Genomic DNA, 56,460 nt, shown 5'->3' with positions numbered 1-56,460 from the left:
TCGACCGACCGAATGAGAATGGCGCCGGAGAGATCCGGCGCCATGGGTTTTCTTTGCGGGAATTGCGTTCACACCGCCGGTTGAGACAGGTTACATGAGCTCGACGCCCTGCTCCTCATCGTCCACCAGCACATCATCGCTCACACGTTGATACCCGCTGCGCTCCGGCGCGTTGCAAAGCTCGACGATTTTGGTCACCGGTGCCCCGATCGGCAATGTGGCAATCCCCACCGCCGCACCGACCCCGCCAAGAAGGAAATCACCGACAGCCCCGCCAATATCCGCGCCTGTCCCTATGAACGCCAACAAATAGTCGTTGCCGGGATCCTTATTATGGATGCTCCATATAATGGGAACCGCGCAGAAACTGCCCGCAGCGACGCCCAAAGCAACGACGAAGCCGCCGACGGCGCCAAGGATCCTGCCGATGAACTCGCCGAGAGCGGCAAACTTCTCGGCCACCGTATCGATCCAGCACAAGATACGGTCGGCGACATCGGCGGCCTTGTGCCAGAGAGCTGAGCGTTCTTTGCGGGGGCCTTCTTGAAGGGACAAATTACTGACGTTGTTAGACGACAAGCGCTGATGCTCTGCTTCGTCCACGAAAATGTTGTCATAGGGAACGGGTTGCGGTTCACCCCCGCCCAGCCTACCTGGCTCGGTGAACCGTTCTGAAGACGTCGACTGGACAGGAGGAACAAAGCTTCCTTGCAGCGGCGACAGAGAATTTGTCATGGCACAATATCCTTTTGCAATCAAAATAAAATAGTCAAAAATAAACGCACGTGAAAAACCACCTGCCATGTTTCATAATATCATGGTCCGGCAGGAGAGCAATGTTTTTCTTGAGACGCATAAAGTAACGCCAAATCCGTTGCTGTGCCTTGCCGCAGCCGTTGCATGCCGACCGCGCCGCCGCGCCTGTTATGACGGAGCGGTACTGCCGGACGGCGTCGGGAATCTCCTGCCTGATTGCGCGCGGCGGCGCATGACCTTCCCCATGCCGGCAGCGCACCGCGGGTCGGTTCTCCTTGCCCATTCCCCGTGTCGACAACGCCCGGAAAGAATCCTATGATTTTCTCAAGGCTGCCAAAAATCAGACGAGCAGCCCGAAATAACCGGTCCACGATAGCGGGCCCAGAAAAACCGGTCCTGGAGGAAACGATGAGGAAGCTGTTTTTCGCCGCCGCGTTTGCGGGGGTTGCAGGCATGAGCGGCGCGGCGGCCGCTACCGATTACACCATCATCGCGCCCGCAAGCCCCGGCGGCGGCTGGGACCAGACGGCGCGCACGCTCCAGGCCACACTGCAGGAGACGGGCATCTCGCCGAAGGTGCAGGTCGTCAACGTGCCCGGCGCGGGCGGCGCCATCGGCCTTGCGCAGTTTGCCAACCAGTCCAGGGGCAACCCGGCGTCGCTGCTTGTCGGCGGCTATGTGATGGTCGGCGCCCTCCTCACCAACAAGTCGCCGGTGACGCTCGCCGACGTGACGCCCATCGCCCGCCTCACCGGCGAGGCACTGGCGATCGTCGTGCCGGTCAATTCGACGATCAAGACCGTCGACGACCTCGTGGAGAAGCTGAAGGCCGATCCCGGCTCGGTCTCGTGGGCCGGCGGCTCGGCGGGCGGGGCGGACCACATCGCGGCGGGCCTGTTCGCCAAGGCGGTCGGAGTCGATCCCACGAAGGTCAACTACGTCGCCTTCTCCGGCGGCGGCGAGGCGCTCGCCGCCATTCTCGGCGGGCAGGTGACCGTCGGCATCTCAGGCGTTGCCGAGTTCGCGCCGCAGGTCGAGGCGGACAAGCTGCGGCTCCTCGCGGTGTCGGGCGAGAACCAGGTCGAGGGCCTCGACGCGCCGACGCTGCGCGAGGCGGGCGTCGACATGGCGCTGGAGAACTGGCGCATGATCGCCGCCGCCCCTGGCATCACGCCGGAGCAGAAGGCCGCGATCAGCGACGACATCGCCAAGCTCGTCGCTTCGCAGCAATGGCAGGATGCGCTCAAACAGCGCGGCTGGGCCGACACCTATCTCGCCGGCGAGGCGTTCGACAAGCAGCTCGCCGAGGATATCACCGCGACCGAGGCCATCCTGAAAGACATCGGTCTGGTGCAATGAGCACCGGCACACCGACCGGGCCGGAGCGGCGGGATGCACAGCCGCGCCGCCCCGACATCGCGGCGCTTGCGGTGGCGGTGATGCTCGTCGGCCTTGCCGCGCTGGTCTTCTGGTCGACGTCGCGCATGGGGGCGGTGGCGCAATATGCCCGCATCGGCCCCACCGTGTTTCCCTACACGGTCGCGGCGGGGCTGGCGGTGCTGGCGCTGGCGACGGCGGTCGCCGCATGGCGCGGCGACTTTCCGGAGCGCGAGACCGACCACTACGGCCCCGTGGCCTGGATCACCGGCGGGCTCGTCGCCCAGATGCTGCTCCTGAACACCGCCGGCTTCTCGGTGGCGACGGGCGTGCTGTTCGCCGCGACCGCGCGCGGGTTCGGACGCGGGCCGCTGTGGAAGACGATTCCCATCGGCGTCGTCTTCGCCTTCGTGATCTGGTTCGCCTTCTCGCGCGGGCTGAACCTGACCATCCCGGAAGGTCCGCTGGAGCGGCTCGTTCCTTGACATTCCGTCGTCCGTCGTTCAAATCGGGGCATCCGCCATGGACACGCTCAGCCTGCTCGCCAACGGCCTGCTGGTGGCGCTCACGCCGCTCAACCTGTTCTATGCCTTCGTCGGCGTGACCATCGGCACGGCGGTGGGCGTGTTGCCGGGCATCGGCCCGGCGCTCACGGTGGCGCTGCTGCTGCCGGTCACGTATCAGCTCGACCCCGCCGGCTCGCTGATCATGTTCGCCGGCATCTACTACGGCGGCATGTACGGCGGCTCGACGACCTCGATCCTGCTCAACACGCCGGGCGAGAGCGCGTCGATCATCACGGCGCTCGAGGGCAACAAGATGGCCCGCAAGGGCCGCGGCGGGCCGGCGCTCGCCACCGCCGCCATCGGCTCCTTCGTCGCGGGGCTCCTGGCGACGCTGGGGCTCGCGCTCATCGCGCCGTGGGTGGTGGAGTTCGCGCTGTCCTTCGGGCCGGCGGACTATTTCGCACTGATGGTGCTCGCCTTCATCACCGTCTCGGCCGCCTTCGGCGACTCGGCGCTGCGCGGCATCACGGCGCTGTTTCTGGGCCTGACGCTCGGCCTCGTCGGCATCGACCTGCAGACAGGCCAGGCGCGACTGACCTTCGGCCTTCCCGACCTGCTCGACGGCGTGGAGGTGACGACGCTCGCCGTCGCGCTCTTCGCCATCGGCGAGACCTTCAAGACCGCCGCCTCCCCTTCCGCCGTCGCCGAGAAGGTGGAAGCCGTCAAGGGGTCCGTCTGGATGAGCAAGGAGGACTGGAAGCGCTCGTGGGTGCCGTGGCTGCGCGGCACGGCCATCGGCTTTCCCATCGGCGCCATGCCGGCGGGCGGGGCGGACGTGGCGAGCTTCCTCTCCTACAGCGCCGAGAAGAGCTTCGCCCGCCGGCCCGAGGAATTCGGCGAAGGCGCCATCGAGGGCGTCGCCGGGCCGGAGGCGGCCAACAACGCCTCGGCCGCCGGCACGCTGGTGCCGCTGCTGACGCTCGGTCTGCCGACAACGGCCACCGCCGCGATCATGCTGGCGGGCTTCCAGCAGTTCGGCCTGCAGCCGGGGCCGCTGCTGTTCGCCAACAATCCCGATCTCGTCTGGGGCCTGATCGCGAGCCTGCTCGTCGCCAACCTGATGCTGCTGGTGCTGAACCTGCCCTTGATCGGGCTTTGGGTGCGGCTCCTGACCATTCCGAAGCCGTGGCTCTACGGCGGCATCCTGGTGTTCGCGACGCTCGGCACCATCGGCGCCAACCCTTCCGTGTTCGAGCTCGCCATGCTGCTCGCCTTCGGCCTGCTCGGCTACGGACTGCGCCGCTTCGGCTATCCGGTCGCGCCGGTGGTGGTGGGGCTCATCCTGGGGCCGATGGCGGAACAGCAGTTGCGCCGCGCGCTCGCCATCAGCCAGGGCGATGCCGGCATTCTCGTCGCCTCGCCCGTCGCCATCGTGCTCTACGCCGTCGCGGCCGTCGCGCTGCTGGTGCCGATGATCATGCGGCTGCGCGGCCGCGGCAAGCTGCTCGGCCAGCTCGCCACCGACGAGGACTGAAAGGCGAACAAAACAGAAGTAATTCTATCTTTTTTATATTTTTTATTGATGCATCCGGCGACCTTCCCCATACTGGCGGCGAAGGCGGGGGCGCAGGTCTGCGTGTGCGAGCGCGTGACAAAATGCCGCTCCCGCTGGAGCGCGTTCCGATCGGATGAAATCATCCGATCGATAAGAATTCGCTCAAAATCAAAAAGTCAGAGCATGTCAGCGTTTCCGTGAAACGATGACATGCTCTGATTATGATATGACTCGGGCAAGCAACAGGGAAGACGACAGACGATGAGCGTGACCCGGACCGAAACGGCTGACGACGGTATTTCCACCCTGCTTTCCGCGCGCTACGGGCAGGCGAAGCCCGACGCGGTGCTGGCGAGCGCCGTCATCGAGCAGGCGCTCGCGCATCGCTCGGTGCGCGCGTTCACCGCCGATCCGCTGCCCGAGGGCGTGCTGGAGACGCTGGTAGCGGCGGCGCAGTCGGCTTCGTCGTCCTCGAACCTCCAGCTGTGGAGCGTGGTCGCGGTCGACGATCCCGCCCACAAGTCGGAGCTGGCGACACTGGCCAACGATCAGGCGTTCATCCGGCAGGCGCCGCTGTTCCTGGTCTGGCTCGCGGATCTGTCGCGCACGCGCGCCATCGGCGCGGCGCAGAACGTCACCGTCGAGGGCACGGACTTTCTCGAATCGCTGCTGCTCGGTGTGATCGACGCGGCGCTGGCGGCGCAGAACGCCGTGCTGGCGCTCGAATCGCTGGGCCTCGGGACGGTCTATGTCGGCGCGATCCGCGACCACGTGCTGGACGTGGCGCAAAGCCTGAAGCTGCCCTCCTATGTGTTCCCGGTGTTCGGCCTCGCGGTCGGCTATCCCGATCCCGCCAACCTGGCTTCCATCAAGCCGCGCCTGCCGCAGGCGGCGGTACTGCACCGCGACACCTACGACGCCGCGCGGACGGCTCCCGCCGCGGCGGCCTACGATACGATCCTCGACGGGTTCTGGCGCGGGCAGTCGCTGGAGCACCCGGTATGGACGCAGCACGTCTTGCGCCGGCTTGCGAGCGCCCGGGCGCTGCGGGGCCGCGACCGGCTGCGCGAGCATGCCCATACGCTCGGTTTTCCGCTGCGCTGATTCCGACGACGCCGTCGGTCGCGCTCAGGAAAAGACTCTCTCGGGCGCGGGAGCGAAGTAGCGTTCGAGGCTTTCCTCGGTCACCTCGTCGAGCGTCGCCGGCCGCCAGCGCGGATTGCGGTCCTTGTCGACGATCGCCGCGCGCACGCCCTCGTAGAACTCGTGCCCGCCCAGCACCGCCACGCCCGCGGCGTATTCGCGCTCCACCGTCTGCTCATAGGCGGTGTCGTCGCGGGCGATGCGCAGCAGCTTCAGCGCCAGCTTGAGGCTCGTCGGCGAGCGGGTGCGCAGGGTCGCGAGTGTCCTGGCGGCAAAGTCGGTGTCGGACTCCACGAGCGCGGCGAAAATCTCCTCCACCGTGTCAAAGCCGAAAGCGGCATTGATCTCGGCCTCGTTCTGCTGCACCGGCCCGGGCTCGACGGCGCGAGCGAAAGCGGCGATGGCGGCGCCGACCCGCGCGCCGCCAGCATCCGCAGGCAATTCCGACAGCGCCGCGGCCAGTTCCGGCAGCGCGGCAGAGGGCACAAAAGTGTCCGCCAGCCCGGCGTGGATGGCGTCGGCGGCGCCGATCTGCTCGCCGGTGAGGGCGAGGTAGGTGCCGATCTCGCTCGCACCGCCGCCGGCGCGGCCGCGAGACAGCAGCCAGGTGCCGCCGACATCCGGGAAGAAGCCGATACCCGTCTCCGGCATGGCGAGCCGCGTTCGCTCGGTGACGACCCGGTGGCTGCCGTGCGCCGACAGGCCCACGCCGCCGCCCATGGTGATCAGATCCATGAAGGCGACATAGGGCTTCGGATAGCGCCTGATGCGGGCGTTGACGACATATTCCTCGCGCCAGAAGGTGCGGCCCACTTCGGTGTCCTGCGGCCCGCCGTCATAGAGGGCGCGGATGTCGCCGCCAGCGCAGAAGGCGCGCTCGCCCTCGCCGGTGATCAGCGCCGCCGCCACGCCCACATCCGCCTCGAACCGGTCGAGCGCGCCGGCGATGTCGCGCACCATGTCGATGGTGAGGCTGTTGAGGGCCTTGGGGCGGTTGAGATGAATGCGTCCGAGCGTTCCCGAGCGGCCGGTCTGCACGAGAGCATCAGCCTGATTGTTGTCTGTGAAAGGCATGTCAGGGTCCGTTTATGGCGTTTCGGTTGTCAATGACTGTCTTTGTCGGTGGGCGCCACCGAAGGCGGACGTTCGCCGGCGCCTGCTTGCATGTAGCCGACTGCACATGGCACGGATCGACGCCCGCGCCTATGGGGAAATCCGCAGAATCGGCTTGGAATTGTGCCAAACGGCCATTGTTGCGTCACCCCCGCCGCAAACGACCGGATTGACGAAACCGATTTGGAGGATTTAAATTATGCAACGATATAACATTTCATTGGAGAATATAATGCTGGATGACATACGGGGCGACGGGCGGCTGCCCGTCACTGTTCTGTCGGGGTTTCTGGGTGCTGGCAAGACGACGCTTCTCAACCACATTCTGAACAACCGCGAAGGCCGCCGCGTCGCGGTGATCGTCAACGACATGAGCGAGGTCAACATCGACGCCGATCTCGTGCGCGACGGCGGCGCCAACCTGTCGCGCACCGAGGAGAAACTCGTGGAAATGACCAACGGGTGCATCTGCTGCACCCTGCGCGACGATCTGCTCGCGGAGGTGCACCGCCTCAGCCGCGAGGGGCGTTTCGACTATCTGCTGATCGAGGGCACCGGCATCGCCGAGCCCCTGCCGGTCGCCAGCACCTTCTCCTTCCGCGACGAGAACGGCGACAGCCTGTCGGATATCGCGCGCCTCGACACGATGGTGACGGTGGTGGACGCCGCGAGCCTGCTGCGCGATTACGGCTCCAACGATTTCCTGCGCGACCGGGGCGAGAGCAACGGCGAGGCGGACGCGCGCACCATCGTCGACCTGCTGGTCGAGCAGATCGAATTCGCCGATGTCATCGTGCTCAACAAGGCATCCGAGGTTCCGCCGCAGCAACTGGCGCTGGTGCGCGGCGTGGTGAAGTCGCTCAACGCCGACGCGCGGATCGTGGAGACCGATTTCGGCCGCGTGCCGCTCGACCAGGTGCTCGACACCGGCCTCTTTAGCGAAGAGAGGGCGCAAGAGCACCCGCTCTGGTTCAAGGAGCTCTACGGCTTCGCCGATCACGTCCCCGAGACCGAGGAATACGGCATCGCGAGCTTCGTCTACCGTGCGCGCCGCCCGTTCCATCCCGAGAAGTTCGACGCCTTCATCAAGCGCACGTGGCCGGGCCTGATCCGGGCCAAGGGGCATTTCTGGCTCGCCACCCGCCCGCGCTGGGTGGGTGAATTCTCGCTCGCGGGCGCGATCGCACGGGTCACCGCCATGGGCTACTGGTGGGCGGCGATCCCGAAGCGGCACTGGCCGGATCATCCCGAATGGCGGGCGAACTTCCGCCGCCACTGGGACGAGGTGTGGGGAGACCGGCGGCAGGAGCTGGTGTTCATCGGCAGTGGCATGGACGAGGCCGCCATGCGTGCCGCCCTCGACGCCTGCCTCGTCGGCCCGGCTGACGCGGCGGCTTTCGAGCTGTACCGCTACCGGGACCTGCCGGACCCGTTCCCGCGCTGGGGCCAGAACGAATCGGACGCCGCCTGACGGCCGGACCGCCGCGCCGAGCCGGTGCGGCGGTCACAAGATCTTCACATTGCTATCATTCTATATTATCGTTCTGTCAGATACGCTGAATATTGGCCCATCACTATATTTTGGCACCCAACGAGGGGCACCATGTTGACATCCATTTCCCGCATCGCGTCCGTCGTCGCGCTCGCCGCCGCGCCGGAATTCGCCCACCTCGCCCGGGCCCAGGAACCGCCGGACACCCCGCACGGCGCGTGGGTCGTGGTGAAGATCGGCGGGGAGGACCCGACAAACGGCAGCCTGATCATTCTCGAATTGCACGCCGACGGCTCGGTCAGCGGAAGCGGCGGCTGCAACCGTTTCCGCAGCACGTTCGAATTCGCGCGCGACACCATCCGATTCGACCGCGTCGCCGGCACCATGATGGCGTGTTCCCCTGCCCTCATGGCCCAGGAGCAGCGCTTCTACAAGGCGCTTGAGGACGCGAGAGCCTGGAGACGCACCGACGGCAAGCTCGAGCTGTTCGACAGTTCGGGAACGGCGCTCGCCCGCTTCACGGCCCAGTCGCGTTCCGCGACAATCACCATCGAGGTGCCGCACGCGCTCAAGGTCGATCGCAGCAGGCTGACCTACGATTGCGCCGGCACGCCGGTCGAGGTGGAATATTTCAACGCCGGCGGCACCTCGCTCGCCACGCTGTCGCTCAGGGGCGAGTTCGTCGTCGCCGCCAACGTCATCGCCGCCTCGGGCGCGCGATACGCGGGCGAGCGCCTCATCTGGTGGACGAAGGGCGACAAGGCCGATCTTTACGACCTGACGAAGAGCGAGGACACTCCGGTTTCCTGCGAGGTCACCGGCGGGGCAAAGCCCGTCAGGCAATAGCCTTCCCCTTGCAAAGAACCGGAGAGCGGATGCCGCTCCCCGGTTTCTTATCGCTATGTCAGTTCAGCGCGGCATTGGGCGGGCGCTCGGTCGAGACCGCCACGTCGCCGATGACGAGCCCGAGCGGCCCCGCGGTGACGGGCACCGTCTCGCCGTCCTTGATCTTGCCGGCGAGGATGAGCTCCGCCAGCGGGTCCTGCACGTTCTTCTGGATCACACGCTTCAGCGGCCGGGCACCGTAGGCCGGATCGTAGCCGCGCGCGGCGAGCCAGTCGCGGGCATTGGCGTCGACATCGAGCGTGATCTTGCGCTCCTCCAGGAGCCGCGCCAGACGGCCGAGCTGGATATCGACGATGGCCCCCATCTGCTCGCGCTTGAGGCGGTGGAACAGGATGATCTCGTCGATGCGGTTCAGGAACTCCGGCCGGAAATGGCTGCGCACCACGGCGAGCACCTCGTCGCGCACGGCGTCCGAATCCTCGCCCTCCTTCTGCAGCACCAGGAACTCGGCGCCGAGGTTCGACGTCATGACGATCAGCGTGTTGCGGAAATCGACCGTGCGGCCCTGCCCGTCGGTGAGCCGGCCGTCGTCGAGCACCTGCAGGAGCACGTTGAACACGTCCGGGTGCGCCTTCTCGATCTCGTCGAAGAGCACGACCTGATAGGGCCTGCGGCGCACCGCCTCGGTGAGCGCGCCGCCCTCCTCATAGCCGACATAACCGGGAGGCGCGCCGATGAGCCGGGCGACCGAGTGCTTTTCCATGTATTCCGACATGTCGATGCGCACCATCGCCGTCTCGTCGTCGAACAGGAAGGCGGCGAGCGCCTTGGTCAGCTCAGTCTTGCCGACGCCGGTCGGGCCGAGGAACATGAACGAGCCGATGGGGCGGTTGGGGTCCTGCAACCCGGCGCGCGCACGCCGCACCGCGGTGGAGACGGCGATGACCGCTTCCTCCTGGCCGACCACGCGCTTGCCGAGCTGCTCCTCCATCCTGAGGAGCTTTTCGCGCTCGCCCTCCAGCATGCGGTCGACGGGCACGCCTGTCCAGCGTGAGACGACCTGCGCCACGTTGTCGGGCGTCACCTCCTCGCGCACGGTGCTGGCCTGGCCGTCATGCGACTCGATCTCCTGCAGCTCCTTTTCGAGGCCGGGGATGATGCCGTAGGCGAGTTCGCCGGCGCGCTGGTACTGACCCTGGCGCTGGGCGATGGCGAGCTCGTTGCGCGCTTCGTCGAGCTGCTTCTTGAGCTCGGCTGCGCGGCCGAGCTTGTCTTTCTCCGCCTGCCATTTCGCGGTCAGTGCCGAGGAGCGCTCCTCCAGCTCGACCAGCTCCTTCTCGAGGCGCACCAGCCTGTCCTTGGAGGCGGCGTCCTGCTCCTTCTTGAGCGCCTCGGCCTCGATCTTCAGGCGCACGATCTCGCGGTCGACGGAATCGAGTTCCTCGGGCTTCGAATCCACCTGCATCCGCAGCCGCGCCGCCGCCTCGTCGATGAGGTCGATGGCCTTGTCGGGCAGGAAACGGTCGGTGATGTAGCGGTTCGACAGCGTCGTCGCGGCGACAAGCGCCGAATCCTGGATGCGCACGCCGTGGTGCTGCTCGTACTTCTCCTTGAGGCCGCGCAGGATCGATACCGTGTCCTCGACGGTGGGCTCGGAGACGAACACCGGCTGGAAGCGCCGCGCCAGCGCCGGGTCCTTCTCGACATGCTTGCGGTATTCGTCGAGCGTCGTTGCGCCGACGCAGTGCAGCTCGCCGCGCGCCAGTGCGGGCTTGAGCAGGTTGGAGGCGTCCATCGCCCCGTCCGCCTTGCCGGCGCCGACGAGCGTGTGCATCTCGTCGATGAACAGGATGATGTTGCCCTCGGCCGCCTGCACCTCGGAGAGGACGCCCTTGAGGCGTTCCTCGAACTCGCCGCGATACTTCGCGCCGGCGATCAGCGCGCCCATGTCGAGCGCGAGCAACTGCTTGTCCTTGAGGCTTTCCGGCACGTCGCCGTTGACGATGCGCAGCGCCAGCCCCTCGACGATGGCCGTCTTGCCGACGCCCGGCTCGCCGATCAGCACCGGGTTGTTCTTAGTCCGGCGCGACAGCACCTGGATGGTGCGGCGGATCTCCTCGTCGCGACCGATGACCGGGTCGAGCTTGCCCTCGCGGGCGGCGGCGGTGAGGTCGCGGGCGTATTTCTTGAGCGCGTCATAGGCGTTTTCGGCCGAGGCGTTGTCGGCGGTGCGGCCCTTGCGCAGCGCCTCGATGGCGGTATTGAGGCTCTGCGCCGTCACCCCCGCCTGCGCCAGCGCCTTGCCCGCTTCCGTATCCTTCTCCACGGCGAGCGCCAGCAGCAGCCGCTCGACCGTGACATAGGAATCGCCCGCCTTGTCGGCGGCCTTCTCGGCGGTGTCGAACACGCGCGCGAGGCCGGGGGCGAGGTAGATCTGCCCCGATCCGCCCTGCACCTTCGGCAGCTTGGCGAGCGCCTGTTCGGTCAACTGAAGCGCGAGCCGCGACTGGCCGCCGGCGCGTTCGATGAGGCCGGAGGCAAGCCCCTCGTTGTCGTCGAGCAGCACCTTCAGCAGATGCTCGGGGGTGAACTGCTGGTGGTTCTCGCGCAGCGCCAGCGACTGGGCCGATTGCAGGAAGCCTTTCACCCGGTCGGTGTATTTATCGATGTTCATTCGTCGCTCCTCTCGGCAACGCCTGCCGTCGAAAGCCCGACAGGGCGCCCCATTACAATTTTTCCGCGCAATGCCCCATCTGGCAACAATGCTGCGGAAATTCCCTGATCCGCGTCAAGCGGTCAGCATGGTTCATGTAGGTGTTGCAGGGGGGTAACAACAAGGGGCCGTGGCACGCAGGCCGGACATCGGACCGTCCTAATTTTCGTGCATGAAGGGCAGATGCATTCGGACCGGAATTTCCGTATGGTGCGTGCCGAGACCCGGAGCGAAACGTGGTTCCCTGGCAGGGAGAGGTTCTTCGGCCGGACGCGGTTTCGGGTCGACGCCCTGTCAGTCACTTCCTCGCGTTACAGGAGAATGCGGGACATGATCCGTGCCATCGCTTCACAAGTGGGCGCCTGCCTTGCCAGCGCCTCGGTCGCCGTGCTGCTCGTCACCGGCCCTGCCGACGCGCAGCAGAAGACGGTCCACGTCTACAACTGGTCGGACTACATCGACACCAGCGTCCTCGACGAATTCACCAAGGAAACCGGCATCAAGGTCGTCTACGACACCTACGACAACAACGAAATCGTCGAGACCAAGCTGTTGACGGGCAAGTCGGGCTACGACATCGTCGTGCCCTCGGGGCCGTTCCTCGAACGCCTGATCAAGGCCGGCGTGTTCCAGAAGATCGAGGCGGACAAGATCCCCAACGCCAAGAACCTGTGGCCGGAAATCGCCGAGCGCCTGCAGGCCTTCGACCCCGACAACCAATATGCCATCAACTACATGTGGGGCACCACGGGGGTCGGCGTGAACGTCGCCAAGGTGCGCGAGCGCCTCGGGCCGGATGCCGTGCTCAACACATGGGAGCTGGTGCTCAATCCGGAGATCGCCGAAAAGCTCAAGGACTGCGGCATCTACATGCTCGACTCCCCGGAGGATCTGTTCCCCGGCGTCCTCAACTTCCTGGGCCTGCACCCGGATTCCAAGGACGCCAAGGACCTCCAGCAGGCCGCGGACGCGCTGACGAAGGTGCGCCCCTTCATCCAGAAGTTCCACTCGTCGGAATACATCAACGCGCTCGCCAACGGCGACATCTGCGTCGCCGTTGGCTATTCGGGCGACATCCTGCAGGCCGCGACGCGCGCCGAGGAAGCCGGCAACGGCGTCGAGATCTCCTATCAGGTGCCGCGCGAGGGCGCGCTGATGTGGTTCGACAGCTTCGCCATCCCCGCCGACGCGCCCCACCCGGAGGAAGCGCGCGCCTTCATCGACTTCCTCAACCGGCCGGAGATCGCCGCGCGGAACGCCAGCTTCGTGTCCTACGCCAGCGGCAACCGCGCCGCGACGCCCCTCGTCGACCCGGCGGTGCGCGACAACCCCGGCATCTACCCGGACGAGGAGACATTGGGGCGCCTGTTCACCAACACCGCTTACGACGACCGCACCCAGCGCACCGTCACCCGGCTGTGGACCCGCATCAAGACCGGCCGCTGACCCCGGCCCCAGCGACGACCGACAGACCGCGCCAGGCACCAGCCCCGGCGCGGTTTTTTGATCGCGCCGACCATTGATGAGCCGGATAATCCATAATATACTGCAGCATGTTGCTTGATGATCGATATGCGGCGGACAGCCGCGCCGACACCGTCCGCCTCAATAATCATCATCGGAATGGCGTGATTTATCATGCGCCATGCGCATGGCGGAAATGCAACACCTTGATGGTTTCCGCAGCAAAATGACCGCCGCAGTGCTTGAGAATCAGGCACGAAAACCTTATACATACGCTTGCCCAATTTCGCACGTGCCTGTGGTCGCGTGCCGGTTGGCGGGTTACCGGACAAGAGGCCGGTTTTCTCGCCCGGGGGCGCGGGGATGTCCGTTCCCGCGTTCTCTGAACGGACCGGCAGCCGGAGGCGAAACCGGCCCACCCTGCTCTCCCGCAGGGGACGTGACTTAAAGCAACGACGGAACGGGCTTTTTTGGTCTCTGCCAACTTTCCACAGGTTGGCCTGGATTACCGAAGAGGCTTGTCCATCATTGCCGGGCGTGCGGTCGGGGTTTCCCCTTCCAATCCAAGGCAGCCAGAAGGATCGACCGTCAGGGCGATCCGAGCGGATCAGATTTGCCTTCGTCTTGCGTCTCCACAGCGCATGGCGGGGAGCGGTCGCATCCGCGTCTAGCCGAGCGCCGATCCTTCCGGATCCCGCTCCCGACCTTAGATTGATCGCTTGAAGGGTTGATACTTATGACCGACCGCATTCGCGAATTCCTCCGCAACCGACGCGAAGACGGCCCGTGCCTCGTGGTCGATCTCGACGTCGTGCGCGAGAACTACCTTGCCTTCGCCCGCACGCTGCCCGACACGCGCGTGTTCTACGCGGTGAAGGCCAATCCGGCTCCGCAAGTGCTCTCGCTGCTCGCCTCGCTCGGCTCGTGCTTCGACACGGCCTCGGTGGCCGAGGTCGAGATGGCCCTTGCCGCCGGCGCCTCGCCCGACCGCATCTCCTTCGGCAACACCATCAAGAAGGAGCGCGACATCGCGCGCGCCTTCGCGCTCGGCATCCGCCTCTATGCGGTGGACTGCGAGGCGGAGGTCGAAAAAGTGGCGCGCGCCGCGCCCGGTTCGCGCGTGTTCTGTCGCATCCTGTGCGACGGCGCGGGCGCGGAATGGCCGCTCTCGCGCAAGTTCGGCTGCGACCCGTCGCTCGCCGTGAGCGTGCTCGAGCACGCCTACCGTCTCGGCCTCGAGGCCTACGGCGTGTCGTTCCATGTCGGTTCGCAGCAGCGCAACCCGCGGGCGTGGGATCAGGCGCTCGCCTCCTCGGCGAGCATCTTCCGCCAGTGCGCCGAGCGCGGCATCGGGCTGTCGATGGTCAATCTCGGCGGTGGTTTCCCGGCGAAGTATCTCAACGACATCCCGGCCGTCGAAGCCTATGGCGCGTCGATCCTGGATTCGTTGAGGGCGCATTTCGGCAACGCCATCCCGGAGACGATCATCGAGCCGGGCCGCGGCATGGTCGGCAACGCCGGCGTGATCGAGGCCGAGGTCGTGCTGGTGTCGCGCAAGAGCGAGAGCGACGAACTGCGCTGGGTCTATCTCGACATCGGCAAGTTCGGCGGTCTCGCCGAGACGATGGAGGAGGCGATCCGCTATCCGATCCGCACCACGCGCGACGGCGACACGACGGAAGACTGCATCCTCGCCGGCCCGACCTGCGATTCGGCCGACGTGCTCTATGAGAAGACGCCCTATCCGCTGCCGGTCAGCCTCGCCATTGGCGACAAGGTGCTGATCGAGGGCGCGGGCGCCTACACCACGACCTACTCGGCGGTCGCCTTCAATGGCTTCCCGCCGCTGAAGGCCTATCACATCTAAGCTTGCCGCGAACGTAGCCAATCGTTTTTCCGGCTGTCCGGCCGCGCCTTGCGCGGGCCGGACGGGGAGGAACTCGTCATGTTCATCATTCGGGATGAGAACCCCGCCGACATCGCCGCGCGGGAAGCGCTGCTCGACACGTGCTTCGGCGACGGCCGTTTCGCCAAGACCAGCGAGCGGCTGCGCGAAGGCCGTTTGCCGGCGAAGGGACTCGCTTTCAGCGCCGTCGCGAGCGAATCGGCCGGCGGCGAAACGCTCATCGGCACCGTGCGGCTGTGGAACGTGACGGCCGGCCGCCAGCGTCCCGCGCTTCTGCTGGGGCCGCTGGCGGTCGATCCGGCCTGCCAGTCGATGGGGCTTGGCGGCGCGCTGATGCGCCACGCCATCGCCACTGCGGCCGCGCTCGGCCACCGCGCCATCCTGCTGGTGGGCGACGCCCCCTATTACACGCGTTTCGGCTTCAGCACGGAGGAGACCGAAGCCCTGTGGATGCCGGGGCCGTTCGAACGCGAGCGGTTTCTGGCGCTTGAGCTGGAGAAAGGCGTGCTCAAAGGCGCGCATGGCGTCATCCGCGCGACCGGCGAGCGCATCCCCGCCGCGATCGAGGAGATGGCGCAGGCAGCGTGAGGTGCGCAAGAGCCGGTTCGCCGCAGTCGAAACCCTTGCGATTGTGCTTGCGGGCAATCGCTTCTCACGCCAGACCGGCAGGGTCGTTTCCGGGCGGCGAGAAGCTTGGCGTTCGGCTCGGGCGGGTTGTCCAGAAGATCGAGCACGAAGCGGCTCTGCTCCTCATCCACATGCAGACGCCCGGCCCGCTCGATCACGGCGCCGGCCGCGCGCAAAGCGTTGCGAAGCATGAAATCCTTCAGGCTCGTCTGTTCCAGTGCCGCTGCACGCATCAGCCGCGCCTTCTCGGCCCGCGGAATCCCCATGGGGAATCCTGTGGCAACTCGCGGCATGACGGATCTTTTCTTGCGGCGATATCTGACGCCGATCTCGTTTGGTTGTCACAAGCCGCGGCAACGCGGTTCGCAGGGCAAGCAAATACCCGTCCTCACTTTCCGCCGAGCGCCTGATAGACCTTCGTGCCGGCGCGGCCCGTCTGCGGCATGCCGATCCGGCGTTCGACATCCTTGATCGCCTCGCGCGTGACCGGGCCGATCTTGCCGTCGGCCTCGCCGATGGCATAGCCGCGCGCCAGCAGGAGCTGCTGCAAGTGCAGGCGCTGGGCGCGGTTGAGGCCGGGGTCGTCGGTGGGCCATCGCGTGCGCAGCGGCGGATAGCCGGCGAGCCGGTCGGCCAGATGCGAGATGGCCAGCGCGTAGGATTCCGCCTGGTTGTAGGAGTAGATCGCGTCGAAGTTGCGGAACACCAGGAAGCCGGGGCCGCTCGATCCCGCGGGCAGCAGCAGGCCGGCGTGCCCGCCGCCCGCGAGCGGTCTGCCGTCGGCGCGCACGACGCTACGCTTCGACCATTCGGCGATGGCGGCCTTGTTGCGCCGCCCCGTCGGCCCCTTGTAACCGGCGGGCACCTTCACCTCGATCAGCCACGGCTCGCCCGTGCGCCAGCCCGCCCGCTTGAGATAGTTGGCAGTGGAGCCGAGCGCGTCCGGCACGGAGCTCACGAGATCGCGCCGGCCGTCTCCGTCGAAGTCGACCGCGAGCCGCTGATAGGTGGAGGGAATGAACTGCGTCTGGCCGAAGGCCCCGGCCCAGGAGCCGTAGAGCTTGTTGAGCTGCAGGTCGCCCCGGTCGACAAGCTTCAGCGCCGCGAACAATTCGCCGCGCCAGAAATCCCGCCGCCGGCCACCCTCGCACACCAGCGTGGCGAGCGCATGCGGCAGAAAGTTGTCGCCGGCCTCGCGGCCGAAATCCGTCTCCACCCCCCACACCGCCGCGATCACGTGGCGATCGACGCCGAACTGCCGCTCGGCGGCGCGCAGCACGGAGTCATAGCGGCGCATCATCGCCTGACCGTCGGCGACCCGCTGCTCGTCGACGAGGAAGCCGAGATAGTCCCAGATCGGCGTCTTGAACTCGGGCTGCACCTTGGAGAGGCGCAGCACCTTCTCGTCCGGCGTGGCAATGTCGAGCGCCTGCGACACCACCGCCCGGCTGATGCCGGCGTTGATGGCGGCATTGCGCAGATTGGCGACGCAGGCGGCAAAATTCGCCTGCGCGGGGGACGCGGCCACGCCCGCCGCCGACACCGCGATGGCGGCGATCAGCCACCGCCGGATCGCGCCCCGATTGATACGCCGCATGCGCCCCTCCCCGAAACGTCGTCAACGCCAGTCGGGGCATCTTTAGCACAAATGGCTAACGATTCGTTCACGCACCGCCGCGCGGATCAGGCGCGGATGGCCCCTTCGGGAAGAGTATCGGGCGGGGGCGGGACGGTCAAAGTACGCACTTGCACATCATTGACCGCGATGGTCCCTTCCCTGCCGATCGTGAAGGCAATGCCCTGTCTCTGCCATGGGCTCGCCTCGGGTGCATCCTGCATTATTCCGGCCAGATGGTCGCCTATCGGGCCGCTCAGAGATGGAGAGAAAGCGACAAAAGCATCCACCGAAACGGCGCCGTCTTCGGCTTTGGCAATACGGATGCTGAAATTGTCCTGCTCTCCCACCGGCGCAAGGCTTTCCCGGAGCGGCCCTCCGTTTCTGGCCTGCGTTGCGTGCATAACGAGAGCAAAGAGTTCCTGATGGCAGGTAGACAGGATGACGTTGCGCTGTTCCCGAGAACATCCGATGTCCCGGAGCATGCCGCAGAAGTCCGTCAAGGCCGTCGCCCGATGGACCGGATCGTTCGGGATGTCGGGACGAGCCAGCGCCGCATCGCCGACATAATAGTCCCCGCGCCCGATATCCTTCTGTATCTGCTCAAACACCAATGTCTGGTGATCTTCCCCAGCAAGCGGGAACGGTGCATCGTCCCGACTGAAGAAATCCTTTATTGTGTCAACATAGCCGGATTCCTGGGATGCGTCATCTTCTTGTCCAGCCACGATATTATTCTTAACACGCACCGCGCCGTGACAAATATCGATTAATTCATTTCCAACATAGCTTTTATCGCCGTCAATACCTATTCCAGCCAAAGGAAATTCGGCGACGCCCCGGATGACCAGACTGCCGTCGAGATTGCCATCGTATCGAACATCGAAGGCGTCACGAAAGACCGGGAGCGCCCTCGTGCGAAGGTCGAGGAAAGCCAGGACCTGGCCCCTGTTGTCGCCATTGCCGGAGAGCAGATCGTTGATCGCCACGACATCCGCGGCCCGCGTCTCTCCGAAGATCAGTCCGGCCACCTGCTCGGCCCGGTCATGTCCCTCCATGGGAAGGGAAAACTCAAAGTCGCCTGCTTTCAGGACATAAGCGCGGTTGTCTTCGTCCATGGAGCCGGAGAACACACCCTTGCCCGCCTCGCCGGCTAATTCGAACAATGCATTGAAGGCGGAAATTCTGTCCTTGCTGTCATGGTGATCTGAACAAAGAACGGAAGCAAGGTTATTTATCTCCGTATTATTTGTCTTGAGGACAAAATCAGAAATAAGGTCAAAAAACCACATGACAAAACCGTAACCATTCTTCGAAATTTCGTCAATTCTATTAATATATATAGTCGCACGATCGATATTGCCATGCTTCAGAGAATCAACTTGAACACCCATGACACCGCACTCCAAATTATATAATTTATATTATATCATGAAGACAGTTTCAGCAGAAGTCTATATTTTGCCATATTTCACTCCTGACCCTGCATACGGAGCCATTACCTGAAAACTATTGCACGGCAGCTTTCCCGCGCCCGGTCGGGCCGACACGAAGTGGTGCGCTGCGCACGCATGCCGCCCCGGCCCCCACACCGTGCTTCTTCCCGCCGCCATGCCCGGGGAGTAGACTTGCGCCGCGGTCCTCTGCCGACCCCGGCTCCGCGCCGGGGAGACGGCGGACAAGCCGGCAGCAAGTCCGTTCTCAGGAGGAATATCCCATGTCGAAGAAGCTGCTCTTTCTCGTCGGCGATTACGTCGAGGATTACGAGGTTCAGGTGCCGTTTCAGGCGCTCGCCGCCGTCGGCTACGAGGTGCACGCGGTGACGCCCGGCAAGAAGCCCGGCGACACGGTCCGGACCGCCGTTCACGATTTCGACGGCGCGCAGACCTACAGCGAGAAGCCCGGTCACAATTTCACGATCAACGCCGATTTCGCCACGGTGAAGCCCGAGGACTACGCCGGCCTCGTCATCCCCGGCGGACGCGCCCCCGAATACCTGCGCCTCGATCCGCAGGTGATCGCGCTGGTGAAAGCTTTCGCCGACAAGCCCATCGCCGCCGTCTGCCACGGCGCGCAGATCCTCACCGCCGCCGACGTCATCCGTGGCAAGACCGTCTCGGCCTATCCGGCCTGCCGCCCGGAGGTGGAGCAGGCAGGCGCGACCTATGCCGAAGTTCCGATCACCGGCGCGGTCACCGACGGCCTTCTGGTCACGGCTCCGGCGTGGCCGGCGCATCCGGCATGGATCGGCCAGTTTCTCGCCGTGCTCGGCGCGACGATCGCGCTGTAGGGCGGAACGGCCCGCTGGCCGGGCGACGCCCCGCGGCAGGAAGGTGGGGATAACTTTTCCCGCCGGCGGGGCGGCGTCTCGGCCGGCATGGCGCAGGCCATTCCGGCGCTCGCCCGGCACCGCTGCGCGGCGCCCGCTTTAGCAAACGCGCGCAAGGCGAAACGGGCGCTGCATTTATACCGGCGTTTCTGCAACGGCGTTAACCAAGTGGTAACCATACTGGCGCCAAATGTTAACAGAGCAGAAACCTGAAGAAGCGCCGTGACCAATCAAGCTACCCTCCCCGCCGCCGAAACCGGCAAACCTGCCGGCCCATCGGCCAGTCAGGCGAAACGTCCCACGATCCGCTTCCGCGGCCGGTCGTTTCTCGCCCTGCTGCTGTCGCCGGAAGCTCCCCTCGACATCTGGTTCGAGGAACTGACGAGCCTGATCGACCGCTCGCCCGGCTTTTTCGGCGCGCGTGCGGTCATCCTCGACGTCTCCGGCCTTGATATCGACCGGCAGGGCCTCGTCGATCTGCTCGCGCGCCTCAACGAGCGGCGCATTCAGGTGATGGGCATCGAGGGAGCGAAGGAATCCTGGCTCGGTCCGGGCTTTCCGCCGCTGGTGCGCGGCGGCAAGCAGGTCAATGACGTCGACATTCCGGCCCCGGCTCCGCAGCCGGCGCCGGAGGTTGCCCTGCGCGCGGATGCGGATGCGTCGCCGGCGGCACCGGCCGGCGCAGCGCCCGCGGCGGCGCAGCCCGAGGCCGCACCCATCGCCATTCCGGCGGACACGACGCGGCCTTCGCTGCTCATTGACCAGCCGGTGCGCTCCGGCCAGTCGGTCGCCTTTCCGCAGGGCGACATCACCATCGTGGGCTCGGTCGCCTCGGGAGCAGAGGTGATCGCGGGGGGCTCGATCCACATCTACGGCGCGCTGCGCGGGCGTGCGCTCGCGGGCTGCGCGGGCCACGCGTCGGCGCGCATCTTCTGCAACAAGCTCGAAGCCGAACTGGTGGCCATCGACGGCCTCTACAAGACGGCGGAGGCGCTCGACAATCAATTCCGCGGACAGGCCGTCCAGATCTGGCTCGAAGGCGACGCGATCAAGATCGCGCCAATCAACTGAAGAGGGAAAAGCGATGACCAAGGTTCTGGTCGTGACATCGGGTAAGGGCGGCGTCGGCAAGACGACGTCGACGGCCGCCCTTGGAGCGGCGCTGGCACAGACGGGGCAGAGCGTCGTCGTGGTCGACTTCGACGTCGGCCTGCGCAATCTCGATCTGGTGATGGGCGCGGAACGGCGGGTGGTCTACGACCTCATCAACGTCGTGCAGGGCGAGGCCAAGCTGGCGCAGGCACTCATCCGCGACAAGCGCATCGAGACGTTGTCGCTACTGCCCGCCTCCCAGACGCGCGACAAGGACTCGCTCACGGAAGAGGGCGTCGACCGGGTCATCGAGGAACTGCGCGAGAAATTCGACTGGGTCATCTGCGACAGCCCGGCCGGCATCGAGCGCGGGCCGACGCTCGCCATGCGCCACGCCGACGTCGCGGTGGTCGTCACCAACCCGGAAGTGTCGTCGGTGCGCGATTCCGACCGCATCATCGGCGTGCTCGATTCCAAGACGCTGAAGGCCGAGAGGGGCGAACGCGTCGACAAGCACCTGCTGCTGACCCGCTACGACGTGGTGCGGGCCGAGCGTGGCGAGATGCTCAAGGTGGAGGACGTGCTCGAAATCCTCTCGATCCCGCTGATCGGCATCATCCCCGAGAGCGAGGAAGTGCTGCGCGCCTCGAACCTCGGCACGCCGGTGACAATCAGCAACCCGTCGAGTGCGCCGGCCCGCGCCTATGCCGACGCGGCGCGCCGCCTGCGCGGCGAGACGGTGGAGATCACCATTCCTTCCGACCGGAGGGGACTGTTCAACAAGCTGTTCGGAAGGAGGGCGGCATGAGCTTCTTCAAATTCTTCCGCCGCCGCAACTCGGCCCCGGTCGCCCGGGAGCGGCTGCAGATCCTGCTCGCGCACGAGCGCATCTCCACCGGCCAGTCGGACCTCGTCGCCGTGCTGCGCGAGGAAATCCTGGCCGTCATCGCCAAGCACATCCAGGTCGACAGCGACAAGGTCAAGGTAACGATGGATCGGGGCGACGCGGTGTCGACGCTCGAGGTCGATATCGAGATCCCGTCGCACATCGCCCCGGCCGTGGCCGGCAACGGGGCGGCGAACGACAAGCCGGGCTCGGACAAGACGGCCGCCGTCAAGGACGACGCGGCGGCGAAAACCCGAGTGGCCGAGAAGCCGGCGGACAAGCCCGCCGCCAAGGCTCCGGCGACGGTCGCGAAGGCGAAACCGGCAACGGCCCTGCCCCGCTCCGCGAGCGCCTGAGCGTCTTCGCCGATCGGGCTCGCGGGAGAGTCGATCAGCGTAGAGCGACGGACATTCAAACAGAAGCGTGCCGCTGCTCTATCCATTTGTTTACGCACCAAGTTTTTCCAGAAAGTGCACCCACTTTTCGGCTTGATGCTGTAGAGTGCCTTCATGCACGAGCGGATCATCGGCCTCTACGACGACAACGCCGCCGAATGGGACAGAGGGCGCGCCAGCGGGCTGGCGAAGCGCGGGCTCTTGGAAAAGGCGTGGCTCGACCGCTTCCTCACCTTGCTTCCCGCCGGCGGCGCCGTCCTCGACATCGGCTGCGGCACCGGCGACCCGATCGCGCGATACATGATCGGTCGCGGCCATGCGGTGACCGGCGTGGACTCGTCGCCGTCGATGATCGCGATCGCAGGCCGGCGCCTGCCCGGCCATGAATGGATCGTGGCCGATATGCGCGCCCTCGATCTCGGCCGGCGTTTCGACGGCCTGATCGCCTGGCACAGCTTCTTCCATCTCCCGCACGCGGACCAGCGGCGCATGATCGCCCGCTTTGCCGCCCATGCCGCACCCGGCGCCATGCTCCTGTTCACGAGCGGCCCGGAGCACGGCGAGGCGATCGGTGAGTGGATGGGCGAGCCGCTCTACCACGCCAGCCTCGACCCAGAGGAATACCGGGCCTTGCTCGCTGAAAACGGCTTCGACGTCGTGGATCACCGGATCAAGGACCCGGACTGCGGCGGGGCCACCGTGTGGCTGGCGCGAAAGCGGCCAAACCCGGAACCGTGTTTCCAGAACACGCCGTAGTCCATTTTCACGCCCTCATGGCGCCTTGAAGGTCGCCAGCGTCTGCAACTCGCCCTCAAGCGGATACCCACCCAGCAATCGCATGGCGGCGAGTTCGAGATTATTGCCGAAATTCGTATTGGACTTGAGCTCTTCAACCTTCCGATCCTTGATGATCGGGTTAAGGACCGCGTTTATAACGTCTTCCGCCCCAGGAAATTTTTTCACCGCGGCACTCTTATATTGCTCAAGCACATCCGGCGCATTCGCGGCTTGATCCACTTGCTCCGTCCCATTCGTTTGGGTAAGAGGCTGCCCTGCGGATAAGCCACCCTGAACACCATGCACCATCTTCAACCTCCATAAATATCATCCAAAGCAAAAAGCCAAAAAATCGAACGCACACCGTGGCCAATATGCGCCGCGATTATGGCAGAGTCAAGACATATATGTCTTTCATGCCATGTTTGCGCCATATATGGCGCATCACCTCGGCAGGATCGCGGCCTGCGCCCGCCCCTCACGGCACCAGCACCGCCGCACCTTGGAAGCGGCCGCGGCGCAGGTCGTCGAGCGCCTCGTTGGCGCGTGTGAGCGGATAGACGGTAGTCGCGGCGCGGATGCCGGCCTGCGGGGCGATGGTGAGGAATTCCCGCGCATCCGCACGCGTCAGGTTGGCGACCGACACCACCTGCCGCTCCTCCCACAGGATATGGTAGGGGAAGGCCGGGATGTCGCTCATATGGATGCCGCCGCACACGACGCGGCCGCCCTTGCGCACCGCGCGCAGCGCCTGGGGCACCAGCGCGCCGACGGGCGCGAAGATGATCGCCGCGTCGAGCAGGTCCGGCGGGCTGTCGTCCGAGCTTCCTGCCCAGCGCGCGCCGAGCCGCAGCGCGTGCGCCTGTGCGTCCCTGTCGCCGGCGCGGGTGAAAGCGTAGACCTCCCGACCCTGCCAGCGCAGGAGCTGCGCCAGCAGATGCGCCGCCGCGCCGAAGCCGTAAAGGCCGATGCGCGCGCCCTCGCCCGCGATCTTCAGCGACCGCCAGCCGATCAGTCCGGCGCACATCAGCGGCGCTGCCGCCACCGGATCGTCGAAGCCGCCAAGCGGGAAGGCGTAGGCCGCATCCGCGATCGTATGCGTGGCGAAGCCGCCGTCACGCGTGAAGCCGGTGAAGCCCGGCGCGTCGCACAGGTTCTCGCGCCCGGCCGCGCAGTAGGAGCAATGTCCGCAGGTATGGCCGAGCCACGGAATGCCGACGCGGGCGCCGATGGCGGGCGGCTCCACGCCGGATGCTTCCACCTTTGGCCCCACTGCCTCGACGCGTCCGACGATCTCGTGTCCCGGCACCACCGGCAGCCTGCCGTCGGCCAGGTCACCGTCCACGACATGCAGATCGGTGCGGCAGACGGCGCAGGCCTCGACGCGCACGCGGATCTCCCCCGGGCCGGGCGTCGGCGGGGAGCGGTCCTCCCAGACGAGCGGCGCGCCGATCCGGCGCAGGACCATCGCCCCCGCCCTGCCCGCCGTTCCCATATCCGCGTTTCCTCGGGTCGGAGCCGGACCTGCCGCTGTCGTCATCTGCCCCTCCTGCCGGCGCGGCGGAATGAGATGCCGCGCGTTCCGCGCCTTCGCGCATCATGCGAGCGTGCCCGTCCCGCGGTCAACCATCCCGGCGCCGGCCGGAGCGTGCGATGCCGCAACCCCCCGCCGTTCAATCGCCATCCGCGGCATGGCCATTTGTCCATTGTAATAGTACCATCGCCGTCACCGGTGCAGCGCCACACCGCCGCCAGAGGAGAGAAATACCGCAACAGCGAAGAACCATGCCGATTAACTAAAATCGAGTTAAATTCAAAAATAGATGCGTTATCAGAAGGTTGGTTACAAAAAAACCTAATTTTTGTTCGTTTTTGAGTCTCGCCAAACGGGAGCTTCTGGGCTAAAGAGCGAAAAGGAAACCTTCGTTCAACCGTTCAGCGTCATCTGGGAGGATACGCAATGGCTGGTACAGCAAGAAAGACCGCGCGCGCCGTCGAGGGCGCAGGCTCTGCGCGCCAGGCGCGGGGCAAGGCGGGCGGCGGAAAGGGCGGCGCGGTATCCGCACCCGTTCTCGTCAATCACACGCAGGATCAGGATCTGCACGCCTACCGCGAGATGCTGCTCATCCGCCGTTTCGAGGAAAAGGCCGGCCAGATGTACGGCATGGGCCTGATCGGCGGCTTCTGCCACCTCTACATCGGGCAGGAAGCGGTCGTCGTCGGCATGCAGCTCGCGCAGAAGGACGGCGATCAGGTCATCACCGCCTATCGCGACCACGGCCACATGCTGGCCACCGGCATGGAGGCGCGCGGCGTCATGGCCGAGCTCACCGGGAGGCAGGGCGGCTATTCGCGCGGCAAGGGCGGCTCCATGCACATGTTCTCGCGCGAGAAGAATTTTTACGGCGGCCACGGCATCGTCGGCGCGCAGGTGTCGCTGGGCACCGGGCTTGCCTTCGCCAACCGCTACCGGGGCGACAATGCGGTGTCCGTCACCTATTTCGGCGACGGCGCGGCCAACCAGGGCCAGGTCTACGAGAGCTTCAACATGGCCGAGCTGTGGAAGCTGCCGGTCGTCTACGTGATCGAGAACAACCGCTACGCCATGGGCACGGCCTTGAACCGCGCCTCGGCGCAGACCGATCTGTCGAAGCGCGGGGCCTCCTTCAACATTCCCGGCGAGCAGGTCGACGGCATGGACTATCGCGCCGTTCTGGAGGCCGGAGCCCGCGCCATCAGCTGGGCGCGTTCCGGCAAGGGGCCGTATCTGCTGGAGATGCAGACCTACCGCTATCGCGGCCACTCGATGTCCGACCCGGCGAAGTATCGCTCCAAGGACGAGGTGCAGCGCATGCGCGAGGAGCACGACCCCATCGAGCAGGTCAAGCGCCGCCTGATCGATGAATGGAAGGTGGACGAGGGCGAACTCAAGGCCATCGACGCCGGCGTGCGCGAGATCATCAACGAAGCGGCGGACTTCGCCACGCACGATCCCGAGCCCGACCCCGCGGAGCTGTGGACCGACGTGCTGAAGTAATCAGCCCGCAAAACATCTCGTTGCGCCGGCAAATCTTCGCCGGGTCCCCTTCCAGAATTTTTCGGAACATTCCCCATGCCGACCGATATTCTCATGCCCGCGCTGTCTCCGACGATGGAGAGCGGCAAACTGTCCAAATGGCTGAAAAAAGAAGGCGATACGGTCAAGTCCGGCGATGTCATCGCCGAGATCGAGACCGACAAGGCGACCATGGAGGTCGAGGCCGTCGACGAAGGTGTGCTGGCAAAGATCCTCGTGCCCGAGGGCACGGAGGAAGTGGCCGTCAACACGCCCATCGCCGTGATCGCCGGCGAGGGCGAGGACGTGGCCACCGTCGCCGCGGCGCCAGCGACCGCTGATGCCCAGGCGCCCGCCGCCCCCGTCGTCGCCGAACGGGCGGCCGAACCCGTCCCCGCCGTCCCGCGCGCGCCCGAGCCCGCGGTCGAGGCCGATCCCGAAGTGCCTCCGGGCACGGAATTCGTCACCCAGACGGTGCGCGAGGCCCTCCGCGACGCCATGGCCGAGGAAATGCGCCGCGACGGCGACGTTTTCGTCATGGGCGAGGAAGTGGCCGAGTATCAGGGCGCCTACAAGGTGACGCAGGGGCTGCTGCAGGAATTCGGCGACCGCCGCGTCATCGACACGCCGATCACCGAGCACGGCTTCACCGGCGTTGCGGTGGGCGCCGCCTTCACCGGCCTCAGGCCCATCGTCGAGTTCATGACCTTCAACTTCGCCATGCAGGCGATCGACCAGATCATCAACTCCGCCGCCAAGACGCTCTACATGTCCGGCGGCCAGCTCGGCTGCCCGATCGTCTTTCGCGGCCCCAACGGGCCGGCGGCGCGCGTCGCCGCGCAGCACAGCCAGGATTACTCCTCCTGGTACAGCCACATCCCCGGCCTCAAGGTCATCGCGCCCTACACGGCCGCCGATGCCAAGGGCCTCCTGAAGGCGGCGATCCGCGACCCGAACCCCGTCATCTTCCTCGAGAACGAGATCCTCTACGGCCATTCCTCCCCGGTGCCGAAGCTCGACGATTTCGTGCTGCCCATCGGCAAAGCCCGCATCGCCCGGCCGGGCAAGGACGTGACCATCGTCGCCTGGTCCTACGGGCTGATCTACGCCCATGAGGCCGCCGACAAGCTGGCGGAAGAAGGCATCGACGCCGAGATCATCGATCCGCGCACCCTGCGGCCGCTCGACATCGACACGATCGTGGCCTCAGTGAAGAAGACCGGGCGCGTGGTCACGGTCGAACAGGGCTGGGGACAGTCCGGCGTCGGTTCGGAGATCGCCGCCCGCGTGCAGGAACTCGCCTTCGACTGGCTCGATGCGCCGATCCTGCGTGTCACCGGCAAGGACGTGCCGATGCCCTATGCGGCCAATCTCGAAAAGCTCGCGCTGCCCTCCGCCGACGAAGTGATCGCGGCGGTGAAGGCTGTCACCTATCGCTGAGGGAGGGGTTCATGTCCGTCAAGATCCTGATGCCGGCCCTGTCTCCGACGATGGAGAAGGGCAATCTGGCCAAGTGGTTGAAGAAGGAGGGCGACACCATCAAGTCCGGCGACGTCATCGCCGAGATCGAGACCGACAAGGCCACCATGGAGGTCGAGGCGGTCGATGAGGGTGTGATCGCCAAGATCCTCGTGCCCGAGGGCACCGCCGACGTGCCGGTGAACGAGGTCATCGCCATCGTCGCCGAGGAAGGCGAGGACGTCGCCGCCGTCGCGGCCTCCGGCGCTACCGCAGCCCCGGCTGCGGCACCCGCCCCGGCGGGGGAGGCGGCACCCGCGGCCCCTGCCCCGGCTCCCGCGCCCGCCACTGTCCCTGCCGCCGCGCCGACTCCCGTTGCCGCGCCGGCTCCGGCCGCTGCCTCTGGCGAGCGCATTTTCGCCTCGCCGCTGGCGCGCAGGCTGGCGAAGGAGGCCGGCATCGACCTTGCCGCAGTCAAGGGCACCGGCCCTTACGGCCGCATCATCGAACGCGACATCGAGGCCGCGATCAAGACCGGCGTGGCGCAGCCCGCCGCCGCTCCTGCCCCTGCTCCCGCGCCCGCAGCGGCTCCGAAGCCGGCGCCGGTAGCGGGCGCCAGCGACGAGGCGGTGAAAAAACTCTTCGCGCCCGGCAGCTACGAGGAGATCCCGCACGATGGCATGCGGAAAACCATCGCCCGCCGGCTGGTCGAATCGAAGCAGACGGTGCCGCACTTCTATCTCACCGTAGATACCGAGCTCGACGCGCTGCTCGCCCTGCGCGAGCAGATCAACGCCGCGGCACTGAGGGACAAGGACGGCAAGCCGGCCTACAAGGTCTCCGTCAACGACTTCGTCATCAAGGCGCTGGCGCTGGCGCTGCGCCAGGTGCCGGACGCCAACGTGAGCTGGACGGACGCCGCCATCCTGCGCCACAAGGTGGTGGATGTGGGCGTTGCGGTTTCCATACCGGGCGGGCTCATCACGCCGGTGGTGCGCAACGCGGACATCAAGAGCATCTCCGCCATCTCCAACGAGATGAAGGACTACGCCGCGCGCGCCCGCGCCCGCAAGCTGAAGCCGGAGGAATATCAGGGCGGCTCCTCGGCGGTGTCGAACCTCGGCATGTTCGGCATCCGGGACTTTTCCGCGATCATCAACCCGCCGCACGCCACCATCCTCGCCGTGGGGGCGGGCGAGAAGCGCGTGGTGGTGAAGGATGGCGCGCCCGCGGTCGCGACCGTGATGACGGTGACGCTCTCCACCGACCACCGCGCGGTCGACGGGGCGCTCGGCGCGGAACTGCTCGCCGCCTTCAAGCCGCTGATCGAGAACCCGCTGGGACTTCTGGTCTGACCCCCGCATCGTCGCGGCCGGTCCGCCGGCCGCCGTCACTTCGGATTTCATGAGGCTGTTATGGCCAGTGCATACGACATCATCGTCATCGGTTCGGGCCCCGGCGGCTATGTCACCGCCATCCGCGCCGCCCAGCTCGGTTTCAAGACCGCCGTGGTCGAGCGCTCGTATCTCGGCGGCATCTGCCTGAACTGGGGCTGCATCCCCACCAAGGCGCTGCTGCGCTCGGCCGAGATCTATCATTATTTCCAGCATGCCAAGGACTACGGCCTTGCGGCGGACAACGTGCGTTTCGACGCCAAGGCCATCGTCGAGCGCTCGCGCGGCGTCTCGAAGCAGCTCAACACCGGCGTAGGCTTCCTGCTGAAGAAGAACAAGGTCGACGTCATCTGGGGCGAGGCGACGCTGGACGCGCCGGGTTCGCTCACCGTCTCGGCCACGCCGGATGCGCCGAAGGGCGCGCTCGGCGGCGGCACCTATACGGCAAAGCACGTCATCGTCGCCACCGGCGCACGCCCGCGCGTGCTGCCGGGGCTGGAGCCGGACAAGAAGCTCGTCTGGACCTATTTCGAGGCCATGGTGCCCCCCAGCATTCCGAAATCCCTGCTGGTGGTGGGCTCGGGCGCGATCGGCATCGAGTTCGCCTCCTTCTACCGCACGCTGGGCGCCGAGGTGACTGTGGTTGAGGTGCTGCCGCAGATCCTGCCGGTGGAGGACGCCGAAATCGCCGACATCGCCCGCAAGCGCTTCGAGAAGCAGGGCATCAAGGTGCTGACCGGCACCAAGGTGACGAAGCTCGACAAGGGTGCGGACAGCGTCACAGCGACGCTGGAGACGCCGAAGGGCAGCGAGACGATCACGGTCGATCGCGTCATCTCGGCGGTCGGCGTCGTCGGCAACATCGAGAACCTCGGCCTCGAGAAGCTCGGCGTGAAGACCGATCGTGGCATCATCGTCACCGACGGGCTCGGGCGCACCAACGTGCCCGGCATCTACGCCATCGGCGACGTCGCCGGTCCGCCCATGCTCGCCCACAAGGCCGAGCACGAGGGCACGCTCGCGGTGGAAGCCATCAAGGGGCTGCCCGTGCATGCGCTCGACAAGGCGAAGATCCCAGGCTGCACCTACTGCAACCCGCAGATCGCCTCCGTCGGCCTCACCGAGGCGAAGGCGAAGGAAGCGGGTTACGACATCAACGTCGGCCGCTTTCCCTTCATCGGCAACGGCAAGGCGATCGCGCTCGGCGAGCCGGAAGGGCTCGTCAAGACCATCTTCGAGAAGAAGACCGGCCGGCTCCTCGGCGCGCATCTGATCGGCGCGGAAGTGACCGAGCTCATCCAGGGCTTCGTCATCGCGCTCAATCTGGAGACGACGGAGCAGGAACTCATCGACGCGGTGTTCCCGCACCCGACGCTATCCGAAACGATCCATGAAAGCGTGCTCGACGCCTACGGGCGCGCGATCCATATCTAGTCAAGACGTCACTCTTCTCCGGTATCAAACGCGGGATCATGGAACGTATCGTCAAGCTTGACGTTTATCCATGGTCTTGTCGTCCAACAGTGGGAGAAGAAAATGGCAGGTGTTGGTATTATCGGTGCGATCATTATCGGCCTGCTGGCCGGCTGGATCGCGCAGCAACTGGTGAGCGGCGGCAGCGGCGGGCTGGTGACGAACCTCGTCGTTGGCCTGATCGGCGCCTTCATCGGCCCGATCGTGCTCGGCGTCTTCGGTCTCTGGCAGGGGTCGGGGTTCATTCCGAGCCTGGTGGTGTCGACGATCGGCGCGATCGTCCTGCTGATCATCGTGCGTGCGCTCAGACGCGCATGACGCGGAAGTCGGCCCTGCCGGGCGCGCACTTGCAACCGGCAGGGTCACAGTTTAGATGATTTGCGTTTGGGTGCGGTTTGCGGCCTGATCACAGGCCGTTGGCCGATGGCACGGGCAACAGCTGGCACGGCCGATCGGCCGTGCCGCCTTGACGAACGATAGAGGTATGGAGGCATCGGCATGGCGGTCGTCCTGGATATCCTGAACCGCGACCCGCGCCGCAAGCTCGATGTCGACGTGCCGCCCCGGGAGGCGGCGAAAGCCGAACAGGCCCAAGCTCATCATCCCCAAAAAGCCCGTCATCCCGAGAAGGCCCATCGTCCCGACCAACCCATCGCCCGCAAGCCGGACTGGATCCGCGTCAAGGCTCCCGGCTCGCCCAAATGGGCCGAGACCAACCGCATCGTGCGCGAGAACAACCTCGTCACCGTCTGCGAGGAGGCGGGCTGCCCCAACATCGGCGAATGCTGGGAGAAGAAGCACGCCACGTTCATGATCATGGGCGACACGTGCACCCGCGCCTGCGCCTTCTGCAACGTGAAGACCGGCATGCCGCTGCCCCTCGACACGGACGAGCCGGAGAGCGTGGCCAAGGCGGTCGAGAAGCTCGGCCTCACCCATGTGGTGATCACCTCGGTGGACCGCGACGACCTCGCCGACGGCGGCGCGCAGCATTTCGCCGATGTCATCCACGCCATCCGCGCGCGCTCGCCCGCGACGACGATCGAGGTGCTGACGCCCGATTTCCTGCGCAAGCCCGGCGCGCTTGAGGTCGTCGTGGCGGCGCGGCCGGACGTGTTCAACCACAATCTGGAGACCGTGCCGTCGAAATACCTCAAGGTGCGGCCGGGCGCGCGCTATTTCCACTCCATCCGCCTGCTGCAGCGGGTGAAGGAGATCGACCCCACCATCTTCACCAAATCCGGCATCATGGTGGGGCTCGGCGAGGAGCGCAACGAGGTGCTGCAGCTCATGGACGACCTGCGCTCGGCGGAGGTGGACTTCATCACCATCGGCCAGTATCTCCAGCCCACGCGCAAGCATCATCCGGTGATCCGCTTCGTGACGCCGGACGAGTTCAAGGCGTTCGAGACCACCGCCTACGCCAAGGGCTTCCTCATGGTGTCGTCGAGCCCGCTGACGCGCTCCTCCCACCATGCCGGGGAAGACTTCGCGCGGCTCAAGGCGGCGCGGGCGGCGCAGGTCGGCGTGTAACATGCCCTCGTTCCGCAACGAACGGAAGGTCGCGCACAAGCCCGCCGCCATGTTCGATCTGGTGGCGGATGTCGAGCGTTATCCCGCCTTCGTGCCGCTGTGCGAGAGCCTCGTCGTGCGCCAGCGCATCAACAGCGGCGAAGGCATCGAGACGCTGATCGCCGACATGAGCATCGGCTACAGATCGATCCGCGAGACCTTCACCACCCGCGTCACGCTGGACAGGCCGCGGCTGCGCATCATGGTGGAATACGTCGACGGGCCATTCCGGTTTCTGGAGAACCGCTGGGCTTTCCGCCCCGCTGACGACGCGCAGGCCTGCATCGTGGATTTCTATATCTCCTACGAATTCAAGAGCCGCACTCTCGGCCTGCTGATGGGCGCGATGTTCGACAAGGCGTTCAAGAAGTTCTCGGACGCCTTCGCCGCCCGCGCCGACAACATCTACGGCGCGCAGCCCGCCGGGGGCTAGAATGCGTTCCGCGCGCGGAGCATGAGCGCGCTTTTGACATAGGTGCATTGACTTTCGCGCCATAGCCGGGCTGCCGCTGTGCCCGCATAGTGCGCAAAAGGCTCATGGATGAGCCGCGTGGAATAAAGCATGAGCAATCCGTCCATTTCCGCCCGCCCTGCGCCCGACGCATTGCGGGGGTTGACATACGCGCTTATGGCCTATCTCCTCTGGGGGTTGCTGCCGCTCTATCTGAAAGAGGTCGCGCACGTCCCGGTGGGCGAGGTCATCGCGCACCGCATCCTGTGGGCGGTGCCGTTCGCCGGCCTGCTGCTGCTCGCCACCGACGGAACGAAAGCCATGCGCCGCGCCGTTCGCGACCCGCGTGTGCTCGGCATGGCGGCGGTCACGGCGACGCTGATTTCCTGCAACTGGGGCGTCTACACCTGGGCCGTGATCAACGACCGAGCGCTCGATACGTCGCTCGGCTACTACATCAATCCGCTGGTCAGCGTGCTGATGGGCGTCGTGCTGCTGCGCGAGCGTCTCGACCGGCCGCAGGTGATCGCGATCGGGCTCGCCACCGCTGCGGTCCTCCTGCTGGCGGTGCAGGCGGGCGGCGTACCGTGGGTTTCGCTGGCGCTGCCCGTCACCTTCGCCATCTACGGCTATCTGCGCAAGACGCTGCCGGTAGCCGCGCTCCAGGGCTTCGCGCTGGAAGTGCTCATCCTGTCGATTCCGGCCGGAGCCTATGTCGCATGGCTCACCGCGACCGGCGGCAACCATTTCGGCACCGTGGCCGCGGACTCGTTGTGGCTGATGGCGGCCGGACCGGTAAGCGCCGCGCCGCTGGTCATGTTCGCGGTCGGCGCGCGCAACCTGCCGCTGAGCACGCTCGGCATCATGCAATATATTGCGCCCACGCTGGTCTTCCTCATCGCGGTCTTCGTCTTCGGCGAGCCGTTCTCGCTCACCCAGGCCGTGGCTTTCGGCCTCATCTGGGCGGGGCTGGCGATCTTCACCTGGTCCGGATTGGCAGGACACAAGCGCGAGCGGCCGGCTGAATAGCGGCCTGCCGGCTAGCCCACATCCAAAGCAAATCCGATCGCAAGAACATGAAAACACGAAACAGTGATAGCGCCGTAAATTCAAAAATTTACATAGACAGAACTAAACAATCAGATCTACAAGAGAATATATTTGATATCATTTATAAAATATGAGTTTTTATTAAAATATTGATTTGCTTTGTTGTTGGTAATGATTTTATTGTTTTTTATTGAGTTGATGAGCGGCATGATCGTTTCTGACCATAAGGTTCTGATATAAAGCTTCGCCGCACAGCGTCATGTGCGCCGGCCCGGGACAAGCTTCCCGGGCCGGCAGCATCAGAATGCCGAAGCTCAAGCGCCGATCTTCAGCACCGCCTTGCCGGCGTATTGGGCGTAGGGGCCGAGCTCCTCCTCGATGCGGATGAGCTGGTTGTACTTCGCCACGCGGTCGGAGCGGCTCAGCGAGCCGGTCTTGATCTGGCCGGCGTTGGTCGCGACCGCGAGATCCGCGATGGTCGCGTCCTCGGTCTCGCCCGAGCGGTGCGAGATGACCGAGCGGTAGCCGCTGCGGTGCGCGAGGTCGATGGCGGCGAGCGTCTCCGTCAGCGAGCCGATCTGGTTGACCTTCACCAGAATGGCATTGGCGACGCCCTTGTCGATGCCCTGCTGCAGGCGCGCGACATTGGTGACGAAGAGGTCGTCGCCCACGAGCTGCACCTTGCCGCCGATGCGGTCGGTGAGCTCCTTCCAGCCCTCCCAGTCGTCCTCGGCCACGCCGTCCTCGATGGTGACGATGGGATAGGCGCCGACGAGCTTCTCCAGATAGTCCACCTGCTCGGCCACCGAGCGCGTCTTGCCCTCGCCGGCATAGACGTAGTTGCCGTCCTTGAAGAACTCGGTCGCGGCCACGTCGAGTCCCAGCACCACGTCGTCGCCGGGCTTGTAGCCGGCCGTCTCGATGGCCTTGGCGATGAAGTCGAGCGCCTCTTCCGCTGACTGCAGGTCAGGCGCGAAGCCGCCCTCGTCGCCCACGCCGGTGTTGTGGCCGGCGGCGTGCAGGGCTTTCTTGAGCGTGTGGAAGATCTCGGAACCGACGCGCACCGCCTCGCGGATCGAGGTGGCGCCCACCGGCAGGATCATGAACTCCTGGAAATCGATGGGATTGTCGGCGTGCGCGCCGCCATTGACGATGTTCATCATCGGCACCGGCAGGACGCGGGCGGAGGTGCCGCCGATGTAGCGGTAGAGCGTCAGGCCGGAAGCCTCGGCCGCGGCCTTGGCCACCGCGAGCGAGACGCCGAGAATGGCGTTCGCCCCGAGGCGCGACTTGTTGGGCGTGCCGTCGAGCGCGATCAGCGTCTCGTCGATCTTGACCTGCTCCTCGGCCTCGAACCCGCCGATGGCTTCGAAGATCTCGCGGTTGACCGCGTCGACCGCCGTCCGCACCCCCTTGCCGCCATAACGGTCGGCATCGCCATCGCGCAGCTCCACGGCCTCGTGCGCGCCGGTGGAAGCACCCGAGGGCACGGCCGCGCGGCCGATCGACCCGTCCTCCAGCACCACGTCCACCTCCACGGTGGGGTTGCCGCGGCTGTCGAGAATTTCACGTGCGATGATATCAACGATAGCAGTCATTCAGGGGCTCCTTGGCACCGGCTTGCATCTGTGGCGCTCCACGGCAGATCCCGAAAAGCGCTCTCGGGCGGACGGGCGAGGCCGCACCATGCGGCCCGCAATCTCGAACACTGCGGCTTTTACGACAAAACATGCGCGCTGGAAACGGACATGGCACGGGAAATGCTCGTAGCCGGCTGAAAACGGCGCCTCCGCCGCCGGCACCGCAACGGCTCGGCCCGGCAGGCGGCCCGTAGCCGTCAACCTTTCGTTAACCTTAACGTCCCGCCTCCATCCGGGAAAACGCAGAACCATTTGATCGATAACGGAATTATCGTCAGGGGCGGCATGCCGCCCGTCTTGCGGAGCGCAGGTGCCCACACCCTGAAAGGTTAACGCGCCTTAACCTCTCTTGCCAGCACGTCGGCGATGATCAAAGCTAACAGGAAGTTAATGCGGCGGACAGATGACCGGAACCATTGCCGCCACGTTAACGTTTCCGCATCGAACCAGAAACGATGCCCTTTTTGGTTCGATGCGCTGAGGATGAGGTTCAGCCGTGGTCCGCGCCCCGATCGCCGCAATCGTTATCGCGTTCTGCCTCGCCGCCCTGCTGCCCGGAACGGGTGGCGCGCGGACGCGCGGCGCCGCGCTGCCGGTCGCGGCGACGAGCCAGGATGCGTGGCAGACGGAGACGGGCCTCACCTCCCATCCGATCGGCTGGGAAGACTTCTGCCGCAAGAACCCCGCCACCTGCCGGCTGCACGACGAGCGCCCCGGCATCGTGATGCTCGATGCGGCCACATGGTCGCTGATCGTGAAGACCAATATCGACGTCAACGCCGCGATCACGCCGCTTTCCGACGAGGAGCACTGGGGCGTGGCGGAATCGTGGGATTTTCCCGATGACGGCTATGGCGACTGCGAGGACTACGTGCTGCAGAAGCGCCGGCTGCTGCTGCAGGCGGGCCTGCCGCTCGCGGCGCTGATGATCACCGTGGTGCGCGATCTCGCAGGCGACGGCCACGCCGTGCTGACCGTGCGCACCGACAGGGGTGACTTCATTCTCGACAACAAGCGCAACCGCGTGCTGCTGTGGAACGACACGGGCTACAGCTACATCAAGCGCCAGGCCAACCTCAATCCCATGCGCTGGGTCTCGCTCGGCCCCGCCTCCCCCTCGACGGCCGCGACCGCCGCCAGATGAGGCGGACGGCAGCAAAGTGACGCATGCGCCGGAATTGAGCCGGATCATGGCAGCGCGGCGGCACGCACCATAGCATGTCCCGATCATAACTGCCGCGACCGCTGCCGCCATGGCCATGGCGAAGGGCCGGGCGCGGGATAGGAGGGCATGCCATGACCGCACAAAACGCCAATACCACCGCAGGATCTCCCCACCTTGCTCCCCGCCTCGCCGGCAAGGCCGCCATCGTCACCGGCGCGGGCCTCGGCATCGGCCGCGAAACCGCCGTTGTGCTCGCCCGCCACGGCGCGAAGGTCGCCGTGTTCGACCTTTCGGAAGCCGACGGCCGGGAAACCGTCCGCCTGATCGAGGCCGAGGGCAACGCGGCGCAGTTCTGGAAGGTGGACGTCACCTCGGAAGCCGAGGTCAAGGCCGCGACCGATGCCGCCGTCGCCGCATTCGGCAAGCTCGACATCCTGGTCAACAACGCCGGCATCGCCGGTGTCGACAAGCCCACCCACGAGATCGCGGAAGCGGAATGGGACGCCGTCTTCGCGGTGAACGTCAAGGGCGTGTTCTTCTCCACCAAGCACGCCGTGCCGTATCTGAAGGCGAGCGGCAGCGGCTCGATCATCAACCTGTCGTCGATCTACGGCCTCATCGGCTCCTATGATCTCACCGCCTACCATGCGACCAAGGGCGCGATCACGCTGCTGTCCAGGCAGGACGCGGTGACCTATGCCGCCGACAACATCCGCGTCAATTCGGTGCATCCGGGCTTCATTCTGACGCCGCTGGTGGAGGAGCTCGGCAGCCGGGGAGAAGGCGGGCTCGAGGCCTTTCTCGCCAAGGTCGGCGCCAAGCATCCCATCGGCCGCGTCGGCCAGCCCGTCGAGGTCGCCAACGCCATCCTGTTCCTCGCCTCCGACGAGGCAAGCTTCGTCACCGGCGCGGCGCTGACCGTCGATGGCGGCTACACCGCGGTCTGAGCCTGATCAAGCCCCCGCCCGCCGGGCGGCCCACATCCCGACCAGCATGGCGGGAACGAAGGCGTAGGTGCCCGGCGCGCCGAGGCCGATGGCGACGAAGGCCGGGCCGGGGCAGAAGCCGCCGAGGCCCCAGCCGATGCCGAACAGCGCCGCCCCCAGCACGAGGGGGCGGTCGATGTCCTGCTTCGTCGGCAGGTGGAACGCGGTGTCGAACACCGGCCGGCCGCGCCCGAGCGCGAGGCGGAAGCCGATGAAGGCGACGATCACCGCCCCGCCCATGACGAAGGCAAGCGACGGGTCCCAGGTGCCGAAGAGGTCGAGGAAGTTCAAAACCTTCGCCGGATTGGCCATTCCCGAGATCACGAGGCCGACGCCGAACAGCAGGCCGACGAGCAGATTGACGATCACGTTCACAGGCGCCTGCATCCTCACCCCCCGACCGCATGGCGGACGACGAAGACGGTCACGAAGGCCGTCAGCATGAAGGTCCCTGTTGCGACGATCGAGCGCGGCGACAGGCGCGACAGGCCGCAGACGCCGTGCCCCGAGGTGCAGCCACCGCCGTAGACCGCGCCGAAGCCGACCAGAAGTCCCGCCGCGATCATCACCGGATAGTTGGACGACACCGTCTGCAGCACCGGCTCGCCCGTCACCGCCCCGACCAGGAATGGCGCCAGCACGAGCCCGGCAATGAACGCGAGGCGGCTGGCGAAACGCGTATCGAAGGGCGGCACCAGCCGGCTGGCGATGCCGCTGATGCCGGCGATGCGCCCCTCCAGCGCCAGCAGCAGCACGGCGGCGAGGCCGATCAGAGCGCCGCCGGCGAGGGAGGCCAGGGGTGTGAATTCGGTGGGCGTGAATTCGGTCATGATCATCCTTTCGCGCCGGCGGGAGGCCGCGGCCGGCCAGGCTTCGCTATAGCACTTTCGCGGGGGATGGGCATCTCGCGTCGGCTGCGGCGGCTCCTCGCCGGGCGGCAGGGTCAGGCCGGCTGGCCGGCGCGCCGCCGGCGGGGTCCGAACAGGCAGGCGAGGACCAGAATGACGCCGCTCACGGTCGCGATCGTGCCGGCGGCGCTCACCGTGGAGGAAAAGCCGAGCCACAGCGGCACGAAGGCCGCGAGGCCATAGCCGATGACGGCGGCGGCGATGGCGAAGGCCGCGCTCCACAGCAATTGCGGCAGCAACCGGTCCGTCATCAGCCGCGCCGCGCCGGCCGGGCAGATGAACATCGCCACGACGATGATCGCGCCCACGGCGTCGAACGCCATCACCGCGACGACAGCCACCATCACGGCGAGCGCGAGGCCCACGGCGCCGGGGCGTGCTCCCACGGTGGCGGCGAAGCCGGGATCGAAGGTCCCGATGAACAGCTCCTTCCAGAACGCCGCGATGAACACGACGACCGCCGCCAGCGTCAGCGCGAGGCGCGCCACCTGCGGCGGCAATTCGGCAAGGGCGGCGGCGTCGACGAGCGAGCCCCAGCCCTCGCCCGCGAACCAGACGATACTTTCCAGCGAGCCGTAGAGTGCATGCTCGACATCGAGATGGACGGAGCGCGTGTCGGTCTGTTCGAGCAGCAGGACGCCGCCGGCGAACATCGCCGTGAACACCACGCCCATGGCCGCGCCCGGCTCGATGCGCCCGGCGCGGCGGACGACCTCGATCAGCACCAGCGAGCCGATAGCCGCAACGGCCGCGCCGAGCAGCATCGGCCCGGCATCGATCGACCCGGTGATCACGAACGCCAGCACGATGCCCGGCAGCACGACATGGCTCACCGCATCGCCGATCAGCGCCTGCCGGCGCAGCACGAGGAAGTTGCCCAGCAGCGCACAGCACACCGATGTCAGCATGCCGACGACGAGCGGCGGCAGATTCAGCATGACGAAATCCGCACCCGGAAGATACGCACCCATGCTCAGGCCTCCTTCGGCGTGGTCCGGCGCTCGAGATCGCGCACGATATCGGGCGGCAGGGCTTCGTTGATGGGGGCGAGGCCGTGATATCCCGCCGCCGCCGCCTCCTCCGGGAACAGCCGCCGGTAGAGGCCCCACAGCGCCTCCTCCCTGAGCGCCGCCTGCGCGGCGGAACGCCCTTCGGGCGTCGGCGCGCCGTCGGCGCGGATGAAGCCCGCCCGACGCAGCACGCGCAGCGTCACCGGGTCGTAGATGGGCTCCTCGCGCGCCAGCGCCAGCAGGCCCTGACGCTCGTGGACGCGCGCCTCCAGCGCCATCGTCTGCATCCGGCCGGCGAGCAGGCCGCGCAACGGCGAGAACACCAGCGAGAACACGAACACCGCAAACGACACCAGCACGATCAGCGCACCCGTGGGCAGGCCCGGCCCCAGCGACGAGACGACGGCCCCGACATAGGCGGAGAACGCGCCGACCAGGGCGGCGGCGAACGCCAGCCGCCCCGGCCGATCGGTCCAGAAACGGGCGGTGACCGGCGGCAGGATGGTGAGCGCGACGATCAGCACAAGGCCCGCGACCTTGAGGCCGATCACCGTCACCGCGAGCGCCAGCGCCAGCAGCGCCAGATCGGTGGCGCGCACGTTCACGCCCTGGGTGGCGGCGTAACCCTGGTCGAAGCACACCAGCGTGAACGGCCGGCGCAACGCGTAGACCGCAAGCCCGGTCAACGCGGCCGCAACGGCGATCAGCTCGGCCTCGGAGCGCAGCATGCCCGCCGTGGAACCGAGCAGGAACCCGCCGATGCCCGCCTGGCGGCCCGTCTCCATGGCCTGAATGACCGTCAGCAGCGTGACGCCGAGCCCGAAGAACACGGACAGCACCGCGCCGATGGCGACATCCTCGGTGAGCCGCGTGCGGCCTGTGATCCATTCGAGCGCCAGCAGGCCGAGCCCGGCGCTCAGCGCCGCACCCAGCATCAGGCCGGGCATGAACCGCCCGTCGCCGGTGGCGAGCGCCATGGCGATGAACGCCGCCGCGAGCCCCGGCAGGGTGGCGTGGGAAATCGCATCGCTGACGAGCGAGCGCTTGCGCAGCATCATGAACGCACCGACCGCGCCGGCGCTGGCGCCGAGCAGGGCCGCGCCGACGGTCACCAGTGTTGTGTTGTAGCCGGCGGACAGGAGCAGCGCGGCCAGCAGATTTTCCAGAAGCAGATCGTTCATCGCCGCCTCACGCGCCGCCGGCCTGCGCCGCCAGCAGGCGCCCGCCATAGGTCTCCTGCAGATTGGCGGGCGTGAAGGCCTCCGCCACGGTCCCGGCGGCGATCCGGCGCACGTTCAGCAGCAGCACATGGTCGAAATAGTCCGCCACGGTGCCGAGATCGTGGTGCACGCAGATGATGGTCTTGTCCTGCGATTGCAGGTCCTTGAGCACGCCGACGATGGCCCGCTCGGTCACGGCGTCGACGCCGGCAAAGGGCTCGTCCAGAATATAGAGGTCTGCCTCCTGCGCCAGCGCGCGGGCGATGAACACGCGCTGCTGCTGCCCGCCCGACAGCTGGCCGATCTGCCGCGCGGCGAACGCCGCCATGCCCACCCGCTCCAGGCAGTCGAGGGCCTTCTGGCTGTAGCGCCGGCCGGCGAAGCGGAACAGGCCGAGCCGGCGGTAGAAGCCCATCATCACCACGTCGATGACGGTGGCGGGAAAATCCCAGTCGATGCTCGCCCGCTGGGGCACATAGGCGACGCGCGCCATGGCCTGCGCAACCGGCGCGCCGAACACGCTCACATCGCCGGCAATGCGCGGCACGATGCCGAGCGCCGCCTTGATCAGCGTCGACTTGCCGGCCCCGTTCGGCCCGACGATGGCCACCATCGCACCCGCGGGCGCGACGAAATCGACCGACAGCACCGCCGGCCGGCCGCCGTAGCTCACCGTCAGCCCGGAAACCGCCAGCGGACTGGTGGCGTCCGGCCGGGTGAGCCTGCGGCCGTCACTGGCGACGAGTTGGGGCGTGGCGACGTTGATCATGGTAGCGTTCGTTCCTGCAAGCCGTCCGGCCACGGCAGACCTTGCGCCCGCCCGCTGCCGGGGCGAACGAGAGACCTGTCCCTTGTCCGATATCGGTTGTTATTAATAATGCAATTGCGAATTAAATGCAATAACAATTCGCATCCAGCAAGCGCCTTCGGCCTCCACCATGGGATGGCTGCCGTCGGCGGCGGCCGCCACGGCTCCAGCCCGGCAGGGAAAAGAAATCCGCATCGGCGGCGTCGCCCTGTCTCTTTGTTTACGCATCGGATCTATCGTTTACGCATCAGATTCATCCAAAGATGCGGTACTTGTTTTTCGGTTCGACGCTTGATGCTGGGGAGGATATCGATGCCTACCATTTTCCGCGGCCGCATCGCCGCGATGCTGCTGGCCGTCGCCGCGCTGCTCGCTGTGGGCGTCGCCGCCCACGCCCAGGACACGGCGAGCGAGGAGGCGGCGCGCCGGCAGGCTGTCCTGAAGTCGCTGCCGAAGGATGCGGCCCGGCGCCTCTTCGGGCAGGTCGCGACGCCCTCGCCGGCGCCGGCGCAGGTCTACGGCTTCTATTCGAAGGGCTGCGTCGCCGGGGCGGTCGAGCTGCCGGCGGACGGCGACAACTGGCAGGTGATGCGCCCGTCGCGCAACCGTGCCTTCGGCCATCCCGCTCTCATCGCCTTCCTGCAGGACATCGCCGCCGGCGCCCCGCAGGCCGCCGGCTGGCCGGGACTGCTCGTCGGCGACATCGGCCAGCCGCGCGGCGGGCCGATGCTCACCGGCCATGCCTCGCACCAGACCGGCATCGACGCCGACATCTGGCTCACGCCGAACCCCGCCCGTCGCCTGACGCGGCAGGAGCGCGACAACGTCTCCGCCGTCAACGTCGTCGCCAGCGACTGGAATGACATCGACCCGGCGCGCTGGACGGCGGCGCATCACCGCCTGCTGCGCTATGTCGCGTCGCGGCCGCAGGTGGCGCGCCTTTTCGTCAATCCGGCGATCAAGAAGGCGCTGTGCCGCGAGGCCACCGGCAACAGGGCGTGGCTGTCGAAGGTGCGGCCCGCGCCGGGCCACAACTACCATTTCCACATCCGCCTCGCCTGCCCGCGCGGCAATGCGGCGTGCCGCAATCAGAACCCGCCGCCGAAGAACGACGGCTGCGGCGCGGAGCTCGACTGGTGGTTTTCGGAAGAGGCGCGCAGGCCGACGAAGACGCCGCCTCCGCCGCCGCTCAGGCTCGCCGACCTGCCGCGCCAGTGCGCCGCCGTCCTCGCCGCGCCATGACCCGACGGGCCGGCGGCGTCGTGATCTTGTATGCTGACAGCGTCCGGATCACGCGGCGGGCGCGGGCAGAACGCAGGCCACGCCCGTGCCCGCCAGCCCACAATAGCCGTTCGGGTTCTTGGCCAGATATTGCTGGTGGTATTCCTCGGCGAAGTAGAATGGCCCGGCGCCCGCGATCTCCGTCGTCACCGGCGGGAAGCCGCGCCCGGCGAGCGCATGCTCGTAATCGGCGCGCGAGGCGAGCGCCGCCGTGAGCTGCGCGTCGTTCGAGACATAGATGGCCGAGCGGTACTGCGTGCCGATGTCGTTGCCCTGCCGGTTGCCCTGGGTCGGGTCGTGGTTCTCCCAGAACGCCTTCAAGAGGCGCTCGAAGCCGCCATCCGCCGGATCGTAGACGACGAGCACCGCCTCGGTATGGCCGGTGCGCCCGGTGCATACTTCCTCATAGGTGGGGTTGGGCGTGAAGCCGCCCGCATAGCCCACGGCCGTCACCCACACGCCGGGCAACTGCCAGAACAGCCGCTCCGCGCCCCAGAAACAGCCGAGCCCGAGCAGGACGCTCTGCGTGCCTTCGGGATAGGGCCCCTTGAGCGGCCGGCCGTTGATGAAATGCGTTTCGGCGGTCGGCAGCGGCGCCTCGCGCCCGGGCAGCGCCTCGTCGCGCGCGGGCAGGCTCAGTTTAGCGGACAAATCCTTGAAAATCGCCATTTCGCCATCTCCCATCGCCACTGCATCGCCGTCAGCCCTCGATCACCGCAGGGTCGAAAACCCGATCGGCTCCGGCGGCCGCTTGCCGAGCCACAGCAGGATCGCCCCCAGCACGACCGCGGCGGCGAAGGCGGGGGCCTCGAACAGGTTTACGAGCACCGGATCCCATAAGTAGGGGCCGACCTTCTCGACCGCAAGCGGCTCGATGCGCGGATAGAACGACGGCATCAGCCGCGCCAGCACCGGCCCCAGATGGGTGAACGCCAGCCTGTCGTCGGCGATGGCGCGTGCACCATCCGCCACGAGCGACACGAAACCGGCGGCGATGAGCAGAAAACCCGCAAAACGAAGCAGAAAGCGCATGAACCCGTTCCGAGATCCGACGCGGCGCATCGCAATGCCGCCGACGCCGCTGAAGGTAGCAACGTGCGGGACCGGCGGCAAGATCGCAGGAACCGGGAGCGCGGGCGCAAGCGCCGCTGATCACACGATTTCGATACTGACGTCGACATTGCCCCGCGTCGCATGGGAATAGGGGCAGATCTTTTCATGTGCGGTGTCGACGAGTTCCTGGGCCTTGTCGGCATCGACGCCGTCAAGGTGCGGTTCGAGCTTCACCGCGATCTGGAATCCGCCCGCCTCGCGCGGGCCAATGCCCACATGGGCCGTCACCTGCGTGTCGGGACCGAGCTTTACGCCGGCCTGGCGCGCGGCGAAACGAACCGCGCCCTCGAAGCAGGCGGCGTAGCCGGCTGCGAACAATTGTTCGGGATTGGTGCCCGCGCCGCCCGGCCCGCCGAGTTCCTTCGGCACGATGAGATCGGCTTCCAGCACGCCGTCCGAGCTGCGGATGTGGCCTTCGCGCCCGCCCTTCGCGGTGGCGGTCGCGGTGTAGAGAACGTTTCCGGTCATGAACACAGCCTCCAGCGCCCTCGTGCGCCGCGGAATGCGGCCCGCATGAGACGCGGGGAGACTATGACCGAACCCGCAGCCGGAGCCAAGCTGGACCGCGGCGGCCCATGTGTCCGGAATCACGCCTCTCCGAAATCACGCCGGGGCAAATGCGGCCCCGGACCCGATCCATCCAAAAAACTCAGTCCTTGGCGCGTTCCACGTAGCTGCCGTCCTCGGTCTGCACCACGATGCGCGTGCCCGTGGAGATGTGCGGCGGCACCATGACGCGCAGCCCGTTCGACACCGTCGCGGGCTTGTAGGAGGACGACGCCGTCTGGCCCTTGACGGTCGGTTCCGTATCGGTGACTTCCAGCACGACGCGTGCCGGCAGCTCGATCGCCACCGCGTTGCCCTCGTAGATCGACAGCTTCACGCCCATGCCCTCCTGCAGGTACACCGCCTGATCGCCGACAACGTCGGCGGAGACGGTGAGCTGCTCGAAGCTCTCCGGGTTCATGAACACATAGGCTTCGCCGTCCTGGTAGAGATAGGAATAGTCGATGTCCTCGACGAAGGCGCGTTCCACCTGCTCGGTGGTCTTGTAGCGCTGCGAAACTTTGACGCCGTCGGCAATGCGGCGCATGTCGATCTGCGTGGTCGGGGTGCCCTTGCCGGGGAAGAAGCTTTCGGCGGAGAGAACGACGCACAGGTGGCCATCGACCTCGAGGATATTGCCTTTACGAACGGAACTCGCGATAACCTTCACGTGATAGACCTCTGATTGTCTTCTGTCTGACTGGCGCGCCGCCTCCGGCGGGGTGGATCTGCGGCATTTGCGCGCCACCTTACTCATCCCGGCGACAATTGCCAGATCCTAGAGTGCAAAAACTGATGGCCGAACCCGATTCAGTGGCCGAATCCGGCATATTTTTCGCCCCCGGCAGTCACGCCGTCCGCCGACCACGCCTCGTGACGCGCCAGCGCATCACGGCGGCGCTGCGCGCCTTCTTCGAAGAGCGGGATTTCATCGAGGTCGAGACCCCCGCCCTGCAGCGCTCGCCCGGCAACGAGGCGCATCTGCACGCCTTCCTGACCCATTTCATCGGCGCGGACGGGACCGCGCACCCGCTCTACCTGCACACCTCGCCCGAATTCGCCTGCAAGAAGCTGATGGCGGCGGGCGAATCGCGCATCGTCAATGTCGCCCGCGTCTACCGCAACCGCGAGCGCAGCCCCCTGCACCACCCCGAATTCACGCTCGTCGAGTGGTATCGCGCCCACGCCCCCTACGAGGCACTGATGGACGATTGCGCCGCAATCCTGCGCGTGGCGGCGCAGACCGCTGGCGTCACCGAACTGCGGTTTCGCGGCATCGCGGCCGATCCCGCCGCGGTGCCCGAGCGCATCACCGTCACTGACGCCTTCCGCCATTTCGCCGGCATCGATCTTCTCGCCACCATTCCGGACGACCCGGACGCGCCGCCCGACCGCGACGCATTGGCGCGGGCGGCAGCCGATATCGGCGTGCGCATCGTTGCCGACGACACGTGGTCGGACGTGTTCAGCCACGTGCTCAACCAGCGCATCGAGCCGCATCTCGGGCACGGGCGCGCCACGATCCTCGACGCCTACCCGGCCCATGAGGCGGCGCTCGCCCGCCGCCAAAGCGCCGATCCGCGCCTTTCGGAACGCTTCGAGCTGTTCGTGTGCGGCGTCGAGCTCGCCAACGGCTTCGGCGAACTCACCGACGCGGACGAGCAGCGCCGGCGCTTCGTGCTCGAAATGGACGAGAAGCAGCGCGTCTACGGCGAGCGCTATCCGCTGGACGAGGCGCTGCTGACGCTGCTGCCGGCCATGCCGCCGACGAGCGGCATCGCGCTTGGCCTCGACCGGCTCGTGATGCTCGCTACCGACGCCGCGCGCATCGAAGATGTGCTGTGGGCGCCGGTGACAATTGCCGGAGAGCATGCATGACACGCACCGTTTCCCTGCCGCTGCCGTTTCAGGCACCGGGGTCGCACGCCCCCCTGCGCAGCCCGGAGGAGCTCGTCGAGGCCGGCCTGATCGACTCGGCGCAACGCGCCGAAATCGAGCGGGTCGCCGCCCGCTACGCCATCGCCATCACGCCGGCGATCGCCGGCATGATCGACGGTGACGATCCGGCCGACCCGCTGGCGCGCCAGTTCGTGCCCGATGCGCGCGAGCTCACCCAGACGCCGCTGGAGCGCGACGACCCGATCGGCGATCGCGCCCATTCGCCGGTCGAGGGCGTGGTGCATCGCTATCCCGATCGCGTGCTGCTGAAACCGGTGCACGTCTGCCCGGTCTATTGCCGCTTCTGCTTCCGCCGCGAGATGGTCGGCCCCGGCAAGGAAAGCGCGCTCTCTCCGCAAGCGCTCGATGCGGCCGTCGCCTATATCGCCGCGCGGCCCGAAATCTGGGAAATCGTTATCACCGGCGGTGATCCGCTGATCATGGCGCCGCGCCGCCTGAAAAGCCTCGTCGCGCGGCTTGCCGCCATCGATCACGTCAAGGTGCTGCGCTGGCATACTCGCGTGCCCGCGGTCGCGCCCGAGCGCATCTCGCCGGCGCTCATCGACGCCATCCGCGTGCCGGGCAAGGCGGTCTACGTGGTGCTGCACGCCAATCATCCGCGCGAACTCGGGCCGGCGGCCCGCGCCGCCTGCGCCCGGCTCGTCGACAGCGGCATCGTCATGCTGAGCCAGTCGGTGCTGCTGCGCGGCGTCAACGACGATGCCGCGACGCTCGGCGCGCTGATGCGGGCCTTCGTCGAGAACCGCATCAAGCCCTACTACCTGCACCATGGCGACCTCGCGCCCGGCACGGGCCACTTCCGCACCACCATCGCCGAGGGGCAGGCGCTGATGCGCGCCCTGCGCGGCCATTATTCCGGCCTGTGTCAGCCGGCTTACGTCCTCGACATTCCCGGCGGCCACGGCAAGGCGGCGATCGGCCCGTGCGACGCGGTCGAACAGGAAGGCAGCGACGACTGGCAGATCACGGACTTCCGCGGCCGGACCCACCGCTATGGCAGTTTGCGTTCAACTTGATCATCAAATTGAATGCAAGTTGCGGAAAACGATCAAAGCAGGGCGGCTTGCACGGCAGATTCCGACCCCACATGAGCGCTAACCGCTCTGTCCGCCGGAGTGACCGGTTGCCTTTCTCCTGACCCACGCTTCCTATTGCGTCAGAAGGTGAGCGCCGGGTGGCGGTTCAATCCGCCGGCGGCTTGGCCGCCCGCATCGCCTTGATGCCGGAACGGCGGGCCTTTTCGTCGAGCCGCCGGCGCGTGGCCGCCTTGGTGGGTTTCGTCGGGCGGCGGACCGCTGGCCGTCGCGCCGCCTGCCTGATCAGATCCACGAGGCGCTGCAGCGCGTCCGCGCGGTTGCGCTCCTGCGTGCGGAAGCTGCGCGCCGTGATCACGATGACCCCGTCGCGCGTCAGGCGCTGTCCGGCCAGCGCCATCAGCCGCGTCCGCACCTCCTCCGGCAGATTGGGGGAATTGCGCGCATCGAAGCGCAATTGCACGGCGCTCGCCACCTTGTTGACGTTCTGCCCGCCCGGTCCCGACGCCTGGATGAAATTCTCCACGATCTCGTCGTCGTCGAGCGCGATGAAATGTGTGATCGGGATCATGTCCGCAACCGGCCGACGACGCGCGCTTCGCAATACCGGATCCGCGGGCGCGATCACCGCAGACCGGCATAATGCTCTTCTATATCAGGGTTGGGGGTAAACGAACAGGGCGGCTCCGCCCGGGGGCCGCCCTGCCATGAAACGCCTTCCCGCCTTTTGGGGTCAGCTTCCGGTCACCTGCCTGAGCGCCGCGGCCGATCCGTTCAGCGGGAACTTGAACTCCGCCGTGCGGCCGTCGACGAGCGTGATCGTGGCCGTGGCCTCGGCGCCGACGGAGACTTCTTTGAGGAACGCGGCATCCGCCGGCAACGTCGCATCGCATTGGCGTGGCGAGCACGTGGCATAGGCCAGCTTGCGGGCGGTGCCGTTGCCGATCTTGAGCGCCACACCCGGCTCGATCTGAACGCCCGTCGGCGTCTGGATGACGGCGGTGAGCTTGTCCGACTGGTCCTTGCCGAACGCCCAGATCAGAACGACATTGCCGCTCTGGTTGTCCGCAACCCGCAGCACGGCGGTGCAGGCGGTCTTCTTGTCGGCCTGGTCGCGGCAGGTCACCGTCCATGAATCGTGGACCGTGGTTTCAATGCGCTGGGGCACCGACGCCGCAGAACCCGCGGCATTCTGGTTCTGCGCCAGGGCCAGACCATCCTCTCCGACACCCGGCAGGAACAGCACCCCTCCTGCCAGCACCGCCATGGTCGCCCCGCCGGAGACCACCGCCATCACCTTTTTCTTCATCGCCCTGCCTCTTCGATTCGCATCTTTTCCGCTGCTCGCGCCGCTCTTCGACCGCGAGGGGGGCGCGTCGCGATTCGACGGCATATTTAGCACGATACGCGCCAAATACGATGAAAAAACGAAGACAGGCCACAGCTATGACGGAGATTCGCAATCAAATGGCAAACAACTTATTGTCTACGTCATCGACGCCCGCCACTTGCGAATGATATGTCGCGCCCGATGCGCCGGATCATGTCTCAGCGAGGTTGAAGCGGCAGTCCAAAGGGCTCGCCCGACAGATAGGGCCGCTCGAACCTGCGTCGGTCGTTCTGGTCAAACGGCTGACCCTTGGCGGAATCGGCGACGTAGTTGGGTACGCGGGTTCCGCCCGATGCGGGCGCCGCATAAAGAAAGCTGTCGTCCCGCGTCAGGCTGTCCCGCCGTGCCTGGGACTGCTGCGCCGAGGCATCCGTGGCGAACAGGGGAAACGCCGTCAGGGAGACAGCCAGAAAAAGCACTGCACGAACCATTCTCTGCATTCCTTCCATGGCACTTGCGGAAACAGCGGCATCCGCTTTTTCTGGACACGTGACGGCGCATCATACACCGCGATCCCGCCGGGACGATACACCGTTTTCGTCTCCTGCCAAATGAAACAGGGACCGCACGATCGCGGTCCCCGTCTCCGTTTTCCGTCCGGGACCCGGCGAGAACGCCGGCCCGCTTGCCTCTCGCAGAGGGTTTCACCGTTTCACGGAAATGGTGAAACCCTCCTGCTTCCCGGTTTTGAGCGAAGTCCGATCGTTCGGATGATTCCGTCTATCGAAAAGCGCTCCAGCGGATCAGAACTTGACCGAGAAGTTACCCCTCACGCCGTGGTCGCTCGTGTTGTCGCCGACCTGGCCGTTGTAACTCACGCCCAGCGTGGTGCCGTGCGCGATCTCGACATCCAGACCGACGCCCAGGACGAGCGCGTTCTTGGCGATCGGGGCGCCGGTGATGGCGAACAGCGAGGTGCCGTTGGCCGCCGAGAACACGCCGGTCGGGTTGACGTCGCCGAAGGCGTGCCTCCATCCGAACGTACCGGTCGCCGTGCCCTTCGCGCCGCTGAGGTCGAAGTTCTTCGACAGCCGCAGGCCGAGGGTGGAGAAGCCGGTGCTCTCATCCTGGCTGTGCGAGGTCAGCGCCGAGCCAAGGCCGAGACCACGTTCGACGAAGCTGTCGCTGGAGTGGTGGACATAGGCCAGGTTCAGGAAGGGCTCGACGGTCGCCGCATCGAACGTCACCTCGTAGCCAGCCTCGGCATAGAGCTGCAGAGTGCGGGCGTCGTACTTGGCCTGGTTGCTGTCGCGCAGGCCGAGGACGTTGAGCTGACGCTCGGTTTCCAGACGGTGCCAGGTGTGGCCGAAACCGAAGCGCAGGCCGAGGTTACCGAACTGGCCGCCGCCGTAGACGGCGAGGTTGTAGTTGTCGACATCGGCCTTGCTGAGGTTCGCGTTCGACTTGATGTCGCTCTTGGCGTAGCCGCCCGCGATACCCAGACGCCAGTTGTCGGCGATGCCGGTATCGAAGCCGAGCACGAAGCCGCCTGTCGAACGGTCGAGCTTGGCCGTATTGCTGGAGCTGTCGGTCTCACCCCACGACCCGTAGACCTGACCCCACAGCGCCAGGTTGGAGCCGGCGGGAGCCTGAACCACCTGACCGGGCGCGGCCGCAGCCGATCCGCTCAGCGCCGCACGGGTGCGGTTGGTGGTCGCCTCGCGCAGGTGGCGGCTTTCGTCGACCAGCACGCCCCTGGCGGACGCGTGGACCTCACCCGAGAGCTGGTCGAAGGCGGCACGCACGAGGTGGGCCTCGTCGTTCGATGCCGAGGCGATGGCGTCGTAGATCGTGCCGCGCGAGCTGCGCAGGTCGGTCGGCGTCAGGCTTTCCAGAGCGCCGGCGACGGCGAGCTGGTTGCCGTTCGACGCCTGGGTGCCGAAGGCGCGGTCACGCTTCAGGTAGAAGTTGCCCTGCGTGCCCACCGCTTCCGCGGCGAAGGACGAGAACAGGCGGCCATTGCCGACTTCCGTCACCTTCACCGCGTCGGACGACGTGAACGTCACGCCGTTCTCGGCCGTCACGAAGGTGTAGGTATTGCCGTAGGTGTAGCTGCGGCTGTCGGCGGTGAGGCGCAGATCGACCTGAGCGCCGTCCGCGGCCTTGGAGAAGATGGCGCGACCGTTCGGCGTGCCGCCGACGCCCGCGAGCACCTCGATCTTGTCGCCACGCTCGAACTCGATGGCACCCGCCGTCTGCTCCAGACCGCCGACACGCAGCAGGCCGGGCGAGTTACCGGGCTTCAGCGTACCGCCGTTCACCACCAGCGTGCCGATGTTGATGCCGCGGCCGCTGGTGTCGCCGGAGAACAGGCCCTCGAGGGTGCCGTTCGGACCGACCGTCACGCTCCTGGTGAAGCCGTTCACGCGCAGCAGGCCGCCGGTCACGGCAAACGAGCCGTTCGCGAAGTTGCCCGTCACGTAGAGCGTGCCCGCCTGGACCGTACCGGTGCCGGTGAAGTCCGGGCTGTTCCCGGCGAGGACGAGGTGACCCGCGCCCATCTTGACGAAGTCGGCCCCCGCGATCGGGATGGCGATCGTGGCCGAGCCGTTCTGGGCGACGGTGAACTCGACCACCGAGCGGCCCGAAGCGGCCTGCAGGAGGAACGCGCCCGGCCTGCTGGCAACGCCCGCATCCCTGAACAGGAAGTTCTGGCCGTTGATGGTCAGACCGGCGATGCGGACCTGGCCCTCGACGTTGATCGGCTTGTTGGTGCCGTTGCCGTTGAAGGTCGCCACGCCGTTGTTCCAGGTCTGGCCGTCGACGAACGTCGTCTCGCTCCAGTTCTGGAGGTTGGCGAACTGATCGACGTTCACCGTCTCGCCGTCGCCCGGCTGCGGGACGGGCGAGGTCTTGGAGTTCAGCACCAGGTAGCCGTTGACCACGCCGCCGAAGGTGAAGTTCGAATTGGCGTACTGGTCCTTGACCGCGTCGGAGATGGTGATCTCGCCGGAGTGGTTGTCGAAGATAAACACCGGCAGCGACGTGCCGTTGGCGCCGACCGCGTAGTCTTCCGGCAGGTCGAGTTCGGCGATCTCGCCGCCGAGGACCGCATTCGTGCCCGTGAAGGCGGCGACGACGCCGTTCGAGTCGGCCGGCAGCTCCAGCACGACCTCGGCCGTGCTGGCCAGGTTCAGGCTGGTCACCGTCAGCGTGTGGCCGAACGTTCCCCACAGCGCGCCGTCGACGCTCAGGGTGTTGATGGAACCGCCATACTCGACCGCGAGGCCGGCGTCGGCGGCGACGTGCACCGCGCCGGCGAAGTCCACCGCGTTCTGGCTGGTGAAAACCGCGCCGCCGTTGGCGAACGTCAGGAGACCGTTACCCGTGAGCGTGCCGCCGAAGCGCACCGTGCCCTCCTCGGTGAGAGGCACGCCGCCCAGGTCGATGGTGCTGGCCTGGTTGACGGAGCCCGACGTTTCGGCCGGCAGGTTGACGACGATGTCGCGCGCCGTGGAGCCGAAGTCCGGGCCGAGCGCCAATGTGGCGCCCGTGCCGTTCAGCGTGATCGAGCCGCCGGCGTCGCCGAGGTGGGCGTCGTTCGCGACCGCGAGCGTGCCGACATCGACGATCGTGCCGCCGGCGTAAGTGTTGTCGCCCCAGAGGGTGAGGGTGCCGATACCGGTCTTGCGCAGCGCCGCCGAGCCGGTGAGCTGGTTGTTGATGACGATGTTGCCGGCGCCGGTGTTGATCGTCGTCCTGCCTTCGTATTCGGTCTCGGCCGCGCCGCCCTTCAGCTCGAGCGCGTCACCCGTCAGCAGCCAGTCGCTGGCGAAGAACTGCAGGCCCTGCGTCAGGTAGTTGGCGCCGCTGACGTTGACCGTGCCGCCCTGCTGCGGGAAGTCGGAGTGGCCGAACACGCCGACCCTGCTGCCGTCCTCCGTCTGGTGCAGCGGGCCGGGGTTGGTCTTGTCCAGATCGGTCCAGTCGTTGCCGTCCACGGTCCAGGTGGAGACGCCGTCGACCGGCGTGCCGTTCCAGAAGCGCGACGCGGCGCGGCCGGTGTTGGCGACCAGATCGATGTTGTGGCCCTCTCCCGTCGTGCTGACGACGACGCTGCCGGCCGGCAGATCCTCGCCGATCGAGCCGACCGCGAAGCTGTCGCCGTTGACGATGACCTCGGTCGAGCTGATGACGCGGTAGATGCCGGGGTCGATCGCGTCGTTGTTGAGGTTGATGAAGGTGCCGTCCTCGGCGGCCGTCACCGTGCCGTCGACGTGGAAGTACTGGTTGGTGATGTCCTCCGTGCCGGCGGCGTTGTGGTGGCCGAGGAGGAACCCGCCGAGCTCGATCGTCGCGCCGTCTTCGAAGGTGACGTCGCCGTTGATGGTCAGCGTGCCGGCCTTGTTGCCGAGCAGCGAGCCGTACTGGCCGACCGAGACCGGCGCGCTGACGGTGCCGGAACCGGCGAGCGAGGCGCGGGCGTCTTCCGTGCCGTCCACGTTGACGGCGTTGGCCGTCAGCGAGCCCTCGTACGTCGTCGTCGGCGCGCCGAGCAGGTCGGAGACCGGCAGCGTGCCGTTGTCGACGCGCAGCGTGCCCGCCTTGACGTTGACGGTGTCGACCTCGCTGGCGTTGCCCGTGAGGACGACTTCCTTGTCGGCCGCGTCGATCTCCAGCGTGCCGGCAAGCGCGCGCGGATCCGCTTCGGAATCGGCGCCCTCGGTGAAGAAGCCGACGATCTTGCCCCAGAAGCCGGTGTCGCCGGTGGTCTGGTTGATCGTGAGCGTCGTTTCCCTCTGGGTGTCCCCGTCGTCCGCCTCGCCGCTGGCGATGACGATCGTGCCCGCGTCGAGCTCGTACCGCGCGGGATCGTAGCTCTCGCTTTCGCTGTCGAGGATCTCCGCGCCCGTCTTGCCGGAGCCGGCGAGTTCGGTGATCGTCAGGTCGGAGACGTCGGCCTCGAGCGTGCCGCCGTTGACCGTGTACTTGCCGTCGAGGAGGCGGAACTTGTCGTCGCCGTCGTCCACCTTCAGCGTACCGGCCTCCACGACCGTGCCGCCCTCGTAGGCGATATCGGCGTTCGAGAGGACGAGGGTGCCCTCGCCCTTCTTGACCAGCGCGCCACTCGCCACTTCGTCATCGACGACGCCGAACGCGTTGTCCGCGATGGTGAAGCTCGACCCTTGGGCGACGTCGATCGTGGCGTCCCCGTCGGCATTGTCACCACCCCAGACGAGGAGGATGCCGGTGTCGTCAGCGAGTGCAGCCGTACCCGCACCGTCGCCGATGCCGAGCGCGCCGCCGGCGAAGGTGACCTGCTTGGTCCCGTCACCGAGCTGAGCCGCGTCGGTCACCGACAGCGTGCCGGCCTCGATGATGTTGTCGACCTGCGCGCCGCTGGCCACACCGCCCAGCACCAGCGTGCCGTCGCCCTTCTTGACAAGGGTGATGGTGCCGTCGCCCGCTTCACCACTGTGCACGACGCCGCCGTCGAGGGTGAAGGACTTGTCCGCGTCGATGTCGAAACCGCTCCTGAGCGTCTCGCCCGGCTCCGATCCCTTTTCAAACCTGATGGTCAGGTTGTCGTCACTGGCGATGCCCGTATCGGCATCCGTCCCGACATTGAGGAAGCCGCCGTTCAGGCTGATGGCCCCGCCGCCTAACTGGCCCTCCGCCGTCGCAGCGAGCGTGCCGCCGGAGATCCTGACGCCGGCGATGTCGTTGACCTCGCTCTGGGCCAGAACGAGCTTGCCGTCGCCCTTCTTTTCGAGCGTGCCGGTGTCGATGCTGGTGAGCTTGTTGCTGAGGGTGAACGTATTCGCCGCCTCGTCGACGGAGATCGCGAAGTCATTGGCCGCGGTGATCCTGAGGGAGGTGTCGTCGGTGAAGTCGCCGGCGCCGGCGATCGCCAACCCCGCGCCATCGCCGATCTCGACCAATCTCGTCCACTCCTCGTCGCCGGTGTCTTCGCCGCCCGCGCCGAGGTTGTCGAGGGTCGAAATCTGGAGCGTGCCGTCGTAGATCCGGGTTTTGACGTCTTCGCCACCATAGGTGTTCTTGCCGGTCAGCGCGATCGTGCCGCCGTTCGCGCCGAGGATGACGTCGCCCTCGCCGCCAAGCTCCTGGTTGATGCTGAAGGTCTTTTCGGTGCCGGCCGCCCCGATGACGATCGCGTTGCCGGCGTCGACGCGCGCGAACGTCACGCCGTCGTCGCTCTCGATGTCCTCGTCGAACAGCACAATCGCTTCTTCCGCGACGGCGGCGCCGAACCGGACGGTGCGCGAGCCCTCCGCGCCGAGCGCGGCGACGTCCGAGACCACGAGCGTACCCTTGGTGACGGTGATGCCGCCGGTGAAGTCGTTCTCCTCGTTCTGGAGCTCCAGCGTGTTCGTTTCCCAATCCGTGCTCAGATGGACCAAACCATCGCCAGTGATCCTGGAACCCACTTCCGCGTCGCCGTCGCCGACGACCACGAAGCTGGATTCCTCGTCCACCAGGCTGATATCATCAACCTCGAAGGAACCTCCGGACCCGAGCTCGAACACGCCAGTGCCCGAAACGATCACGTTGGCGGCCCTGATCTCGCCTTCCTCGTCGTCGTCGCCGCTCACCTTGAGCGTGCTGTCGGCAACCGTCAGGTCGCCCGTAACAGCCAGCAGACCGGACCTGACCTCAATGGTCGCTCCTTCGGCCGCATCCAGCTTGCCGTCGATGGCGATGCCCTTGCCATCCGCTGGCGCCCCGCCCGTGTCGAGCGTCAGCCTGGTGTTCTCGCCGATGAGCGACGCGTCGCCGTCGATCGTGAGGAGCGTATCCTCGCCCGCGACCGAGACCTCGCCTGCGCCGGAAACGGTCAGGCCAGCGACGGTGAGCGTGGCAGCACTGGGGCCGACGCTCAGCTTGCCCCCGGTGCCGACGGTCGCCGCGCCGGTGACGTCCACCTCGCCCATGCCGATGCTGAGATCGCCGGTGTTACCCGAGACCGTGAGCGTACCTCCGACATCCACCTTCGCGTCAGCGCCACTGACCGCGAGCGAGCCGCCGCCGAGCGTCAGGTCGCCCCCGACGTTCAGCAGACCTCTTATGACGGAGAGGGTCGCGCTGTCGCTCGCCGTCAGGCCTCCGGTGATGGAGAGGCCCCTGCCCTCTGCGGCGGGCGCGCCCGCATTGAGCGTAAGCTCCGCGCCCGCGCCCGTGACCGAGACGTCGCCGGCGATCACGGCGAACGTCTCGGAGCCACGAATGCCGACCGCGCCGTCGTTGTTGACCGTCAGCCCGCCGGCGAGAAACTGGACCCCGTTCGCGCCACCAGCCGCACCGATCTTCAACTCACCGGCGGAGATGGTCGCGCTGCCGAATTCCGCCGAGCCCTGCCTGATCTCGAACGAGGTGCCGCCGCCCGAAAACAGTTTCAACTCCGCGCCGACCAACTCGGCGTTGGCGCCGTCGATCAGGATCTGAGCGGAGGGGCCTCCACCCCCATCCCCTTGCAGCGTCACATCGCCGGTAGCGGTGAGCGTGCCGCCGCTGATGGTCAGCACGCCGGCGGTAGAAGGGCCGCCGTTGATCGTGATCGTGCCGACGTTGAGAGCGCCCGCCCCCGTGAATACCGGACCGGGGGTCGGGATCCCACCAACGTCGATGACGACATCGCTAGTCGCACCAGGCAGCACACCACCGCTCCAGTTGGTGCTGACTTCCCATGCCTCGCTGGTACCGCCCCCCCAGACTACCGCTTGCGCATGGGCGGGAGCGACCGCGCCGGCGGCGATCAGGGCTGTGGATGACAGGAGGGCGGCGGTCAGCGCGAGCCGGGCGGCGCGGCCGGCCACTGACGGACGTGATTCGCCGCTCGCCCGCCGGCGACCCCGTACGGGAACGTTCCCGACCCCTTCGGATACGCTTCCGCCAAGGCCTGATGAATTCTCGTATTCAACCATTGCGTATTGCCTCTTTCACTGACGTCCGACCCCGTCACGCGCCCCTCACGGCCAACGCACCATGGTCCGACAGATACGGCACACAATGCAGGTTTTGTCCGGGATGTATAGACACAAACAGCGTTAATGCCTTTGAATTGACGCATAATGTGTCCAATGCGCCACAAATGTGTCTGAACCGTGCCATGGCGGAAGACCATGACGGAAGACGGATTCCCGCCGGCGCCCGTCATGGCCCGCGCGGCGACATATCCGGCGCGGGCGGCGACACCGCCGGACCACGGGACGCGGGAGCCGGCACGGCGAGACGCCGCTCGCCGCCGGGACACTTGCCGCCGGAACGTTTCCCCTTTATCGCTAGAACGCTGCGAACGGCCTGGCGCGACGCGGACGCGCGATCCCATCGGAAAGCGCCGGCATCGGTACCCAGGCCCTGTATTTCTCGTGCTCCGGACCCCGATCGAACCATGCT

The 56,460-nt window shown here is 66.6% G+C and carries 48 protein-coding genes and 2 pseudogenes (1 of these 50 cut by a window edge); 28 read left to right on the top strand and 22 right to left on the bottom strand.

The features are described from left to right. Window positions 1–90: 90 nt before the first annotated feature. Window positions 91–804 carry a hypothetical protein gene (locus ACUSIJ_RS21105; RefSeq protein WP_449310392.1) on the bottom strand — a complete coding sequence of 238 codons (714 nt, stop codon included), beginning with the start codon at window positions 802–804 and terminating at the stop codon, window positions 91–93. 360 nt (window positions 805–1,164) lie between these two features. Between ACUSIJ_RS21105 and ACUSIJ_RS21100 the strand changes: the two genes are divergently transcribed. The 4 genes from ACUSIJ_RS21100 (at window position 1,165) to ACUSIJ_RS21085 (ending at window position 5,298) form a co-directional block, all read left to right on the top strand. After that, window positions 1,165–2,115 (top strand): Bug family tripartite tricarboxylate transporter substrate binding protein, encoded by a 951-nt coding sequence (locus tag ACUSIJ_RS21100; protein ID WP_449310391.1) that lies wholly within the window; start codon window positions 1,165–1,167, stop codon window positions 2,113–2,115. Then, window positions 2,112–2,618, top strand: a complete 507-nt coding sequence (locus ACUSIJ_RS21095; protein WP_449310390.1) for a tripartite tricarboxylate transporter TctB family protein — start codon at window positions 2,112–2,114, stop codon at window positions 2,616–2,618. Before ACUSIJ_RS21100 ends, ACUSIJ_RS21095 begins: the two co-directional genes overlap by 4 nt. Window positions 2,619–2,655: 37 nt before the next feature. Beyond that, window positions 2,656–4,173, top strand: a complete 1,518-nt coding sequence (locus tag ACUSIJ_RS21090) for a tripartite tricarboxylate transporter permease (RefSeq protein WP_449310389.1) — start codon at window positions 2,656–2,658, stop codon at window positions 4,171–4,173. Between the two features lie 282 nt (window positions 4,174–4,455). Continuing rightward, window positions 4,456–5,298, top strand: a complete 843-nt coding sequence (locus ACUSIJ_RS21085) for an NADPH-dependent oxidoreductase (RefSeq protein ID WP_449310388.1) — start codon at window positions 4,456–4,458, stop codon at window positions 5,296–5,298. Window positions 5,299–5,322: 24 nt separating this feature from the next. Here ACUSIJ_RS21085 and ACUSIJ_RS21080 read toward each other — a convergent pair whose 3' ends face one another. Continuing rightward, window positions 5,323–6,411 (bottom strand): enoyl-CoA hydratase/isomerase family protein, encoded by a 1,089-nt coding sequence (locus ACUSIJ_RS21080; protein WP_449310387.1) that lies wholly within the window; start codon window positions 6,409–6,411, stop codon window positions 5,323–5,325. A gap of 271 nt (window positions 6,412–6,682) precedes the next feature. Between ACUSIJ_RS21080 and zigA the strand changes: the two genes are divergently transcribed. Both zigA and ACUSIJ_RS21070 read left to right on the top strand, forming a co-directional pair. Next, window positions 6,683–7,921 (top strand): zinc metallochaperone GTPase ZigA, encoded by a 1,239-nt coding sequence (gene zigA / locus ACUSIJ_RS21075; RefSeq protein ID WP_449310386.1) that lies wholly within the window; start codon window positions 6,683–6,685, stop codon window positions 7,919–7,921. A 132-nt stretch (window positions 7,922–8,053) separates the two neighbouring features. Then, the gene (locus ACUSIJ_RS21070) at window positions 8,054–8,788 is read left to right on the top strand and encodes an META domain-containing protein (RefSeq protein ID WP_449310385.1); all 735 of its coding nucleotides are present in this window, start codon (window positions 8,054–8,056) and stop codon (window positions 8,786–8,788) included. Between the two features lie 58 nt (window positions 8,789–8,846). Here the strand turns inward: ACUSIJ_RS21070 and clpB are convergent, their stop codons facing one another. Next, a complete protein-coding gene (gene clpB / locus ACUSIJ_RS21065) occupies window positions 8,847–11,462 on the bottom strand; it encodes an ATP-dependent chaperone ClpB (RefSeq protein ID WP_449310384.1) in 2,616 nt (871 codons plus the stop codon). 360 nt (window positions 11,463–11,822) lie between these two features. Between clpB and ACUSIJ_RS21060 the strand changes: the two genes are divergently transcribed. The 3 genes from ACUSIJ_RS21060 to ACUSIJ_RS21050 all read left to right on the top strand — a co-directional run bounded on the left by ACUSIJ_RS21060 (window position 11,823) and on the right by ACUSIJ_RS21050 (window position 15,459). After that, complete coding sequence (locus tag ACUSIJ_RS21060) at window positions 11,823–12,947, top strand: polyamine ABC transporter substrate-binding protein (protein ID WP_449310383.1); 1,125 nt, start codon at window positions 11,823–11,825, stop codon at window positions 12,945–12,947. Window positions 12,948–13,701: 754 nt separating this feature from the next. Beyond that, a complete protein-coding gene (locus tag ACUSIJ_RS21055) occupies window positions 13,702–14,832 on the top strand; it encodes a type III PLP-dependent enzyme (RefSeq protein WP_449310382.1) in 1,131 nt (376 codons plus the stop codon). 78 nt (window positions 14,833–14,910) lie between these two features. After that, window positions 14,911–15,459, top strand: a complete 549-nt coding sequence (locus ACUSIJ_RS21050; protein ID WP_449310381.1) for a GNAT family N-acetyltransferase — start codon at window positions 14,911–14,913, stop codon at window positions 15,457–15,459. Window positions 15,460–15,560: 101 nt separating this feature from the next. On the opposite strand, the pseudogene ACUSIJ_RS21045 reads toward ACUSIJ_RS21050, so the two are convergent. The 3 genes and pseudogenes from ACUSIJ_RS21045 to ACUSIJ_RS21035 all read right to left on the bottom strand — a co-directional run. Then, a pseudogene (locus ACUSIJ_RS21045) lies at window positions 15,561–15,764 on the bottom strand (type II toxin-antitoxin system TacA family antitoxin); the annotation flags it as partial. Between the two features lie 122 nt (window positions 15,765–15,886). Further along, the gene (locus ACUSIJ_RS21040; protein ID WP_449310380.1) at window positions 15,887–17,095 is read right to left on the bottom strand and encodes a lytic murein transglycosylase; all 1,209 of its coding nucleotides are present in this window, start codon (window positions 17,093–17,095) and stop codon (window positions 15,887–15,889) included. A gap of 86 nt (window positions 17,096–17,181) precedes the next feature. Further along, window positions 17,182–18,507, bottom strand: coding sequence for a hypothetical protein (locus ACUSIJ_RS21035; RefSeq protein WP_449310379.1), 1,326 nt, complete (start codon window positions 18,505–18,507; stop codon window positions 17,182–17,184). 323 nt (window positions 18,508–18,830) lie between these two features. Here ACUSIJ_RS21035 and ACUSIJ_RS21030 point away from each other — a divergent pair, with 323 nt between their 5' ends. The 5 genes and pseudogenes from ACUSIJ_RS21030 to ACUSIJ_RS21010 all read left to right on the top strand — a co-directional run bounded on the left by ACUSIJ_RS21030 (window position 18,831) and on the right by ACUSIJ_RS21010 (window position 22,571). After that, window positions 18,831–19,403 (top strand): DJ-1/PfpI family protein, encoded by a 573-nt coding sequence (locus ACUSIJ_RS21030; RefSeq protein ID WP_449310378.1) that lies wholly within the window; start codon window positions 18,831–18,833, stop codon window positions 19,401–19,403. 342 nt (window positions 19,404–19,745) lie between these two features. Beyond that, window positions 19,746–20,513: a septum site-determining protein MinC gene (gene minC, locus ACUSIJ_RS21025; protein WP_449310406.1), complete on the top strand. Its 768-nt coding sequence runs from the start codon at window positions 19,746–19,748 to the stop codon at window positions 20,511–20,513. Between the two features lie 13 nt (window positions 20,514–20,526). Continuing rightward, the gene (gene minD / locus ACUSIJ_RS21020; RefSeq protein ID WP_449310377.1) at window positions 20,527–21,342 is read left to right on the top strand and encodes a septum site-determining protein MinD; all 816 of its coding nucleotides are present in this window, start codon (window positions 20,527–20,529) and stop codon (window positions 21,340–21,342) included. Continuing rightward, window positions 21,339–21,575: pseudogene (gene minE, locus ACUSIJ_RS21015) on the top strand (cell division topological specificity factor MinE); the annotation flags it as partial. The gene minD and the pseudogene minE, both read left to right, overlap by 4 nt. 354 nt (window positions 21,576–21,929) lie before the next feature. Next, entirely contained in the window at window positions 21,930–22,571 is a 642-nt protein-coding gene (locus ACUSIJ_RS21010; RefSeq protein ID WP_449310376.1) for a class I SAM-dependent DNA methyltransferase, read from the top strand. A gap of 15 nt (window positions 22,572–22,586) precedes the next feature. Here ACUSIJ_RS21010 and ACUSIJ_RS21005 read toward each other — a convergent pair whose 3' ends face one another. Beyond that, complete coding sequence (locus tag ACUSIJ_RS21005) at window positions 22,587–22,901, bottom strand: hypothetical protein (protein ID WP_449310375.1); 315 nt, start codon at window positions 22,899–22,901, stop codon at window positions 22,587–22,589. A gap of 169 nt (window positions 22,902–23,070) precedes the next feature. Beyond that, entirely contained in the window at window positions 23,071–24,087 is a 1,017-nt protein-coding gene (locus ACUSIJ_RS21000) for a zinc-dependent alcohol dehydrogenase family protein (RefSeq protein WP_449310374.1), read from the bottom strand. 465 nt (window positions 24,088–24,552) lie between these two features. Between ACUSIJ_RS21000 and pdhA the strand changes: the two genes are divergently transcribed. From pdhA to rarD, 8 genes are all read left to right on the top strand, one after another. Continuing rightward, entirely contained in the window at window positions 24,553–25,629 is a 1,077-nt protein-coding gene (pdhA, locus tag ACUSIJ_RS20995; RefSeq protein ID WP_449310373.1) for a pyruvate dehydrogenase (acetyl-transferring) E1 component subunit alpha, read from the top strand. A gap of 75 nt (window positions 25,630–25,704) precedes the next feature. Beyond that, window positions 25,705–27,087, top strand: coding sequence for a pyruvate dehydrogenase complex E1 component subunit beta (locus ACUSIJ_RS20990; protein ID WP_449310372.1), 1,383 nt, complete (start codon window positions 25,705–25,707; stop codon window positions 27,085–27,087). A gap of 11 nt (window positions 27,088–27,098) precedes the next feature. Then, the gene (locus tag ACUSIJ_RS20985) at window positions 27,099–28,460 is read left to right on the top strand and encodes a pyruvate dehydrogenase complex dihydrolipoamide acetyltransferase (RefSeq protein ID WP_449310371.1); all 1,362 of its coding nucleotides are present in this window, start codon (window positions 27,099–27,101) and stop codon (window positions 28,458–28,460) included. Between the two features lie 60 nt (window positions 28,461–28,520). Beyond that, on the top strand, window positions 28,521–29,933 hold the full coding sequence (lpdA, locus tag ACUSIJ_RS20980; RefSeq protein ID WP_449310370.1) for a dihydrolipoyl dehydrogenase: 1,413 nt from the start codon (window positions 28,521–28,523) through the stop codon (window positions 29,931–29,933). Between the two features lie 102 nt (window positions 29,934–30,035). After that, on the top strand, window positions 30,036–30,290 hold the full coding sequence (locus tag ACUSIJ_RS20975) for a GlsB/YeaQ/YmgE family stress response membrane protein (protein ID WP_449310369.1): 255 nt from the start codon (window positions 30,036–30,038) through the stop codon (window positions 30,288–30,290). A 180-nt stretch (window positions 30,291–30,470) separates the two neighbouring features. Beyond that, a complete protein-coding gene (gene lipA, locus ACUSIJ_RS20970) occupies window positions 30,471–31,505 on the top strand; it encodes a lipoyl synthase (protein ID WP_449310368.1) in 1,035 nt (344 codons plus the stop codon). A 1-nt stretch (window position 31,506) separates the two neighbouring features. After that, window positions 31,507–31,977, top strand: coding sequence for a type II toxin-antitoxin system RatA family toxin (locus tag ACUSIJ_RS20965; RefSeq protein WP_449310367.1), 471 nt, complete (start codon window positions 31,507–31,509; stop codon window positions 31,975–31,977). Between the two features lie 129 nt (window positions 31,978–32,106). Then, window positions 32,107–33,024 carry an EamA family transporter RarD gene (rarD, locus tag ACUSIJ_RS20960; protein WP_449310366.1) on the top strand — a complete coding sequence of 306 codons (918 nt, stop codon included), beginning with the start codon at window positions 32,107–32,109 and terminating at the stop codon, window positions 33,022–33,024. A gap of 335 nt (window positions 33,025–33,359) precedes the next feature. Here rarD and eno read toward each other — a convergent pair whose 3' ends face one another. Further along, complete coding sequence (gene eno / locus ACUSIJ_RS20955) at window positions 33,360–34,643, bottom strand: phosphopyruvate hydratase (protein WP_449310365.1); 1,284 nt, start codon at window positions 34,641–34,643, stop codon at window positions 33,360–33,362. A gap of 538 nt (window positions 34,644–35,181) precedes the next feature. Between eno and ACUSIJ_RS20950 the strand changes: the two genes are divergently transcribed. Together ACUSIJ_RS20950 and ACUSIJ_RS20945 are read left to right on the top strand one after the other, a co-directional pair. Beyond that, window positions 35,182–35,829 carry a transglutaminase-like cysteine peptidase gene (locus ACUSIJ_RS20950; protein WP_449310364.1) on the top strand — a complete coding sequence of 216 codons (648 nt, stop codon included), beginning with the start codon at window positions 35,182–35,184 and terminating at the stop codon, window positions 35,827–35,829. A 152-nt stretch (window positions 35,830–35,981) separates the two neighbouring features. Continuing rightward, window positions 35,982–36,797 carry an SDR family NAD(P)-dependent oxidoreductase gene (locus ACUSIJ_RS20945; RefSeq protein WP_449310363.1) on the top strand — a complete coding sequence of 272 codons (816 nt, stop codon included), beginning with the start codon at window positions 35,982–35,984 and terminating at the stop codon, window positions 36,795–36,797. Window positions 36,798–36,803: 6 nt separating this feature from the next. Here the strand turns inward: ACUSIJ_RS20945 and ACUSIJ_RS20940 are convergent, their stop codons facing one another. The 5 genes from ACUSIJ_RS20940 to ACUSIJ_RS20920 form a co-directional block, all read right to left on the bottom strand. Then, entirely contained in the window at window positions 36,804–37,211 is a 408-nt protein-coding gene (locus ACUSIJ_RS20940) for a DUF6691 family protein (protein WP_449310405.1), read from the bottom strand. A 14-nt stretch (window positions 37,212–37,225) separates the two neighbouring features. Then, window positions 37,226–37,666 carry a YeeE/YedE family protein gene (locus tag ACUSIJ_RS20935; RefSeq protein ID WP_449310362.1) on the bottom strand — a complete coding sequence of 147 codons (441 nt, stop codon included), beginning with the start codon at window positions 37,664–37,666 and terminating at the stop codon, window positions 37,226–37,228. Window positions 37,667–37,779: 113 nt separating this feature from the next. Continuing rightward, complete coding sequence (locus ACUSIJ_RS20930) at window positions 37,780–38,715, bottom strand: metal ABC transporter permease (RefSeq protein WP_449310361.1); 936 nt, start codon at window positions 38,713–38,715, stop codon at window positions 37,780–37,782. Window positions 38,716–38,717: 2 nt separating this feature from the next. Next, entirely contained in the window at window positions 38,718–39,935 is a 1,218-nt protein-coding gene (locus ACUSIJ_RS20925; RefSeq protein WP_449310360.1) for a metal ABC transporter permease, read from the bottom strand. A 7-nt stretch (window positions 39,936–39,942) separates the two neighbouring features. Continuing rightward, window positions 39,943–40,743: a metal ABC transporter ATP-binding protein gene (locus tag ACUSIJ_RS20920; protein ID WP_449310359.1), complete on the bottom strand. Its 801-nt coding sequence runs from the start codon at window positions 40,741–40,743 to the stop codon at window positions 39,943–39,945. Window positions 40,744–41,094: 351 nt separating this feature from the next. On the opposite strand from ACUSIJ_RS20920, the gene mepA reads away from it, so the two are divergent. Then, on the top strand, window positions 41,095–42,024 hold the full coding sequence (gene mepA / locus ACUSIJ_RS20915; protein WP_449310358.1) for a penicillin-insensitive murein endopeptidase: 930 nt from the start codon (window positions 41,095–41,097) through the stop codon (window positions 42,022–42,024). Between the two features lie 48 nt (window positions 42,025–42,072). Here mepA and msrA read toward each other — a convergent pair whose 3' ends face one another. The 4 genes from msrA to efp all read right to left on the bottom strand — a co-directional run bounded on the left by msrA (window position 42,073) and on the right by efp (window position 44,392). Beyond that, on the bottom strand, window positions 42,073–42,732 hold the full coding sequence (gene msrA / locus ACUSIJ_RS20910; RefSeq protein ID WP_449310357.1) for a peptide-methionine (S)-S-oxide reductase MsrA: 660 nt from the start codon (window positions 42,730–42,732) through the stop codon (window positions 42,073–42,075). Window positions 42,733–42,774: 42 nt separating this feature from the next. Next, window positions 42,775–43,095, bottom strand: coding sequence for a hypothetical protein (locus ACUSIJ_RS20905; RefSeq protein WP_449310356.1), 321 nt, complete (start codon window positions 43,093–43,095; stop codon window positions 42,775–42,777). A gap of 120 nt (window positions 43,096–43,215) precedes the next feature. After that, on the bottom strand, window positions 43,216–43,644 hold the full coding sequence (locus ACUSIJ_RS20900; protein WP_449310355.1) for an organic hydroperoxide resistance protein: 429 nt from the start codon (window positions 43,642–43,644) through the stop codon (window positions 43,216–43,218). Between the two features lie 181 nt (window positions 43,645–43,825). Further along, window positions 43,826–44,392, bottom strand: coding sequence for an elongation factor P (gene efp, locus ACUSIJ_RS20895; RefSeq protein ID WP_449310354.1), 567 nt, complete (start codon window positions 44,390–44,392; stop codon window positions 43,826–43,828). 125 nt (window positions 44,393–44,517) lie between these two features. Here efp and epmA point away from each other — a divergent pair, with 125 nt between their 5' ends. Further along, complete coding sequence (gene epmA, locus ACUSIJ_RS20890) at window positions 44,518–45,600, top strand: EF-P lysine aminoacylase EpmA (RefSeq protein ID WP_449310353.1); 1,083 nt, start codon at window positions 44,518–44,520, stop codon at window positions 45,598–45,600. Next, window positions 45,597–46,697 (top strand): lysine-2,3-aminomutase-like protein, encoded by a 1,101-nt coding sequence (locus ACUSIJ_RS20885; protein WP_449310352.1) that lies wholly within the window; start codon window positions 45,597–45,599, stop codon window positions 46,695–46,697. The genes epmA and ACUSIJ_RS20885 overlap by 4 nt, the downstream gene beginning before the upstream one ends. 166 nt (window positions 46,698–46,863) lie before the next feature. Here ACUSIJ_RS20885 and arfB read toward each other — a convergent pair whose 3' ends face one another. The 4 genes from arfB to ACUSIJ_RS20865 all read right to left on the bottom strand — a co-directional run bounded on the left by arfB (window position 46,864) and on the right by ACUSIJ_RS20865 (window position 55,880). Continuing rightward, a complete protein-coding gene (gene arfB / locus ACUSIJ_RS20880) occupies window positions 46,864–47,286 on the bottom strand; it encodes an alternative ribosome rescue aminoacyl-tRNA hydrolase ArfB (RefSeq protein ID WP_449310351.1) in 423 nt (140 codons plus the stop codon). Window positions 47,287–47,448: 162 nt separating this feature from the next. Then, window positions 47,449–48,024 (bottom strand): invasion associated locus B family protein, encoded by a 576-nt coding sequence (locus ACUSIJ_RS20875; protein WP_449310350.1) that lies wholly within the window; start codon window positions 48,022–48,024, stop codon window positions 47,449–47,451. A gap of 239 nt (window positions 48,025–48,263) precedes the next feature. Next, on the bottom strand, window positions 48,264–48,536 hold the full coding sequence (locus tag ACUSIJ_RS20870; protein WP_449310349.1) for a hypothetical protein: 273 nt from the start codon (window positions 48,534–48,536) through the stop codon (window positions 48,264–48,266). A 312-nt stretch (window positions 48,537–48,848) separates the two neighbouring features. Beyond that, the gene (locus ACUSIJ_RS20865; RefSeq protein ID WP_449310348.1) at window positions 48,849–55,880 is read right to left on the bottom strand and encodes an autotransporter domain-containing protein; all 7,032 of its coding nucleotides are present in this window, start codon (window positions 55,878–55,880) and stop codon (window positions 48,849–48,851) included. A 575-nt stretch (window positions 55,881–56,455) separates the two neighbouring features. On the opposite strand from ACUSIJ_RS20865, the gene ACUSIJ_RS20860 reads away from it, so the two are divergent. Then, window positions 56,456–56,460, top strand: partial view of a SurA N-terminal domain-containing protein gene (locus ACUSIJ_RS20860; protein ID WP_449310347.1) — the 5' end (the start) only. The gene runs 1,954 nt beyond the window's last position; only the first 5 of its 1,959 coding nucleotides appear in the window; its start codon is at window positions 56,456–56,458; the stop codon falls past the right edge of the window.

This window comes from Pseudochelatococcus sp. B33, assembly GCF_053570585.1.
The sequence above is the reverse complement of the archived record's forward strand: the minus strand, read 5'-3'. Positions and strand labels throughout refer to the sequence as shown.

What these genes read in the sequence shown, in the direction of transcription:
- ACUSIJ_RS21105 (WP_449310392.1), bottom strand. Translation starts at nt 804, where the DNA reads ATGGCAGGTGGTTTTTCACGTGCGTTTATTTTTGACTATTTTATTTTG.
- ACUSIJ_RS21100 (WP_449310391.1), top strand. Translation starts at nt 1,165, where the DNA reads ATGAGGAAGCTGTTTTTCGCCGCCGCGTTTGCGGGGGTTGCAGGCATG.
- ACUSIJ_RS21095 (WP_449310390.1), top strand. Translation starts at nt 2,112, where the DNA reads ATGAGCACCGGCACACCGACCGGGCCGGAGCGGCGGGATGCACAGCCG.
- ACUSIJ_RS21090 (WP_449310389.1), top strand. Translation starts at nt 2,656, where the DNA reads ATGGACACGCTCAGCCTGCTCGCCAACGGCCTGCTGGTGGCGCTCACG.
- ACUSIJ_RS21085 (WP_449310388.1), top strand. Translation starts at nt 4,456, where the DNA reads ATGAGCGTGACCCGGACCGAAACGGCTGACGACGGTATTTCCACCCTG.
- ACUSIJ_RS21080 (WP_449310387.1), bottom strand. Translation starts at nt 6,411, where the DNA reads ATGCCTTTCACAGACAACAATCAGGCTGATGCTCTCGTGCAGACCGGC.
- zigA (WP_449310386.1), top strand. Translation starts at nt 6,683, where the DNA reads ATGCTGGATGACATACGGGGCGACGGGCGGCTGCCCGTCACTGTTCTG.
- ACUSIJ_RS21070 (WP_449310385.1), top strand. Translation starts at nt 8,054, where the DNA reads ATGTTGACATCCATTTCCCGCATCGCGTCCGTCGTCGCGCTCGCCGCC.
- clpB (WP_449310384.1), bottom strand. Translation starts at nt 11,462, where the DNA reads ATGAACATCGATAAATACACCGACCGGGTGAAAGGCTTCCTGCAATCG.
- ACUSIJ_RS21060 (WP_449310383.1), top strand. Translation starts at nt 11,823, where the DNA reads ATGCGGGACATGATCCGTGCCATCGCTTCACAAGTGGGCGCCTGCCTT.
- ACUSIJ_RS21055 (WP_449310382.1), top strand. Translation starts at nt 13,702, where the DNA reads ATGACCGACCGCATTCGCGAATTCCTCCGCAACCGACGCGAAGACGGC.
- ACUSIJ_RS21050 (WP_449310381.1), top strand. Translation starts at nt 14,911, where the DNA reads ATGTTCATCATTCGGGATGAGAACCCCGCCGACATCGCCGCGCGGGAA.
- ACUSIJ_RS21040 (WP_449310380.1), bottom strand. Translation starts at nt 17,095, where the DNA reads ATGCGGCGTATCAATCGGGGCGCGATCCGGCGGTGGCTGATCGCCGCC.
- ACUSIJ_RS21035 (WP_449310379.1), bottom strand. Translation starts at nt 18,507, where the DNA reads ATGGGTGTTCAAGTTGATTCTCTGAAGCATGGCAATATCGATCGTGCG.
- ACUSIJ_RS21030 (WP_449310378.1), top strand. Translation starts at nt 18,831, where the DNA reads ATGTCGAAGAAGCTGCTCTTTCTCGTCGGCGATTACGTCGAGGATTAC.
- minD (WP_449310377.1), top strand. Translation starts at nt 20,527, where the DNA reads ATGACCAAGGTTCTGGTCGTGACATCGGGTAAGGGCGGCGTCGGCAAG.
- ACUSIJ_RS21010 (WP_449310376.1), top strand. Translation starts at nt 21,930, where the DNA reads ATGCACGAGCGGATCATCGGCCTCTACGACGACAACGCCGCCGAATGG.
- ACUSIJ_RS21005 (WP_449310375.1), bottom strand. Translation starts at nt 22,901, where the DNA reads ATGGTGCATGGTGTTCAGGGTGGCTTATCCGCAGGGCAGCCTCTTACC.
- ACUSIJ_RS21000 (WP_449310374.1), bottom strand. Translation starts at nt 24,087, where the DNA reads ATGGGAACGGCGGGCAGGGCGGGGGCGATGGTCCTGCGCCGGATCGGC.
- pdhA (WP_449310373.1), top strand. Translation starts at nt 24,553, where the DNA reads ATGGCTGGTACAGCAAGAAAGACCGCGCGCGCCGTCGAGGGCGCAGGC.
- ACUSIJ_RS20990 (WP_449310372.1), top strand. Translation starts at nt 25,705, where the DNA reads ATGCCGACCGATATTCTCATGCCCGCGCTGTCTCCGACGATGGAGAGC.
- ACUSIJ_RS20985 (WP_449310371.1), top strand. Translation starts at nt 27,099, where the DNA reads ATGTCCGTCAAGATCCTGATGCCGGCCCTGTCTCCGACGATGGAGAAG.
- lpdA (WP_449310370.1), top strand. Translation starts at nt 28,521, where the DNA reads ATGGCCAGTGCATACGACATCATCGTCATCGGTTCGGGCCCCGGCGGC.
- ACUSIJ_RS20975 (WP_449310369.1), top strand. Translation starts at nt 30,036, where the DNA reads ATGGCAGGTGTTGGTATTATCGGTGCGATCATTATCGGCCTGCTGGCC.
- lipA (WP_449310368.1), top strand. Translation starts at nt 30,471, where the DNA reads ATGGCGGTCGTCCTGGATATCCTGAACCGCGACCCGCGCCGCAAGCTC.
- ACUSIJ_RS20965 (WP_449310367.1), top strand. Translation starts at nt 31,507, where the DNA reads ATGCCCTCGTTCCGCAACGAACGGAAGGTCGCGCACAAGCCCGCCGCC.
- rarD (WP_449310366.1), top strand. Translation starts at nt 32,107, where the DNA reads ATGAGCAATCCGTCCATTTCCGCCCGCCCTGCGCCCGACGCATTGCGG.
- eno (WP_449310365.1), bottom strand. Translation starts at nt 34,643, where the DNA reads ATGACTGCTATCGTTGATATCATCGCACGTGAAATTCTCGACAGCCGC.
- ACUSIJ_RS20945 (WP_449310363.1), top strand. Translation starts at nt 35,982, where the DNA reads ATGACCGCACAAAACGCCAATACCACCGCAGGATCTCCCCACCTTGCT.
- ACUSIJ_RS20935 (WP_449310362.1), bottom strand. Translation starts at nt 37,666, where the DNA reads ATGACCGAATTCACGCCCACCGAATTCACACCCCTGGCCTCCCTCGCC.
- ACUSIJ_RS20930 (WP_449310361.1), bottom strand. Translation starts at nt 38,715, where the DNA reads ATGGGTGCGTATCTTCCGGGTGCGGATTTCGTCATGCTGAATCTGCCG.
- ACUSIJ_RS20925 (WP_449310360.1), bottom strand. Translation starts at nt 39,935, where the DNA reads ATGAACGATCTGCTTCTGGAAAATCTGCTGGCCGCGCTGCTCCTGTCC.
- ACUSIJ_RS20920 (WP_449310359.1), bottom strand. Translation starts at nt 40,743, where the DNA reads ATGATCAACGTCGCCACGCCCCAACTCGTCGCCAGTGACGGCCGCAGG.
- mepA (WP_449310358.1), top strand. Translation starts at nt 41,095, where the DNA reads ATGCCTACCATTTTCCGCGGCCGCATCGCCGCGATGCTGCTGGCCGTC.
- msrA (WP_449310357.1), bottom strand. Translation starts at nt 42,732, where the DNA reads ATGGCGATTTTCAAGGATTTGTCCGCTAAACTGAGCCTGCCCGCGCGC.
- ACUSIJ_RS20905 (WP_449310356.1), bottom strand. Translation starts at nt 43,095, where the DNA reads ATGCGCTTTCTGCTTCGTTTTGCGGGTTTTCTGCTCATCGCCGCCGGT.
- ACUSIJ_RS20900 (WP_449310355.1), bottom strand. Translation starts at nt 43,644, where the DNA reads ATGACCGGAAACGTTCTCTACACCGCGACCGCCACCGCGAAGGGCGGG.
- epmA (WP_449310353.1), top strand. Translation starts at nt 44,518, where the DNA reads ATGGCCGAACCCGATTCAGTGGCCGAATCCGGCATATTTTTCGCCCCC.
- ACUSIJ_RS20885 (WP_449310352.1), top strand. Translation starts at nt 45,597, where the DNA reads ATGACACGCACCGTTTCCCTGCCGCTGCCGTTTCAGGCACCGGGGTCG.
- arfB (WP_449310351.1), bottom strand. Translation starts at nt 47,286, where the DNA reads ATGATCCCGATCACACATTTCATCGCGCTCGACGACGACGAGATCGTG.
- ACUSIJ_RS20875 (WP_449310350.1), bottom strand. Translation starts at nt 48,024, where the DNA reads ATGAAGAAAAAGGTGATGGCGGTGGTCTCCGGCGGGGCGACCATGGCG.
- ACUSIJ_RS20870 (WP_449310349.1), bottom strand. Translation starts at nt 48,536, where the DNA reads ATGGTTCGTGCAGTGCTTTTTCTGGCTGTCTCCCTGACGGCGTTTCCC.